Origin of the sequence: Myroides albus, from assembly GCF_024722315.1 — a bacterium.
GTDB lineage: Bacteria > Bacteroidota > Bacteroidia > Flavobacteriales > Flavobacteriaceae > Flavobacterium > Flavobacterium album_A.
Genome location: NZ_CP102754.1, coordinates 3134900 through 3192570, shown reverse-complemented (window position 1 = coordinate 3192570; position 57671 = coordinate 3134900). Strand labels below are relative to the sequence as shown.

The following is a 57671-nucleotide window of genomic DNA, read 5'->3' as shown; positions in this document are numbered from 1 at the left end:
TATCCTTATGCCCTTGATAAATTGGAATACGAGAGAAATACAAAAACTCTTTTTCTTTCAAAAACTCCCTCAAACTCATCTGTTCATTTGCAGATACCATCACTATTCGAGGCGTAATAATATCGGAGACCTGGACAGTATCAAGTTTAATAATATTCTGAATAATCTTACTCTCCTTGCCCTTCAAGATTCCCTCTTGTTCTCCTATCGAGGCAAGCATAGAAATTTCCTCTCGAGAAGTTGTTGATTCCTCCTTGTTCTTACTCAAGCTTCTCGTTACAACGGATGACAATATCACTAAAGGATAACACAAAACCACCATAGCCGAGATAGTCGTTGCTATAATTCCATAGAGCTTCTTTGCATAATTAGCCCCAATGGTTTTCGGTATAATCTCAGTTAAAACCAAAATAAGTAAAGTCAATACAGCTGAAACCACGCCAAAATAAGCATCTCCAAACACAATAGATGCCTGCGCTCCTACTCCAGCAGCACCAACTGTATGGGCAACTGTATTCAGAGATAAAATAGCAGACAAAGGCTTGTCAATATCTTCTTTTAATGCCAGCATTTTTCCTGCTCTACTATCACCGTTTTGGTGTTTAGATTTTAAAAATGAAACTGGTAGGGATAAGAGCACAGCTTCTGCTATAGAACAGATAAATGAAATAGATAGTGCTAATCCTAAATAGACTAATAATAATGTCATTATTGATATTTAAATTTTATACAAGAATAAAACTAAATATAATTATTTAAGCGTTTTTTATTACTCAAGCAACAAATTTAACTCCTAAAACGTCATATAATTATCTAAAGTGATCTTAAAAATACAAAATCACTTTAGATAAAACAAAGTAGATATATTGCTAACACCTCTAACTTATCTACTAACTAATATGAAGTCATCAATCTAATAAAAACCTTTTCAACTCTTTATAATCAGATATTTCAATAGCTTTTTTAACTCCTTTTTGAATTTCTTGTAACCTCTTTGGAATCTCAATATCTATGTTTAGTAACTGTTCTATACACTCTGGAAACTTGACGGGATGAGCTGTTTCTAAGAAGACACCAATAAATTCAGTTTTCTTTTCTTCATACTGCTTCAAGCCTAAATAACCAACTGCCCCATGTGGATCTACAAGGTAGTCTTTCGCATAATAAATGTCCTTTATGGCTTCCAAAGTCTGTTGATCAGTAAAACTATACGCATCTAAAATTGCGTGCAATGCTTTATTCTCGTTGCCAAACAACGCTAAGATTCGCACAAAATTACTGGGGTCACTTACATCCATTGCATTACTCAGCGTTACTTTAGTAGTTGTTGGCTGGTAAACAGCTGTATCCATATATCGAACGACTGTGTCATTGGCATTGGTAGCAGCAATAAAATGTGCTATGGGAAGTCCTAACGCTCTCGCCAACATACCGGCGCATATATTGCCGAAGTTTCCACTTGGAACCGAAACTACCAGTGGCTTGTCAATCTTTCCTAATTCCCTATACATCAAAAAGTAATAAAACATCTGCGGCAACCAACGAGCAACGTTAATAGAATTAGCCGAAGTTAAGTACGCTCCCTTTAAATCATCATCTAAGAAAGCGCGCTTCACCATTGCCTGACAATCGTCAAAACTGCCATTTACTTCGATAGCCTTGATATTCTTACCTAAAGTAGTTAACTGCTTCTCTTGGATACTACTTACTTTTCCCTTGGGGTACAAGATAACAACCTCCACACCTTCTACCCCGTAAAACCCGTGAGCTACAGCACCACCAGTATCACCTGAGGTAGCAACTAAGACAGTTACCTTCTTAGCATTGTCTCTTGCTAACTTTTGAAAACAACGAGCCATAAATCTCGCACCAACATCTTTAAAAGCTAAAGTTGGTCCATGAAACAATTCTAAGGCGTATTTATTCTTTTCTATTTGCACTAATGGAAAATCAAAGTCTAATGTCTCCTTGACAATTTGGCGTAAGTCTGCTTCGTTAATCTCATTTCCTACAAAAGGTTTAATTACCTGATAACCTATCTCCTCTTTGCTCAACGAACCTATGTTCTCAAAAAATGCTTTAGGCAACTGGGGAATCTCCGTAGGGAAGTATAATCCCTTATCAGGTGCTAAACCTTGTAATGCAGCTTCTTTAAATGAAACAACAATATCTCTATTATTTAAACTGTAGTATTTCATATCAACTCTTTTATACCTTTAGGATTAATTGGCGAAACGTGAATATCACATTGATAGTCGGCCTCTTTGACTATATTTCTCATTTCATTTGCAACACAATCTGCAATTTGTTTACCTCTACTCAATACAAAGACCGAAGGGCCTGCTCCTGAAATTCCTCCACCTAAAGCTCCGCATTTTACTGCTACTTGCTTTAATGCCGCAAAATTGGGAATTAACAATGAACGTTTAGGCTCTACAAATTCATCATGCAAACAGCGACCAAGCAAATCATAATCCTCCGTATACAAGGCACTGATTAGTCCTCCTAAATTCCCACATTGCGTGATTGCTTGCTTTAACCCTACTGTTTGCTTTAACACCGAACGAGAATCTATAGTCTTTAATTCAATCTGAGGATGAATGACCGTAGCGTATAACTCCTTAGGTGCTGGTATTGAGATTATATCTAAGGGAGCATAACTTCGTATAAAAGCAAAACCTCCAAGTAGTGCTGGAGCGACATTGTCTGCATGAGGTGCTCCACTTACAAGAGCTTCACCCTGCATTGCATAGTAGATTAATTCTTTATTTGTCAAGGGATAGCCACATAAAGCATTGATACCATAAACTGCGCCAGCGGCACTGGCTGCACTACTTCCTATTCCACTTCCTGCCTTTATCTTTTTGTGAATAATCATCTCGATTCCAAAGTTTGGATTGAGCTGTTCCATAAGCGCTTTTCCAGCAACACCTGCTACGTTTTGCTCAATTTCTAATGGTAAATCTGCTCCAGTAATCTCAACAATTCTAAGTCCCTTTTGCTCACTTTGACGAAATATCATTTCATCTCCCACATTGTCTAAGCAAACTCCCAAAACATCAAAACCACATGATACATTGGCTATCGTAGCTGGGCTATATATTTTTATTTCTTTCATTTTAATTCAATTTATTTGCAATTCGTATTACATCGGCAAAGATCCCCGAAGCGGTTACTTCTGCTCCTGCTCCTGCTCCTTTGATTAATAAAGGTTGTTCTTTATAGCGATCGGTATAAAACAAAACTATATTGTCTTTTCCTTCCAAGTGATAGAATGGATGAAGCTGATCTATTTCTCTAAGTCCAACTTCGGCCTTACCTCCTTTAAAACTCGCAACTACACGTAATTTAGCTCCCTTGTCATTGGCTGCTTTTAACAACTGATAAAAATGGTCCTCCTGAGATTCTAATGCAGTATAAAGCTCCCCTTCTTCACTTATTGCAGCACCACCATGAGGCAAAAATGACTGGACATCAATATCTACATCTTCAAAGAAATAACCACTTTCTCTAAGTAAGATCAATAGCTTTCGCTTGACATCTACACCACTTAAATCAATATAGGGATTGGGTTCTGTATATCCGAGCTCTTTGGCTTTCTTCACTACTTCGACAAAAGGTATACCTGCGTCATAGGCATTGAATATGAAATTCAAACTTCCACTCAACACTGCTTGAATTTCCAAAATTCGATCTCCTGAGGCTACCAAGTTCTTTATCGTATCGATAATTGGCAAGCCTGCTCCAACATTAGTTTCATACAAAAACGAAGCGCTGTACTTTTTAGACAATAACTTCAGTGACTTGTAGTATTCCATACTCGATGAACAAGCAACTTTATTACACGTTACAATACCAATGCTATTTCGCAAGTATGCGTGATAACTCATCGCTACAGTTTCATTAGCTGTGTTGTCAACCAATACACTATTTCGCAGATTCAATTCAGTTATCTTTCTCAGAAAATCTCCTTCTTGCATCACTTGACCTTTGGCCTTTAACTCGCTCACTTCAATATCGCTAAGCCCCTCGGGATTCACCATCATTTTCGTTGAGTTTGCCACAGCAATAAGGCGCAAATTAATCTTCAAATGCTCTCTTAAATACAATTTTTGTCGTTGTACTTGTTCGATGAACTTACCACCTACATTTCCAACGCCCATCACAAAGAGATTCACCTGTACAACTACTTCTTCAAAAAAAGCTTCGTGCAAGACATTCAATGCCTTCTTGGCATCTTTTTCCAAAATTACAGCAGATATATTTCGCTCAGAAGCACCTTGGGCAATTGCACAGATATTGATATTATTTCTACCGAGCGCACTAAACATCTTACCGCTTACTCCCTGATGACTCTTAATGTTATTTCCAACTATTGCGACAATAGACATTCCCAATTCAACAGAAACCGCTCTCACCTTGCCATAGGAAATTTCGAATTCAAATTCTTCATTGATCACTTGCTCTGCACGTACAGCATCCATACTTGTCACAGCAAAACAGATTGAATGTTCGGATGAAGCTTGTGTAATGAACACTACATTGATATCTTGTTTTGCCAATACTTCAAACAACCGTTTAGATATCCCAGCTACACCGACCATACCAGGGCCTTCCAAAGTCATTAATGCAATATTGTCTACATTGCTAATTCCCCTGACAATTCGATCATCATCTAAGCTACAATGAGTTACACGGCTACCAGGCGACTCAGGTTCGAATGTATTCTTGATATACAAGTCGATCTTCTTAGGTAGAATCGGTTCTATAGCAGAAGGATACAAGACTTTTGCACCAAAATGCGAAAGCTCCATTGCCTCTTGAAAGCTAATTTGCTCAATCACTCGCGCTTGTTTTACGACTTTGGGATTTGCAGTATAAATACCACTGACATCTGTCCAAATCTCTAATTCTGACAAGTGAAGTGCGGCAGCAACGATTGCAGCTGTATAATCAGAGCCACCGCGTCCAAGTGTTGTTATTTGCTTGTCTTTGGATTCAGCGACAAAACCAGGCATGACGTAGATATCGAATTGATTCTCTCGAAAGTAATCTTGTATTAATCGATCACTCATTTCAAAGTCAACAACTGCCCTACCATATCGATTGTTTGTTTTAATTAGGTTACCACTATCTATTCGCACACAGTTTTTTCCCCTTGCCTTGAAGGTTTCAGAAACAATAAACGACGACAATCGCTCTCCAAAAGAGAAAATTACATCTTTTGTTTTACTTGATAATTCTCCTAAGTAAAAACACCCTTGCAGTAGTGTCTCAAGCTCATTTAATTGGCAAATTACATTGCTCAACACACTTGCTTGATTAGAAACAGGTATTAAAGCTCGAACCGCATCCAAATGCCTATCTTCTATTGTTTTGTAATTTTGCATATAGGATGAATCTTTATGGGATGCTAAAACTGCAGTAGTTTGTAGTAAATCCGTCATCCCTCCTAATGCTGATACAACAACAATAGTTGAGTCGTTTTTGCCTTCAACGATGGCTATACAACGTTTAATGTTCTCGGCATTGGCTACAGATGTGCCACCGAACTTTAATATTTTCATAATAAAAAAATTGATTAACAATACGATGATTCACTTATCTCAGAGGATAAGCAAACAGTTTACACTAAAAATGTAAAAAGTGAATTTCCCTATTAAAGGGTGGTGGTACTATAGGTGGAGGACATAGTCATAATAGAACCCGTACCACAGGAAGATGTGGTGGTTGAAAAGAAATTATATGTTCTATTATTGTCTCTCATAGATATTTCAAAATTAACAAAAAATTAATAAACACAAGTCTTTTTTTACTTTATTTCAATTTTCAACGTTTGAATAGAGAGGAAAAAACGATGTTCAACAGCGATACAGTCTGCGTTTAACGACAACAAAAAAAGTTTAAGATAACTGTGTTTTTAACGTCAATAATCAGTTTAAACAGCTAAAAAGCAGCTCTATTACACTTAATACCTCCTATTAAAAGTGCGTAATGAGGACCTCGTATAAAACAAAAAGACCTATGCAGATACCATTTCTAATAGTCAAACCAGAATTAAAACAATAGCCAAATTACTAAGCATAACTGTAAAACGTCATTAATTATGAGTTGACAAATACTTACCAGAATTGTCTATGTAAAAATATACACACAAAAGCAGGATTATAAACAATAACTGTACAGCTATAGTAGGACGAGATCTATAGCAATAAGCACTACTCAAAATGGAAATCCTAAGGATAATGCAGTAGCAGAACGAGTAAATGGAATAATTAAAGGTGAGTTTGATTTAAACTATTCAAGCTTAGGTTATAAGAAAACCAAAGAAAAAATAAGAAGAAGTATAAAGTTGTATAATGAAATCAGACCTCACGATAGTTGTGATAGACTAACTCCTGAACAAGCACATCTTAAGAGTGGGATATTAACTAAGAGATGGAAGAATTACTACACCAACAAAAAAGAACAACAAGTACCTGTATAGGTATAATAGGATTATAAAACCAAATGTACAGTTAAAAGCAGGATTATAAACAATAACTGTACAGCTATATTAGGACGAGACAGACAATATTCGGAGTGGTCGCATAGTGATGCCATAGTGATCGCATAGTGGTCCCATAATTACAACTAAAAAACATGCGACCACTATACCAACAAAATAGGAGCATCATTCGATCACATGGGCACAATTATTGATATAAACTAATCAAAACCAATCATTTAAAACTATTAACAATGGCTATTCTAACCGCAAAAAATCAATTAAAAGGCTTGGTAGGTCCAGGATACTACCGAGAATTTAGAGGTCAACTCATCTTTCAGACCAAACCGGATCGGTCTAAACAAGACAAGACAAAGAATAAAAATGCCCCAGTACTGCGAAAACTATCAAGTGCTATACGCTATATTCGTTGTCATATTGAATCACATTTAAACAATCTGCATGATAGTTATATGCATTCTCGTTTATTGGGACAACTAATTCGCATTGTACACAAGGATACAACTAAGCCATTAGAGCAAAGAACATTGCACAATGTCAACTTTGGCGATTTAAGTGGATTTGAATTTAACAACAACACCCTGTTCAAAGACACCTTTTTGAATCCAATTTCAGTAACTACTACCGAAAACAGACTCACAGCATATATTCCAGCCTTTGTTCCCAAAGAACAGGTTGTCTTTCCAAAAGGATGTACACAAGCATTGATACGCCTTTATGTTATAGCTATACAAGCTGGTGATCGACTGACAAAAGACGCTGATGAAATAAGACAAGTATCTATTGAGTTCAATAGAGAACAACCCATTGTGCAAGAAACAACTTGGACTTGTCCTTCTATGGTGGAGGAAGAAAAATTTGAAGTAATGGTCGCAGATATACAATTCTTTTATCCAATTAATAACACCTTGCATCGAACATCCTTATACAATACGAAAGCTTTCAATCCAAGCATGATTATCTACGCGAAGTAAAACGATAACCTAATATTAAAATATGCAAAAGAGCTCTTTGCAAATCAGAAAAGAGCTCTTTCTATTTTATAGGCTAAACAAATAGAGTAGCCACTGCCACTAAATTTGCTAAACGACAATAACAAAATCAGTATTGAAAGTGATTTACCTGAAATACTCAAGCCAATAAACTAAAAAATCACTTCATTTACTGCTAAAGTGAAACGGTGTAAACACCCGTACTTAATCACCTTATTTCAGAGTATCTATCACACTTAAATGCTTAGTTAAGTCTTCGTAAATCTCATCTAAGAAGTTTTGATCTAATTGTGTTGTATTAAAAATATCGCCTACTAAATCGGCTGTAGATTTATACTTATTGCCAATATTGGCTGCAATCGCAATATTATTGCCATTGATACTGCAATACAAACTTCCCTTATTGTGAAGATTTAATTGTCTTAATTTTTGCATGAAAGAAGGCGTTAATATACTACGCGCAGCAAGCTGATTGTCACAATATACTGTAAAGGCCTTTTGAAACTCAGCATCTTTCAAGATGACAACTTCTCCAGCAGTATTGAGATAGTTGCCAATACAATTTTCTACAAAGCGATTCAAGATACTCTTGTTGGGAACAATCAACATATTAGCACTAAACTTCTTGGGAAACTTCGCTACGAAGAATGTTCCTTGAAATACTTCTTCCTCAGGATCCTTGCTTCTTGACAACGTAGGACGATAACTTAGCGATAAGACGCAGGACTGAAAAGGTACCCCGTTGTAATGACCGACAAATTGATCTCCACCGTGAATGCTGTACGATTTGGGTTGAAATATACCAGCATGTAATACTTCTGGCAAACCAATATATCCCTTTTCAAAATAAGAATAACTTGGATGAATATAGTGTGCTAATCGAGTTAGCATTATCTCTTTGAAAGCCGTATAATCTAAAGGGGGAGTCGCTTTTGCTGTGGTATTTTGTCCTGTCTTCTTTTTCGCAAACAAAAAGCGAATGACTACAATTAAAATAAGTAATACTCCAAAGATAAACACCGTATTATAGGTATCCTTAAAACTGCGGTCTGCCAATTGATACACAGCAACATAAGCCAATGCTGAAACAATCAGTACTCCTAAAACCAATAAAATCTTGCGTTTACTGGCCTTTCGTTGCTGTTCCATCGCCTTGATTTCCAAACCAAAATTTTGAGAAAAATAAGCTCTAAACTCAGTAATTGGCTTTAACACTACATCGCTTGTAAACTCCTCGTTCATTTGCTCTGCTGCTACTTGAGTATCCGAAGGATCACCATACATTGTATCCATCAGTTTGTCATAATCCTCCTGTTGACCAAATTCAAAAAAACGCTTGACATCAGTAATCACATTTATTTGAATAGGCAATGTATATACTCCTCCATTTAGTTCTAAACTGAGATAGATAATAGGATCAAACTTAAGTGTTACAACAAATAAAAACAGATTGGTCAGACTTTTTCTTTCTTCACTTAATACAACAGCTTTTTCCCCTTTTTCCAATAGTTTAAAAACCTTGTCAACAGTATGTTCTCTCCTTAAAGATGCCCTAACACTAAAGTAAACAACAACTAGTAAAGACACAATGACAATCCATGGTATATAGCGTTCTATTCCCTCTTTATCCCCTTTCTTTACTGCTGAACTAACAAAATAATCGACTATAAAATCACGGGTAAAGAATAACAAAATTGCAATTCCTATACATATGATACTTCCAATTATAATTGTATTTCGAAGAACAATGCGTTTTTCGCGTCTTGCTTCACTTACAAAAAAATGTTTAACTTGCTCAATATTCATTATCTTCTATTTTAGTCTTTACTTAACCCTATTGAAAAACAACTATAAATTTAATACAATAACCTAAGTAATCTTAAATAAAATATACAATAAATAAAATACTCACATACAACAACCCAACAAGAAACCTTATACTAACTCGTATACTTTCAATTAAAAAAAAGAGCTGCTTCTCTATGAAATCAACTCTTTGTAGCAAGTGCATGTACAGTTAAATCTAATCGCTCATTAAATTAAGACTAATAAAAATCGTAATACATAGTCCAATCCCTGGACTTGGTAACTTAGCCTGGACATTAAGTTAAGCATAAAAACTTATCTTTGAATTATGAAAAGAATTAGAAAGGCCTACGATGCTGCATTTAAGCAGCAAGCCGTTGAACTGGCTAAGGAAAGAACAAACAAATCAGAATTGGCTCGTGAGCTTGGAATCAGACCTACATTATTGTATAAATGGTGTAAAGAAGCTCAAGAGTTAGGCGATGCTAGTTTTCCAGGCAATGGGAAACAAAAACTTACTCCAGAACAAGCAAGAATTAAAGAGTTAGAGAAGAAGTTAGCAGCTGTCGAATTAGAGCATGAAATATTAAAAAAAGCAATCGGCATTTTCTCAAAGACCGGCAAATGATTTACATGTTCATATTTGATCATGAACATGAATTTCCGATTGGGATTATGTGTAAGGTTTTAGAGGTAAGTAGAAGTGGTTATTATCATTGGAAACGGTCTCCTGTTAATAAAAGACAACAAGCCAAAGCAAATCTAAAACGTGTTATTACAGAAGTTTATCTAGAATTTAAACAGCGTTATGGCAGTCCTCGTCTTACAATAGAACTCAATGCACGAGGATATAAGATATCAAAACCTACCGTTGCTAAGTATATGAAAGAGTTAGGATTACGTAGTAAAGTAGCTCGACGATATAGAATAACCACAGACTCTGAACACAATTATTTAGTGGTTGATAATATTTTAGATAGACAATTTAAACAAACTGAACCAGGGAAAGCCTGGGTGTCTGACATTACTTATATCGCTGTTAAAGAAGGGTTTATTTACCTAACTACAATAATAGATTTATATGATAGAAAGGTTATTGGATGGAGTTTGAGTAAAGATATGTCAACAGAAAACACCACCTTAGCAGCCTTTAAAATGGCTAAAAAGAACAGAGCTTTTGAAGAAGGACTAATTTTCCATTCTGACCAAGGAGTACAATATGCAAACTACAAATTTGCCAACTACCTGAAGTCATTTAAGGTTGTTAGAAGTATGAGTAGAAAAGCAAATTGTTGGGATAATGCCGTAGCGGAAAGCTTCTTTAAATCCTTAAAAGTGGAGATGGTTTATGGAAATTTACAACTAAGTACAAAGAAAATGGAGTCTAAAGTCTTTGAATATATCGAAATGTGGTATAATAAAAGACGCAGACACTCCTACTTAAACTACCAGACAATCAACGAATTTAATCAAATAATAAATAGTAATAAAGCTGCTTAACTAATTGTCCAGATTTCGTTTGGATATCCACCCCTGTTTCCTTATTTTTAGCAAACATTAAACTACCGCCATCTACTACATTAAAATTAGCTTTCTCATCAGAAGAAATCTGAAAAACAAATTCATAACCTTCTCCAAAGCCTTGTGTATGAATATCCTCACACTGATCATCAAAAAAATATTCATACTCTCCTCCTATACCTATTCCGGGTTGACAATAAGAAGGATAACCGCCAAACTTAGTCTGATAATGATGATTCGATATATCGTAATAACTATTAATAATACCTTCTCGTTCCAATTCTAACACTTGAGCTTCTTGCTCAAATGTAAGACCTCCTCCATCCCATAATGCACAGTCGTTGTCTTCAAACACAGCTTTTAAAGGGAAAGGTTTGATATAAGATTGTTCATTTGTCAAAGTTTTAATTTCGGTCATACTCAAATCTTCGTACTCGCGAATTAGCCAATTCTTGCCCATAGGCTCCAAAGGTTCCAATGTATTCATGGATACAAAGACAGTCAAAACCTTTGTAGATCTCACTGCTTCTGGAACATACGGCAAAGCTGGTAAATAAAACTGAGCTAAAGCCATCATGGGTTTACCAACTGCGTCTAAAGGAATTCCTTGCTCCGATCCAAAAACAGTAACTTTTCCCAACCACGATTCTTCTATCGTATTCTCTGGTCTAAAGCCACCAGTGATAAATTTTGTAATGGGTTTTTGAATATCCCTTTGTAATTCTTCTACAGTTTTCATAGTGATGTGTTTTTTATACTATACGGTTTAGTATTCTTACCAAAGTTAATAATATCAGCCAAACTTCTTGGAGACATTTTAACAATAAAAAATGGGATTAGTTTCCTAATCCCATACTATATCATTTACAAATAAGTTTAATCCCATGTAAAAAGACTTGCGTCCAGGTATAAGTTAACCTTTTCTCGACTTGTTAAGAGCAGCGGTATAAATATCTTCATACAGTGGCAATACCTTGTCAATGCTGAATTTCTTGGCAACATTACGCGCATTCTCTTTAAACTGACATAAAGTATCTTGGTCTTTAAGTATTTTAAGGGCATTAGCTACCATGTCTTCAACATCACCAACATTACTTAAATAACCTGAAACGCCATGCTCGTTGACTTCTGGTAAACCACCAGTATTACTTGAAATAACAGGTACTCCCATAGCCATGGCCTCTAAGGCGGCTAAACCAAAGCTCTCTGTTTCCGAAGGCAATAGAAACAAATCTGAGTAAGATAAGATGTGCTCAATTTCATTGCTATTTCCAAAGAAAATAATCTTGTCATAAATACCCAATTCAAGTGCCTGGCGCTCTGCGCGTTCCTTTTCAGGACCATCTCCAACAAGCATCAATTTGGCAGGCATTTGCTTTTGAATACCATAGAAGGTAGAAACTACATCTTCTATGCGTTTTACCTTTCTAAAGTTGCTGATATGTGTAATGATAACCTCATTTTTATCAGCCATAGCGCTTCGCTTACACGGTGTATCATCGCAGTCAAACTCCTTAACTTCGATAAAGTTTGGAATAACGTGTATTTCTTTTTCTGTTTCAAACAAACAACGCGTAGATTGTTTAAGCGATTCGGAAACGGAAGTAACGTAGTCTGAACTATTGATACTGAAACTAACAGCCGTTTTATAATTAGGGTGATTCCCTACCAGGGTAATATCAGTTCCATGCAATGTAGTAATCATTGGCAGGTCTATTCCCTGCTCCTTTAGCATTTGCTTAGCCATATATCCCGCATAAGCGTGAGGAATAGCATAATGCACATGTAACACATCAATTTTAAACAACTTAACCATATCGACTAATTTGCTCGATAAAGCTAATTCATAAGGCTGATAGTGAAACAAAGGATATTCTGGAACGTTTACTTCGTGGTAAAATATATTGGGGTTTAAAAGTGCCAATCTAACAGGTTGACTATAAGTGATAAAATGCACTTCGTGGTTTCTCTTTGCTAGTTCCAACCCTAATTCTGTGGCTACAACACCACTTCCTCCAAAGGTTGGATAGCATACGATGGCTATTTTCATATTGTGTTTGTACTTATTTTGAATCCTTAAAGATAATTCTAATATTTAAAAGTTCGTTCGTTTTAACTTTCTACTTTTTACGTGTATACCTTTTTTAACAGTCAAACAGTGATTTAGGCAATTCAAAATACCATACATGAAGGGCTTAATTTAACATAAACAAACCTGGTCAAAATCAGAAAAAGACATCTTACCCCATATAGGCTTACTTCATTGTCTTTAAGTTAAATACTAAACCAAATAGAAAGAGGCTAAAAGCAGTCACTTTTAGCCTCTTTGCAGATTATTTCATTTGATATTTCAATTCATACAAACTATTCAACAATAGATTGATAGATTATCTCTTGTATTTTCTCCCTGATGTTCTCTTTAGACAGCTTGTTGACATTGCTATCTGGATAAGTTCTATTAGACAAGAAAACGTAAACCAGGTCTTTTTCTGGATCAGCCCAAGTCATCGTACCTGTAAATCCAGTATGGCCAAAACTCGTCATAGACACACAGCCACATGTAGGGCCAGGTTTACCTGCTTCTTGAGGCTTGTCAAAACCAATTCCTCTGCGATTTCCCTTTGAACAATATACACAATCATTAAACTCGTGAAAAGTCTCTTCTGAGAAAAAACGCTCTCCTCCATACTCTCCTTGGTTCAAATACATTTGCATCATCTTAGCTACATCCAATGCTGTACCAAACAATCCAGCATGCCCAGCTACTCCTCCTTGCATCGCAGCTCCCATGTCATGTACATAACCTTGTACTGTTGTATAGCGATAATAACTATCTTCTTCGGTTGGTGGTATTTCACTTAAATCAAATCTTCTCAGAGGAAGGTAAGTTAATCTATTCGCTCCCATCTTGGCATAGAACTCAGAAGTTACAACCTGGTCCAAAGGTTCCTCATATTTGCGCTCAATAAAACTTTTTAAAGCAATAAAGCCTAAATCACTGTATTTATAATTGGCTTTAGGACTTAACTTAGACTCGGCAATTTGTCTTAAAATCTCAGCATCGTAATTCTTTCTAATAAATAAATTTTCTGAGACTTGCACAGGGAATCCCGCCGTTACAAAGTAGTTGTAAATAGTCAAATCAGGTTTGCCATTTTCATCTAATGTACTTTTGTAGAAGGGAATCCACGCTGGAAGGCCAGACTGATGAGTCATCAGAGCTCTAAAGGTTATATTAGCCTTATCTGTCCCCTTAAAAGCAGGAACTAAATCACCTAACTTTGAGTCCATGTGCAATTTCCCATCATCATACATTTTAATAAGTACAGGCAAAGAACCCAATATCTTAGTCAGAGATGCCAAGTCGTACAAATCAGTGTCCTTAACAGCAATGTCTTTTTGATAAGTATGGTGGCCAAAAGACTTTTGATAAACCACATTTCCATGTCTTGTCACCACCACTTGAAGTCCTGGTGTCAATTCTTTATCTATAGCATAATTAGCAATACTGTCTATTTTAGCCAATGTAGTGGCATCCATTCCTTGATTAGCAGGAGTTGAAAAACCAAGGCGTTTAAGCGCTTTTGTTTTTATTCCTGTACCTACTTCATATTTTGAACTAATCGTTACTGGAAGCTCTCCTTTTGCTCCAATAGAGCCAAAGATTACTTCTGCTGCTGCCCTATTTGCAAATATGTTATTTTGATACCCTACAACGATACTATTGATATTCTCCGTATTTGTAATTCCACTAAGGGCATACGCCTTAGCAAAAGAAACCAATACCGTCTTTTTCTTAGAAGCAACAGTTTGAATTAACTGCTTTTCTTCTGCAGAAAAATCGTGGTTTCTCCAAGGATTATCTACCTTGTGATAACCGATAATTACAGTAGTATAAAAACTGAGGTCATGTAAATTTTCTTTGGTAATTTCTTTGACTTCCGCAAATTTATTTAAGTAATCAAGAAAATCACTCCCCTTGTCATCTCCAATTTTAAGGTAAGCAATCTTTTGTTTTTCTAATTCTCTTAATGGGAGTAAACGATGATCATTTTTGATAACCGTCATTGCCTCGTTATACAACTCGTAATTTAAATCGTCGTACTGACTTGCATTTAGATCCTCTACTAAATTATCCAATTCAATAGGAGTATAAGAAGTTTGATGTGATTTAAACTTATAACTCAATACTTTCTTTACAGAATAAGCCAAACGCTCCTCAGTGATCTCCCCTTTTTCATAAGCTTGTTTGATTAAATCAAGTGCAACAGGAACATTCTCTGAGAAAAGCAACAAATCATTACCTGCTTTGAAAGCGGCTAAATCAACTTCTCCTGGCTTTGCATAGTTCGACGCTGCCTTCATATTTAAAGCGTCTGTAAAGATTAACCCTTCAAAACCCATTTCCTCTCTTAACAACTTAGTTACCACATTATAAGACAGAGAACTTGGAATATTGTCGTCAGGTTCTAAAGCGGGAAGATTCAAATGAGCAACCATCACACTGCTAAGGTTGTGTTCTATCAGTTTGCGATAAGGATAAAGTTCAACTTTGTGTAAGCGGTTTTTATCAAAGTTAACGACAGGAAGCTTGTGGTGTGAATCCACAGAAGTATCACCATGTCCTGGAAAATGCTTAGCTGTAGCAAATACATCCTCACTTTGATACCCTTCTGTAAAAGCAATGGCACGATCAGTCACGATATCTCGTGTTTCACCAAAAGAGCGAACGCCAATGATAGGATTCTTTGAATTGGTATTAATGTCCACTGTAGGACCAAAATTAAACTGCATACCTAAGCGCTTTGCCTGTATCGCCATAGCCTTCCCCACTTTGTAAATAAGATCCATATCTTGGACAGCACCCAAAGTCATATTGTAGGGAAACTTATAAGTTGAGTCTAAACGCATACTTAATCCCCATTCCCCATCAATACCAACAAGCATAGGCAATTTGCTTAAACTCTGTAGACGATTATTCATCTTGGCTTGTCTTACAGGACCACCTTGAAAGAAAATCAAACCTCCAATATGTTGATTCTCTACCAGTGATTCAAGACTTTGTACATGAGATTCATTACGATTAGAGTAAGCGGCAACCATAAAGAGTTGTCCAATGCGCTCTTCCAAACTCAAAGTATTGTAAACGCTATCTACCCATTGTGTTTTTTGATAGGAATAATCCTTTGACTGCCCCCAGCCTAACGTCGAGAACAGCAGTGCTAACAGTGTTAATTTTTTCATTAGTCGTTTTATTTGCTCATAAAAAAAATCATCATCAAAAAGATTGACGATGATTCTTTGATATTTGTAAATTTAAAAAATACTATTTACTTAAAAAAGCGACTGTGCCAACTTTCGCTCGCTGGAACCTCCCAAAATTCTCTGTATTCTCCAAGGTCGTTAACTAAGTTATTAAAAACGATTGTGTTAGCAGATACAGCTTTTGACTTAACTAATTGTTTAAATTCAATTAATGTTTTAAATGCGATAAAATCTCCTGTCTTATATGTAACATTCATTTTATCTAATAAATCCACATTATACTTTGCTTCAAACTCTTGAATTACGCGCACTGAAGCATCAATAGAGCATCCAGAAGCAGCGTGCATATCTTGATCAACAGCCAAGATAATAAAGCGATTGTATTTTACTTCAAAAGAAGCAGTCAAAGGAGTAGCATGAGCCACCCATTCCTCTACAAAAGCTTGTAGTGTTTTTTCAATTTCTTGGACTTCTTCATCCGAGAATTTGCGATTTGATTGATATATCCAGATTCGAGAATGATCTGGCATTTGATCTATTGGAGTGTACATAATGTTATAAATCTTCTGCGTTCGCAATTAATTCAGCCACGTCTAATACTTTCACTTGGCTTTCTTTTTCTTTGAATTTCACTCCATCAGTTAACATGGTATTGCAGAAAGGACAACCTGCTGCGATAATTTCAGCATTAGTCCCGATAGCTTCTTCTGTACGTTCAACGTGTACCTCTTTGTCTCCGTGCTCAGGCTCTTTGAAGAGCTGTGCTCCACCTGCTCCACAACAAAAACCATTAGCTCTTGAGCGCTTCATCTCTACAAGTTCTGCATCTAACTTCTCAATTAACTGACGTGGTGCTTCGTATACTTGGTTTGCACGTCCCAAATAACAAGGATCGTGAAACGTGATTCTCTTTCCTTTGAACTGCCCACCTTCAATAGTTAATCTTCCCTCATCAAGCAATGATTTAAGAAACTCTGTATGGTGAACAACTTCGTATTTCCCTCCTAAATCAGGATATTCATTTTTAAGCGTATTAAAACAGTGAGGACAAGCAGTAACAATCTTCTTTACTTCATATCCGTCAAGTACTTGGATATTCATCATAGCTTGCATTTGAAAAGCAAACTCATTACCTGCTCTTTTTGCAGGATCTCCTGTACAACCTTCTTCTGTTCCCAAAACAGCGAATGATACATTCGCTTTATTTAATATTTTGACAAATGCTTTTGTTATCTTCTTAGCTCTATCATCAAAACTACCTGAACATCCTACCCAGAATAGTACTTCAGGAGTTTCTCCACGAGCCATCATTTCAGCCATTGTAGGCACTACTAAATTTTGTGACATAATATTTGCTGTATATTGTAACAATCAGTTGATAGACTGATTATAATTGTTAGTTGATTAATTTTCGTCTTTCCAGTTTAAGCGATCCATCTGGTTATATTGCCAAGGAGCACCATTGTTTTCAATATTTTGCATCATATTGTTCAACTCAATTGGCGCAGCACTTTGCTCCATAACTAAAAAGCGTCTCATATCCATAATGATAGACAACGGACTAATATCAATCGGACATTCCTCAACACATGCATTACACGTGTTACAAGCCCACAATTCTTCAGCAGTAATATAGTCGTTTAATAAAGTTTTTCCGTCATCTACAAACTTACCTCCATTAGCGTCTAATATCTTACTCACGTCTTCAAGACGATCTCGTGTAGACATCATAATTTTACGAGGAGATAGTTTTTTACCTGTCGTATTTTGTGGACATGATGAAGTACATCTACCACACTCCGTACAAGAATATGCATTCAACAGCTGTACCCAGTTTAAATCCATTACATCTTGTGCACCAAATTTCTCTGGTTCACCTTGTGGTTCAGCAGGAGCAGCAAAAGGATCAGCGTTTGGATCCATCATAAGTTTCACCTCATTTTTCACCGACTCTAAGTTGTTAAACTCACCTTGTGGTTTTAAATTGGCAAAATACGTATTAGGGAAAGCAAGGAAGATATGAAGGTGTTTCGAGTAGTATAGATAGTTCATAAAGAACATCACTCCTATTATATGTGCCCACCAAGCAAAACGATCTACAAATGCAACCGTTTCGTTATTCATACCTTCAAATAAAGGAGCGATAAATCCAGAAATTGGAAATGATCCAGCCTGTACATAGTGACCGTAATTTTGCGTTTGCAAATAATAGTCAGCCGCATTCATAATTAAGAAAAAGCACATTAAAACACTTTCAATATAAATAATATTGTTAGCATCTCTCTTTGCCCATCCCTCCATTTCTGGTTGATTAAAACGCTTCAACTTGATAATATTTCTGCGAATCCAAAATACTACTACCCCAAAAATAACAAGGAAAGCAAGTATTTCAAATATTCCAATCAATACATCATATGTACCTCCTAAGAATTTGAATGCTCTATGGGTTCCAAACAAACCATCTACGATGATTTCTAACATTTCGATATTAATAATAACGAAACCTGCGTAGACAAAAATATGTAAGATAGCTGGGATTGGTCTTTTCACCATTTTGGACTGCCCTAAGGCTACGCGAATCATATTGCGCCATCTCTCTTTCGGATTGTCTGAACGGTTTATATCTCGACCCAACTTAATGTTGCGTATTAGTTTCTTTATGTTTTTAATAAAGAATCCAAATCCAGCAACCAATAATAATAAAAATAATACTTGGCCTAAATACTGCATAATGGTAATAATTGTTTCAGTAAATTGTTAGTTTTTTAATTGTTTAATTTAGTTATTGTTTGCTTGGCTTTCGTTTGTTTGATTGTCTTGATTTTCTTTCACTTCTTCAGTCGCTTGATAAGGTGTCGCTTTCTTACCGAACAAAGAGAAGTGTACGTATCGTTTAGGATTTTCTTTCAAATCGCGCATTAATTGTTCCAATTCTTTCGAAGCTCCTTCTAAGTTTTTGTACAATTGCTCGTCTTTAAGCAACATTCCAACAGAACCTTTTCCTGATTGAATGTCTGCTAATAATTTGTCGATATTTCCTGTTGCATTGTCTAATTTACTAAAGGTAGATTGAATATCCAAAGAATTAAGCTCTGTAGATAAATCTGCAAAGTTAGAACTCATCTTATTCATATTCTTCATCGTACCATCTAACTGAGGTCCAGCAGTAGCTAACATGCGGTTTGCTCCAGCCAAAGTACCTTGCAATTCAACAACAGATTGTTTTAAGTTTGCTTGCATTTGCTCATCCATAATACTGTTTACAGCAACAAGCATTTGATTTGCATTTTCTAAGACCAACTCTACTTTTGCTTTCAAAGGTTCTATTTCACCTAATAACTTATCTGTCATCTCTGGTACAACTTCTCCTTTTAGATAGTCATTCTTTTGAGCGTAGTCTGTATCGCCAAACTTTGGATTTATAGCAATTGCCTTTCCTCCTATAAGACTTGGAGAATAAATAGCAGCAGTGCTGGATTTAGAAATTTGAATAGGATTGGTCATTAAAAGTTCTACAACCAATTTACCTGAGTTTTGATCAATGGAAATCTTAGATACCTTTCCTACAACTAACCCGTTTATGGTAACATTAGATGATGTGGTAATTCCTTCAACATTCTCATATTCTACGTAATACTTAGTACTGTTATCGAATACATTTTTTCCTTTCAAGAAAGAGTATCCCCATATAAATAAAGCAATGGCACCTAATACTAATATAGCCGTTTTAATTTCTCTAGATATTTTCAAAATTTTCTTATTTTATAAGTGGCAAAAATAAACTTTTATTTTCAAAGCGTTCAATATTATTTTAGCGCTTCTTCAAGAGTGATGATTTTACCATTTTTAAAAGGTACTATAAAAGAGCTACTATGCCCCTTATCTTTAGCTTCTTTTAACAGCTTTTCAGCTTCGTCATAACTCGATGTTTCAGAGTAGTAATACTTATTTAAGTTCCCTGACTTAATCATTGTCACATTCTTTAACCCCTTAAAATTCTGTGGTTTTAGAGCTAATACGCGTGTACTTGCAGCAATCTGTACTTTAAAAACTACTCCCTTAGAAACTTTGGTAACAGTTACCGTTTTTTTCTCTTTCGCTGGTGTAGTCTTTTTCACTTCTTTAGACTGATTCTCTTTTACGGTTACCGACGAAGAAACACCATTAGAGTAATAAGCTTTCTTATACTGTATAATCCCTGTAGCGATAGATTCAGCTAATTCTTTCTGCCCTTTTTTAGAAGACAAATAGGCTCCTTCTTCCTTATTAGAGACAAAGCCAAGTTCGATTAATACACTCGGCATAAAAGCGCCATGCAATACCCAAAACGGCCCTTGCTTAACCCCTCTATTCTTTCTCTTTAAATCATTGGTAAAGCTATCTTGAACACGACTGGCTAAATCAATACTCTGGTGAATATAATCCTCCTGTATCAATGTCAACCCAATAATAGATTCTGGCGACTTAGGATCAAACCCTGCATATTGTGTTTTATAATCATCCTCCAACATAATTACCGAGTTCTCTGTCTTGGCAACATCCAAATTTGACTTATTCTTACTCAAACCCATTACATAGGTTTCAGTACCGTAAGCTGCATTGCTATTCACACCATTACAGTGAATAGAGACAAATACATTACCATTAGAATTATTTGCCATAACCGAACGCTCCTTCACAGCGACAAATACATCCGAATCACGGGTATATACAACTTCGATATCACTTTCCTTCTTAAGTATCTTCCCCACCTCTAAGGCAACTGCTAATACGATATCCTTTTCGACATTCTTACCGTGATTTGTTCCCGAGTCCTTTCCTCCATGACCCGGATCAAGTACAACTCTGAATTTCGAATTGCTTTGCGCCAACACGCTCACTGATAAAAATAACAAGGTCAGTAAAGTAAACAGTTTTGAGTGACTGTATTTCATAAAAAAGTTCTTTATTATTACTTATAATTTGAATTAAATTACATTTTTCAGAAAAAATATATGTAAGTTTGACACGCTAAAATTAACGAATCAAGCTTTTACAAAAATAGCATATATAATAGATTTGCGAACAAATATTTTCAATATCGTTTTAGTTTTATTTCTATACAGTGCATTTTCATCTTACCATGTTACTGCACAAGAGTTTGGAAAGAAACGCACTGTAATACCAAACAACAATTTGAGTGACACTATAGCTTCGAACAAAGATACTATAGTACCTAAGCTATTACCTATAGCGAAGGATTCAACTCAAATTACAAAAGATTCTTTGCCAAACAATAAAAATACGGCAGAACAAAAACCTAAGTCTTTTTTAGAAAACATCGTTGATAGAAAAGCGAAAGGTTACGAGAAACTTGACCAAAGAAGTCATGAAATCACACTTTATGACGAGGCCGAGATAAATTACCAAGACTTTAACCTAAAAGCAGGTAAAATCGTATTCAACTACGATAAAAGCGAAATCTATGCTGGAGGGATCAAAGATAGCTTAGGTGTTCTTTCACAATATCCTATTTTTACGCAAGCAGGACAAGTGGTAGAGCCAGATTCTATCCGCTATAATACAAAAACACATAAAGCTTTAGTTTTTCAATCGAGAACATCACAAGGAGAATTTAACATCAAAGCTGAAGTAACAAAGAAGGAGAATGACTCTACCTACTTTATGGCTGATGTTATCTTCACAACTGCAAAAGACTTAGGCAATCCAGAATATTACTTTAAGAGTAAGAAAATTAAGTTAGTACCAGGTAAGAAAGTAGTTACAGGTCCTACCAATATGGTTATTGCTGATGTACCTACTCCACTGGGACTTCCTTTTGCCTTTTTCCCTATGAGTGAAAAAGCTGCATCTGGATTTATCATCCCAAGTGTGGGAGATACCAATCAACAAGGATACTACCTTCAAAATGGAGGATACTATTTTGCTGTTAGCGACAATTTAGACTTAACCCTACAAGGAGATTACTATACCAATGGTAGTTGGGGATTAAGAGGTAATAGCCAATATGCCAAGAGATACAAATACAATGGACGCGTTTTAGTTCGCTATGAAAACAATATCTTTAGTGAACGTGGACTTCCTGATTATATGTCGTCTAAACTTTACAATATACAGTGGAATCACACTCAAGATGCAAAAGCTAATCCAAATTCGAGATTCTCTGCATCGGTAAACATGGGTAGTAGTCAATACTTTAGACAGACAAACAACACCTATAACGTTGGAGCTTCGTTAAACAATACAATGAGCTCATCTATTAGTTATTCTAAAACATTTGAGAGTGTCCCACAAGTTAACATGTCTTTGACTGCAACGCACTCACAATCAACAAATACAAAACAAGTTAATATGACACTACCTACCTTAAACGTTAGTGTAGACCGTGTCTTCCCATTTGCTCCAAAATACGGTGCAAAAAAGGGAATTATCAAGAACTTGAACTTTTCATATAACGTTAGAGGGGAAAACAGAGTGAGAATTCACGAGGACAATTTCTTTAAACAAGAAATGTTTGACAGTTTAAATACCGGATTCCAACACAGTATTCCTATTTCTACCAACTTTAAATTATTCAAATACTTCTCGGTTACAGCTGGTGCAACCTACAACGAGGTGTGGTATATGAATACGATAAAAAAAGAGTATAACCCTCAGACAAACAAAGTAGAAGATGTGCGTGTTAATGGCTTTGATAGCTTTAGAACTTATAACTTCAACACGAATATTGGTACAACCATTTACGGTACTTTCAACTTTAACAAAGACGGAAGAATCCAAGCTATTAGACACGTAATGCGTCCAAGTGTTGGATACTCATACACACCGAGTTTTGAGCAGTACTACGACACTTACGCCATCGATGCCACTGGTCAAACCATGCAAGACTACACCAGATTCCAAGGAGGGCTATTTGGCGCACCTGGTAGACAGAACTCAAATATGTTAAACTTCAACTTGAGCAACACATTTGAGGCTAAAATGAGAGATGACGAAAACGAAAAAGGAGAGCCTAAAAAAGTTATGCTTTTAAATAGTTTGAATTTTTCTACAAGTTATAATATGTCCGCAGATTCATTAAAATGGTCACCTGTACGCGTGAGCGCTGGGACTGCCATTTTTAAAGATAAAATGCAAATTAACTTCAATGCCACTTTAGACCCGTATGCTCTGGATAACAACAACAGACGTATTGATAAATTCAATATTGATAACGGAGGTAGTTTATTTAGACTTACAAGTGCTAATATGACTGTAAACTGGTCGATGTCAAGCAACGACCCTTGGTTTGGAGGATCTGCAGACAATAAAAACCAAAACTCTATTGACAATGGTGGACGTGGAGATGATTTGTTTGGACGCACAATGGAGTTAGGAGACAACAGACAGAGTATGTTCAACAACGACAATGACAAAGGCGACGATCCTTTTGCCGGTTTCTTTAATGCAAAATTACCATGGGACTTAACCTTTGCCTACTCATTGACCTACAGCAATGCTCAAAGACAGAACGAAATTGTCAACAACTCGGTCATGGTATCTGGAAATATTGATTTAACACCTAAGTGGAAAGTTGGATTCTCCAGTGGTTATGACTTCGTGCAAAAAGGAGTTACCTTCACTCAACTTCGATTCGAAAGAGACCTACTGAGTTGGCGTATGGACTTTAGCTGGGTTCCTATTGGAAGCTACACAAGTTGGGGATTCTTTATCGGAATTCGCTCATCTATGTTAAGTGACGTGAAATGGGAGAAACGAAAAGCTCCAGATAAGAGATATAGATAATTGGATATTAAAAAAGATAAACTCATGAAAAAAATAATAAACTCAGATAAAGCACCTGCACCTATTGGACCATACAATCACTCTGTAATGGTTGGTGATTTATTGTTTATCTCTGGTCAAATCCCTTTTAACCAAGCTACAGAAACGCTGGTTACAACGGGAATAGAGGACGAAACTAAGCAAGTCTTATTCAATTTGGAAGCTATTTTAGCTGCTTCAAATATGACTTTCGAAAATGTGGTAAAAGCAACTATTTTTTTAACTGATATGAATGATTTTTCTAAGGTAAATGAAATTTATGGAAGTTACTTTACTGCGGCTACTGCTCCTGCAAGAGAATGTATTCAAGTGGTAAAATTACCAAGAGGTGTTAATGTTGAAATCTCAATGATTGCTTCGAAGTAATTTGACATTTTAAAATATATAAAAAAAGCCAATGTGATTCACATTGGCTTTTTTATTGTTGTTAACCGAAGCTTTTTCGATATAATTTACTTCGCTGTAAATTTTAATTTCACATCGTTAAACACAGCTGCAGCATTGATCACAGTACGATACTCTTGCCAGTACTTTTTATCAATCTCTACAAAATCATAGATTTCTATACAATCAATACTCAAAATATCGTCTTTTACTTTATAACTCGATTTAAACTCCCCTACAATCTTTCCATCAACTTTCAATTTCTCGTGAATATTCAAATCTTTTAAGTTTTCAACCTTATACCCTTTTGGTAGTTGGACTGTAATTGTGCGTTTATAATCAACAGCTGTAGTTAATTCAATTGGCCAGAGTCGTTCTTCTTCTGCTTCAAGCCTAACTTGATCGCCAATTAACTTCCCAACTTTAAAAATATAAGCACCTTCTGTTTGCTCAAACAAGTGATCTGCTTTGTAATTCACATTAAAGACAAATGGCTTTATAGCATAATCATCAAAAGAGGTATTCTTTACATCTATATTAAAATCAGTCGCATCATTAGAATATGCTTTAGCAAGGAAATTTTTAAAATCAGCTATGGTATTAGAATTGAGTAACAAAAAGTACTTTTGGAAATCAATACCTCTTTCTCCTGATATACTATGTTGCGTTTTTACGCTAACTTGATTCAAATTTCTCAAATCTACTTCTGCCTTAAAAACGTCTTTTGTTTCAAAAGTATTCAAGCTTAATTGTTTATTGTCATAAGCTATCGTTTCCATTCCAGCAAACTCTCTTGTTGTAACAAATAAACCTTGATTATGGTGATAAGCAGTATTGGAAAGCGGGATAAAATACTCGTAAGAGAATGGATCCATATATGCATCTAAACTTGGAAAGTAAAACAAAGCATCTGTAAAGTTTAAACGCGTTGGAAAACTCGCATCATATACTTGTTGATTTTTCTTTGTTGTAAGAACTAATTCATACTTTACCCCAAGATTCTTAAACATCACATCATAAAGCCTTAAAACATCAGTTAAATGCCCTGTATGCTCCGAAATTACCCTGTCTAAAGTTTTTAATTCCTCTGGAGAAATTACCACACTCGATTTAATAGCAAACTCAATATTTCTCAAGCTCAACATAAGGTTATCCGATTTCCTTACTTTCTTATAAAAATCGTTAGCTACGCTTAACTCTTGATTGCTAAGTGGACGATTGCGTTTAGCTAAGAAATCATCAACGAAAAACTTGTAGTTAAAGAAATCTTTCTCTACTCCACCGTAAATACCATCTACTTTATAACGAAGAAATTTGATGTTCTTTATAAGATTAGTATACTCATCATTTGATATCATTGCTTCAAGATTATTGTGCTCAACTACATATGAAGACTTTCCATTGTAGGCTTCTTCATTATACACAGGAGTATTAAGCCCATTATAGGCTTTCATCTTAATAATAATGTTATCAGGATAGATCAGTTCAAACTTACTCTTTATAACCGGTACATCACTTTGCAATTTAACATCCACACCATCGATAACACCATCTTCCGACCAAATGCCAACATATTCAACTACACTCCCCTTCTCCATGCCTTCTACATCAAAGTAGTGAATGACAAATCCCGCTTGTTCATTGGTAAATTCTTTAATGCTATCATTGCTAAAATTAACTACCTGTCCATTAGGTTTGATTATACGCAATTTCTGCTTTACCGTATGCTCGTCTTTTGGATCACGCGCTAGTACCTTCTGAAAAGCTGCCGCACTCGAGTCACTTGCCACATATTGTTGATAGTGAACTAAGTTAAAGCTGGTTACCATATCATTCAACCCACCAACTTTTAACTCTACTTTTTGGTCATATAACAATAAACCACCTTCATCGGAAAGTGCCTCTATATCAGATTTAGAAACTTCAGTGAAGTCGGCTTTTTCAAACTCAAACTCTTGAGAGAAAACAGCACTATACCCCAATAAGAAAACGAACAATAGTATCTTTTTCATATATACGATTTAATTATTTATAAGCTGTAAAAACCAAATTTACAAAAATAAGCACTCTTAGGCCTGTAAGGAATCGAATAATTACCCTTCCTACCTTTAAAATAAGCAATAAAAAAAGCACCTTTCTTTTAAAGGTGCTATTATTGATCTTGTTTTACGCTATTTCACTTCACTATCAATGGCCTGTAAAAGCATTTGTGCAGTAGCTACGTTAGTTGCCAAAGGCACATTGTGAACATCGCATACGCGCAATAACATATTGATATCTGGTTCGTGTGGATGTTTGCCAAGTGGATCTTTAAAGAATAAAACCATTGCCGTTTTACCTTCTGCCACTCTTCCTGCAATCTGAGCATCCCCTCCAAGAGGACCTGACAACATGCGTTTAACTTCAAAACCAACATCTTGAGCCATACTCCCAGTTGTACCAGTAGCTATCAGGCTAATTCCCTCTTTAGAGAGAATAGCTTTGTTCTTTTTAATAAACTCAAGCATCTCCTTTTTCTTAGCATCATGTGCTACTATAGCTATTTCCATAATTCTATTATTTATGATAATCTATTAACCCATCTAAAGGTTTCTGAATAATACGACCTAAAGCAATGCCTTCTTCCTGTAATATTTCCACAAGTTCATCCTGAAGAAAGTACGCAACAGAACCAACAAAACTAACAGGACATTCCAAATACTCAGGATAATTTTTAATATAATTATCTACAAAGAACTTAATCTGTTCTCTAATCAACTTCTTAAAGTACTCATGTTCTTTATGCTCTATTAAAAACGGTAGAAAAGAAGCCATATAGGCATTGGGGTTCTCCTTCTTGTAAAAGTTGTATTTCACAACATCTGCATCAATATCATATTTAGCAGAAAAAGCTATTGCCAAATCAACTGGCATCATCTTTAAGAAATAAGACTTTATCAAAATTCTTCCAAATGCACTTCCACTACAATCATCCATTGCCATATACCCAAGTGACTGTATCCTCTGGTGAGCTTTTTCCCCATCAAAATAGGTTACATTAGAACCCGTCCCATTAATGCAGACAATCCCTTTTTCGCCTTTTTTTACAGTTGCATATATAGCAGCAAAGGTATCTTCGTGAATGTGAATACTTTTGCAATTGTCAAAATACTCCTCAAAAAACCTTTTTACAATACTTCTTGTTCTATCTGATCCACATCCTGAGCCATAAAAATAAAGTTCTTTAACCTCGTTCTTATTTCTCCTAATATCGGGAATAGTATTAACGCGGGTAAAGAACTCATCTAAAGTAATAACTTCGGGATTAAGTCCAAGACTGGTTACCGAAGTTATTAAATTCTTATTTTGGTCAAAGAAGATCCAATCAGCCTTAGTAGAACCACTATCGACTATAATCTTCATTGTTTTAAATTATTTTACACTGTTTAAATGAATAGCCATTTCAACCATTTTAGAAGAATAACCATACTCATTATCGTACCATGCTACGAATTTAAAGAATGTACTGTTTAATCCAATACCAGCTTTAGAGTCAACGATACAAGTGTGTGTATTAGATACGAAGTCTTGAGAAACTACGTCATCTTCAACATATAACATAACACCTTTTAATTCGTTTTCACTTGCTTTTTTAAGTACAGCCATTACTTCCTCGTAAGAAGTTTCTTTACCTAATTTCACAGTTAAATCCACAGTAGATACGTCAGCTGTTGGAACACGCATAGACATACCCGTTAATTTACCTTTCAATTCAGGAATAACTTTACCTACAGCTTTAGCCGCACCTGTTGAAGCAGGAATAATATTTAATAAAGCCGAGCGTCCACCTCTGTAGTCTTTCTTAGAAGGACCATCCACAGTAAACTGAGTTGCAGTTGTAGCGTGAATTGTAGTCATTAAACCTTCAACAATTCCAAACTTGTCATTTAGAACTTTAGCTAATGGAGCTAGACAGTTAGTAGTACAAGATGCATTTGAGATAATTGTATCTGTTGCTTTTAACTCTTTCTCATTCACTCCCATTACAAACATTGGAGCATCAGCAGAAGGTGCAGAAATCAAAACTTTCTTAGCTCCTGCATCAATGTGTTTTTGCGCACCTTCAAGGTTTGTAAAAATACCTGTACAGTCAGCAACAACATCTACTTTTACTTCATCCCATTTAAGCATTAATGGATCTTTTTCAGCAGTTACACGAACTGTTTTTCCATTAATTACCAAGTTGCCATCTTTCACTTCAACTGTTCCATCAAAACGTCCATGTACTGAATCGTATTTAATCAAATAAGCTAAATGCTCAACTTGCATTAAATCGTTTACAGCTACAATTTCCACATCACTTCTTTTTACTGCTTCTCTAAACATTAAACGTCCAATACGTCCGAAACCGTTAATCCCTATTCTTGTCTTCATAATATCTTTTTTTATTAAGTTATTTTTTTAAATTGTAATTATATCTGATACTCTCAACAGATCTTTATCTATTGGAGAATGCCCTTTCACAGCTTGTTCAAGTGGAGTTAAGGCAACCTGATCGTTGATAAGCCCCACCATAAAGTTACTTTGACCTTCTAGTAAAGTTTCTACTGCTTTTACACTTAATCTACTTGCAAGTACCCTATCAAAACAAGAAGGCGCCCCACCCCTTTGCATATGACCTAATACTGATACACGCACTTCATACTCAGGTAAATTCTCTTCTACGTATTCCCCTAATTCAAATACGTTTTTACCGAGTCTTTCTCCTTCTGCTACAATTACTATACTAGATGATTTTCCTGATTTTTTACTTTTCTTCAAAGACTCAAGTAGCCTTTCTAGTCCCAAATCTTCCTCTGGGATCAATATTTCCTCTGCTCCTGCTCCGATACCTGCATTTAATGCAATATGCCCAGCATCACGCCCCATAACCTCTACAAAGAATAGACGCTTATGTGAACTCGCAGTATCTCTAATCTTATCCACCGCATCTACTACTGTATTTAATGCTGTGTCAAAACCAATGGTATGACTGGTTCCATGAATATCATTGTCAATCGTACCAGGTATTCCCATTACAGGAATGTCAAACTCTTTACTCAAGACCATTGCTCCAGTAAAACTTCCATCTCCACCGATAACGATTAAAGCATCTATCTCTGCTTTCTTCAAATTATCGTATGCAGCCTGTCTACCTTCTGAAGTCTTAAATGCAGCACATCTTGCTGTTTTTAAAATAGTTCCCCCTTTATTAATAATGTAGTTTACATCTCTTGGACCTAATACTTCAAAATCACCCTCAACAAGCCCTTGAAAACCACGAAATACTCCTATACACTCTACTCCATGGAATGAACAAGTACGAACAATAGCTCTAATGGCTGCATTCATACCCGGAGCATCACCTCCAGAAGTTAAAACACCTATTCTTTTTATTGCCTTACTCATATGATTAACATTTTGAGTAAATTTAGCAAATAATCGTTACTTGGACAAGATTATTGGATGTTTAATTCTTATTTTGGTATTATAATTTTGTTAAATAATTAACATTTGAACTATTTAGAATTATTTCTTCTACGATCCTCATAAAATTTAATAAAATCGCGATTAAAATCAGAGTCTGGTAGTTCTTCTGTCCTACTATTTTCCTTCTTTTCTTTCTCTTTCTTTTCCTTGGCGCGCTTGTCTGCTTGATTCAAAATTTTAGACAATAACTCCTTAAAAGTGTCAAAGTCCACTTCATAAGTCAAACCTACTCCTTGTGTATAACCAATACCTTCTCCTAAGTAATTGATGTCGTTCTCCCTATTGAAAAAACGAGCATTTAATGTTCCCTCTTCATTAATGCGCAACAAGACCTCTACATCCCCTACGATCACAGATTGTTCTTCCCCTCCTACAGGTACTCCCAGTTTTCCATTGACAGAAATGCGATCGTTAACTTTAGTTGAGAAAGTAACCCCTAAACGCCCTTCTGTTTGCGTGTATGGATTTCGCTCTCCCTGAGCGTAGTTTAAGCCTACTTTGAATTTGTCATCCTCATCAGAAAATAAGTCATCAAAAATGCTACTGGCTCTTTCAAATAAACTACCAGCTAAAGCGGAAGACGAATTATCTGATGAGAAAAACGCCCCTGTTGCTAACAATGCCATAGCTTGTCTTTCTCGGGTATCTCTATCACTTAACTTGTAGTCCAACTCAGATTTAACAACCGAACTTACCGTTGGAAAGTTAATTTCAAAATCTACCTCTGGACTACTCAAACTACCGTTTAAAACAATAGCCACGTCTGTTGGTACCTTTCTATTAATAATCGAATTATCAACAATAACTCTTGGGTTTGCCTCTGTGTGATAAATTGCCTGTAAGTCAAGTATAGCATTCATTGGATCACCATCCCAGCGAATAGTTCCATATTTTTTTACTACAAATCTCTTGTCTATCAGTCCTCCATATTTAAAGTTATACTCTCCTTCATAAGCTTGAAAATCCCCCCACATATTAAACTTTCCAAGAGTATTAATTTCCATAGTAATAAAACCAGCTCCTTTACCTTTCATGGCATGCCCAGATTCGCGATCTAAGATGATCTCTATTTCCGCCTCAGGTGTAACAATAAACTCAAAGTCTAATTCTATTCCACTATTTCTATAGCGATATGGGTCGCTATCTTTACTTTTCTTTCGAAGCTCTTTTTCCTTGCGAGTCAAGAAATAGATATAATTATTCTCCCCTGTATTTTGAGCTTCTTTCAAAGGAATCTTAATCGCTGTACCTTTGTTAGAAGTGGCATTGATATCAATATTTAGCATTTCTACAGGCCCAGTTAAATTCGCCTGACCATTGATAAAAGCTGTTCCATAGTATAAACTACCTTCAGTAAACTTGGTGTCTAATGCCAATAAATTAGGCGATGACAACTTTAAATTCAATGCCCAATCATTAAACATTTTATGAGAAACATAACCGTCAACTACTCCTTCGGTCTTATATTTTGAATCTATAATTCTTGCGTTTCTAAGGATAAATTGTTTTTGGGTAATATCCAGAGCTGAATGCTCCTCAAACAAATAGTCCACTCCTGTAAACTTAGACAAAAATCCAGCTTTACTTAGATACAATCGTCCATTGACCTCTGGATCACTCGGTGTTCCAAGTATACTAATCTTTCCTGATGCAGTTCCTCGCATAGAGGAAGCCACACTACTTAAAAGTGGCCCTATCGGTTTTAAGCTAAATTCTTTAAACCCAGATTCTAAGTTAAAATAGGTCTTTTTATTGATTATATTGATATCTCCATTGAGGTAAAAAGATTCCTTGTCGAATTTTGAAATAGACGATTCTACTTTAAAGTTATCTAACTTTTCATTACCATCTACTTTAAACAACATAGTTCCAAGATCATAATCATTAATATGAAGCGAATCTATCTCAACATTGGCTCTTGGGTGAAATAAATCTTTATCTTGAGAAAAGTGAATATCTCCGTCTATCATACCTGAGAACTTCAAGTTATTAATATCAGGTGTAATCTTAGCTAGCTCAACTTGAGAAAAGTCCAAATCTAAGTGCTTATAAGTAGAATCTCGCATCACACCACTAAGGGCTACCCTTTGCCCTTTGTGAGACATCACAAGTGAATCAATGGTAAAGTCAGTTAGCTTTTTATTGAAAATCACTTTGTTACTTTTGTCTTCTTTCTCATTGACATTCCAAATAAAATCTTTGAAAAAGATATCTGATTTCTTAAACCCAACCACAGACATATTATCCTGATTAATGGTGTGATATAAGTTTAAATTAAAGACATCTCGATTATTATCCCCTCCCTTAAACTCAGAACGCACAAATAGCGTATCGTTATGGGTTAAGTTCAGTAAATTAAAGTCTGAGATCTTATACATACCTGTCCTTACACTATCAATTGAGACATAGGTATTATATAATGGGTTATTGTTATTTACATACAAAACAATATTGTGAAACCCAATTTTATCTAAAGATATACTCGGTGAGTCAAAGCGCAACTTAAACTCGTTTTCATCATTGTTAATCAACCCTTCTACACGAGTACTCTCACTGACTGTTAACTGAGGTAAAAATACCTCTATCAACCTATTGTGTACTGTGATATCAAAATCCAAATATTGACCTTCAGCTATTTTATAAGGGTTGTAGTTAGTATATAGACTTCCCAGAGCATTGGTAAATAAGCTCTTTAAATCCTTAAACCTGTACTTTCCTATCACATATCCTTTAATAGCTTCTTTTGAGTTAATTTGTATTGAACGCTCGCCATCTTGATTAAAAGCCGAAGTAACAGAAAACTCATCAAAAACATAGAAATCTTTAGTGTTGTTATACTGAGACGAGTTTACTTTAAACACCCCTTCTAAATCTTCTATCGAATTTCCAGAAGCTTTAAACTCAAAACTTCCCTTAAACTGCGCAAGGGTATCATTAACAAACTTTAAAGCGTGTAAATCAGCATAATCAACGTCTGCAACAAAGTCATAATTTTTCACTTTCGAGCTAAAGTCAACTTTTCCATTAAAGTCCAATTTTAAATTGGGATCATCAGTGTGAACAAGACCTTTAAAATACGGCATCTTTAATGTACCATCTACGGCAATTGACGTGTACTTATATTTGGCAAACACCAGTGAAAAGACATCCCCCTTAATAGAAGTATTTAAAGATTCTTGATTAAAGCCTTTTCCATCCACATACAAATCGAAAGAAGTTACTCCGAATTGCTTGTTGTCAATAAAACTTCCCAAGTCAAACTTATCCAGGGCTATATTCCCTTTATATTGTGCTAAATCAGGCTCGTCCAAATGATTAATCTCTAACTTAGCTCTACCTTTACCAATATTAGTTAAAACGTCAATATCAGTTTTCAAGGTACGCTTAGTCATCTCTAATTCACCGTGAATATCAAACATTCCCATATTGTCCAAAGACTCAGGTAACTTTGACTTCAGCAAATCAGGCATCAAACTAACTAAATTATAGCGAGAAATATAAAGCTTTGACAAGTTTGTCTTCATCCAAAACGGCTTATCTTTATCAAAGACGTTTCTAAAGGCAAATTGACCTATTACTTGTGAATTACTTTGGTCGAGTAAGCGTGCATTAATCAATTGAAAATCGTTCATCACTCCAACAATACTTCCTTGAAAATACAGCTGTTTATTCGAGGAGAACTCTGGTGCAAAAACATTTAAATCAGAAGTATTCAAAGAAGCTTTACTGATTTTAAAATCCCAGTTTACCTTATCGGTAAAATACTTCATATCTCCTTGAGCAAAACTAAAGAGTAAATCTCCTGCAATTGAAGATTGATCTGTTACTAGTTCAAGTGACTTAACACCAATAGTTGTTTTTGTATGAGAGAAATCTCCGGCAAGGCGATTTACATTCAACCCCCAGTGATCTTTAAAAGAAGCCTTCTTGATATTACCATAAATCTCTGGCCCTTTAATCAAAAAGTTGTTTACCTCACCATTTAACTCTTTAAAGTCAACTGCTGTGACAGTTTCATTGTTATCGTCAGAAACTTTAAAATGAGAGGAACTCATGTAGATATTCTTCGACTTTAACCTAAACTTACCATCCCCTTCTTTTCCATTGTCAAATACTGCAATTAAAGCATCAAGATTAGTCATTTCTTCTGCTTTGTACTTGTGGATATTTAGAAATAGATTGCTGATATGAGTATCTCCTAAAAAGATTTGTCCCTTCTTTAAGGCGTCAAAGTCGGTAATACGCGTTTTAAAACTTTTAATTTCTATAAACTTATAGTCGTGATTATCCCTTACTGATACACCTCTTAGAGAAATTCTACCAAAAAAATCAATATATAATCGGTCGATGTCGAACTTAGTACCAAACTTGTCGTTTACTTTTTCTACCGCAATGCTGGCCATGATACTTTGAACCACAGGTAACGACAAGGTTGCTATTATGATAACTAACAGACACACCAACGCCAATAGAAGGCGAAAAACTATTTTTTTAAATTTTTTGATAACGTTTTATGTTTTAAATTTGCAGCCTAATTATTTGCTTATTTCACAATAAAATAGCAAATAGCAAATTTAAGTATTTTTCCACATAGAATACCATGTTTTGTCAAGTTAAAACAGTTATTCTTAAACAAAAATTTCAAATAGAGAATGTCTTCTAAATCAACTTATATTTTAGCTATAGAAAGCTCATGTGATGACACATCAGCAGCGGTAATGCACAATAATAAAGTATTGTCAAATGTAGTAGCTAAACAAGAAATACACGAACAATATGGTGGTGTAGTGCCCGAATTAGCTTCTCGTGCACACCAACAAAACATTGTACCAGTTGTGGATATCGCCTTAAAGAAAGCTGGAATAACCAAAGAAGAATTAAACGGGATTGCCTTTACACAAGGCCCAGGCTTAATGGGATCACTATTAGTCGGTGGATCCTTTGCAAAATCTCTGTCTCTTGCCTTGAATATTCCCCTTGTCGCTGTGAATCACATGCACGCTCATATTCTTTGCCATTTTATCGATGAACAAGGCTATGACAAGCCAGAGTTTCCCTTTCTTGCTTTGACTATCTCAGGAGGTCATACTCAAATAGTTAAAGTAAATAGCTTTTTTGATTTAGAGATTCTGGGAGAAACAACTGATGACGCTGTTGGTGAGGCCTTTGACAAGTCTGCAAAAATATTGGGATTCCCTTATCCTGGAGGCCCGTTGATTGACAAGTATGCCAAAGAAGGTAATCCTAAAGCTTTTCAATTTACAAAGCCAAAAGTAGATGGGTTAAACTTTAGTTTCAGTGGCTTAAAAACACAAATCTTGTATTTTATACAAAAGAGTGTGAAGGAGAATCCTAATTTTATAGAAGAAAACAAAGCAGATATCTGTGCTTCTATTCAATATACGATTATACAGATCTTAATGGATAAATTAAAATTAGCTGTTAAACAAACTGGCATAAAGCAAATTGCTATAGGTGGTGGGGTTTCTGCCAATTCAGGTATTCGACAAACACTCAAACAAGCAGAAGACAAATACAAGTGGAAAACCTTTATTCCAAAGTTTGAATACACAACTGATAATGCTGCGATGATAGGTATTGTGGGTTATTATAGATATTGCGAATCAATATTTGCCGATTCTTCCATCGTATCAAAAGCTCGTATAGAATTTTAAAAACCAAACTTATGCAATTATTTTATTCCCCAAATATCAGTACTGATAACCCTACTTTTACTTTTGACAAAGACGAAAGTAAACACATCATAAAAGTCCTTAGACGAAAAATTGGAGATACGCTTCATGTAACGGATGGCAATGGGAATTTATTCACCACTGAGATTACTTTAGATTCCGACAAAGCTTGTATGACTCAAATTATCGAACATAAATTAATCCCACATACCCCATTTCGACTGCACTTAGCCGTGGCTCCTACCAAAATGAATGAACGCTACGAGTGGTTCTTGGAAAAAGCCACTGAAATAGGCATTCACGAAATAACGCCAATTATCTGTGAACATTCGGAAAGAAAGATAGTTAAGACCGAGCGATTTGAAAGAATTGTTCAATCAGCAATGAAACAATCCCTTCAAATGTACTTGCCGAAACTCAATCAACCTATTTCTCTAAAAGAATTTTTGAATCAAGATCACCAAGGAGAATTATACATTGCTCATTGTGAGGAAGACCAAGAAAAAATTTTGTTAAAAGACAGTATATTACCTCACAAAAATTATTTACTTTTAGTAGGTCCAGAAGGAGATTTCTCTCCAAGTGAAATACAATTAGCTCTTGACAAAGGTTATAAGCCTGTTTCTCTTGGACACACAAGGTTACGCACTGAAACTGCAGCGGTAGTTGCGGTACACAGTTTTATATTCACAAACGAATAAAATATTTATGGTTGATTCAAAAACGATTTCTAAAGGTATTGTAAGAGCTGTTTTAATATTAGTAGCAATATACCTAGGTGCAATGTTAATATTGCAAATTAGTTCTCTTTTTATCTATACTGCCTTGGCTTTTGTCTTAGCATTGATAGGTAAACCTTTAGTAGAGTTTTTTAAGAAAAAACTACGTATAAAGCGCACCTTAGCCGTTGTGATAACTATTGTTATTTACATCGCTTTCTTTATCGGCTTTATATTTATGTTTATCCCTTTATTTACCACACAAGCACAGAACTTATCTGTCTTAAACACCTCACATTTGCAAGAGGATTTTAATGGGTTAATTCACAAACTCGACCTATATTTATCAACCAAGGGCTTTAGTTTAGACACCCTTTTAGAGAGTGCGAATTTTAAATCTCAGCTCAAACTAGACTTTGTTCCAAATTTATTCAACACATTACTTGGTTTTCTAAGTGAGTTTGGAATGGGAGTTTTTGCTATTTTATTTATCACTTTTTTCTTTTTAAAAGATCAAGTTATCTTAGAATACCAGTTCAAGAAGATATTCCCAAGTAAACACGAAAACAAAGTATTAACTTCATTGGATAAAATTAACAATCTACTGTCGAGATACTTTCTTGGACTAGTAGCTCAAATTACGGTTATCTTTATTTTGAGTTTTATCCTTTTAGCAATAGTTGGAGTAAATGGTGCCTTAATGATCGCATTCTTATGTGCTATCTTAAACATCATTCCATATATAGGCCCACTAATTGGAAACGTCCTTGCAGTTTTGTTTACCATGTTGAGCTTTTTAGGCGATAACATAACAGAAGTTACTCTACCAAAGGCGTTAACAGTTATGTTTGGCTTTTTATTTATTCAACTAATCGACAACGTTGTAAACCAGCCTTTGATCTTTTCAAATAGCGTTAAATCACATCCTTTAGAGATATTCATTGTTATTCTAGCCTCTGGAATGTTCTCAGGAATTTTTGGAATGATTGCAGCTGTCCCTATTTATACTTGTATAAAAGTTATAGCTAAAGAGTTCTTGCCAAATGTTCGCTTTATTCAAATATTAACCAAAAAGTTATAATTGGAAAATCCTTTATTAGCTCTTGAAGTTCAAGAGTACATTAATGATCACCTTGATAAAAACAATAAAGATTTAGCTTTTAAAAAATCTCCTTTTCAACATATTGAAATGAGTGATTTACTCATGCAAATCGAAGCTAAGCAAAAGTGTATTGACAAACTTCCGACTTGGTACAACAGTCCAAATATACTGTACCCTGCTAAGCTTTCTATTGAACAAACTTCATCTGAGGTATGTGCTCAATACAAAGCAAACTTAGTTTTTGGTGAGAGTCTAATTGACCTTACTGGAGGCTTTGGTGTGGATTGTCTTTACTTTGCAAAGCATATAAAACAAGTTGTACACTGTGAGATGCAGTCCTACCTAAGTCATATGGTAGCTCATAACTATAATCAATTAGGTGTCAAGAATATTACTACACACTGTGGAGATAGCTTAGTGTATATAGCTGAGCAGAAAAAACAATGGGACTGGATTTACGTTGATCCCGCACGAAGAAATCAATCCAAAGAGAAAGTATTCTTTTTAAGTGATTGTTTGCCCAACGTACCTGAACATTTAGAACTTCTATTTTCGCATACAAATAATGTGCTAATTAAGACCTCTCCCCTTTTGGATATTCACGCAGGGCTTAATGAACTAAAGCACGTTAGCGCAATTCACATCATTGCATTAAACAATGAAGTAAAAGAGCTCTTGTGGGTGTTAAAAAAAGGAAGTATTGCAAGCGTTGAATTAACCGCTGTTAATATACACCACAATCAAATTAGCACTTTTAAGACTACACTCGATCAAAGTTGTGAGCCTGTTTACGCTTTACCTAAAAAGTTTTTATATGAGCCCAATAGTGCTGTACTAAAAACTGGAAAATTTGACTGTATTTGTCCTTATTATAAAATTGAAAAATTACATCAACACTCTCAACTATATACAAGTGACAATTTAATTGAAAACTTTGCAGGTAGGTCATTTGAAATACAAGAGGTCATCCCCTACAACAAAGCAAACGCTAAATTGTATCTAACCAATACCAAGGCCAATGTAACAACGCGTAACTTTCCAATAAAGGTAGAAGAACTCCGCAAGAAATGGAAGATTAAAGATGGCGGTGAGCAATACCTTTTTTTCACCACCTTAAACAATCAAGAGAAAGTTTTTATCAAATGTCTTAAAACAAAAATAGAAACTAAAATATAATAAAATGGGAGCGATAAACTCGCTCCCATTATTTTTACATCTAATTGTCTGTATATCAAAGTTTATTCTTAACAATAGCTAAACACCAAATCTACTGTTGCTGCACTAGGACCATCAACTGCTGAGTATCGCTTTTAAGAACTAATTTATTCGCATTTAACTCGTATTGTGTCGCGTTAAACAATGCCTTTAGAAAAGCACCTGAGGGCACTGCTTCACAAAACATACGCGTAGACTTTAATCGCTTATCTATCTCTATTTGACTGTCTCTTTGAATAGAGAAGCTACCAGAAAACGTATTACATCCATCGAAACCCTGCACTTTTAAATCTTCTAAATTAAAAGTTATTACTGGTATTTCATCTCCAAAAGTTTTAGAGGATATTAATTGTCCCCCTTCCCCATCAACAACGGACTCCAGTATCCAAGACGAGGTAGTTAATTTATTCGACATATTCTCTTTTATCTTGTTATCACTCTGCATTGGCAATTGACCTTTACAAGCCATTAACCCTAATGTACACAAAAATACTGCAAAAAATAAACTAAATTTTCCTCCCATATCAAGCCAAGATTTATTTTGTTTTCAAATCAAGTGTAATATCACTCTTGGTTAAAGATATAAAAAACAAAACAAACAGTCACTTTCTTTCTGATTATTAAAAGGTTATCCCCTTTTTTTATCCAAATTAATACTGTAAAAAATCGAACAATTACTTGTAAAAATACAGAGGTTAATCATAGTGTATCAAAACTTAATTTTTAACGTCATTTTATGCAACAAATCCACTTAAAAAGCTAAAAATTTGAATCAAAAGGCATTTTTTATTAAATTTGTAGAAATACACTGTTTTAATAACCGGCTTACAACTACAAAATACATTGAATAATCAAACATATTTTGCAGCTTAAGGTGTATGGAGTAAGCAAAAAATAATTTATATGCTAAGCATTAAAAAAATTGACAAACAAAACAAGATTAACAATGACGAAATTAACCTGTATGCTGATTTTCTAAATCTGCATTTAGAGCAATATGGCGACAAAAAGCAAGACATTTTAAAGGCTATAGACTACGCTCTTGAAAAAGATAACAAACCTGGAGGATTCTTATTGGTAGCTACCAATCAACAAGACAAAATTGTCGGTATTACTGTTGTTTTAAATACGCTAATGGAAGGTTTTATACCCGAACATATATTAGTTTATATTGCAACTGACTCCAAGGAAAGAGGCCAAGGAATAGGCTCCCAATTGATCCAACGCATAAAACAAGAGGCCAAAGGATCTATTGCATTGCATGTTGATGCTGATAATCCAGCACAAAACTTGTATGAAAGACAAGGATTTGAAAAAAAATACATTGAAATGCGCTTAACAAAGTAATCATGGCTTTTATAACTTTAGACAAAAACAAGTTAAAGCACAATTTCGAACAACTTGACCAACTTTTTGAAAATAATAATATCCAATGGGCTGTTGTTGGAAAATTACTTTGTGGAAACGAAATCTTTTTAAGAGAGGTTCTCTCTTTAGATATAAAGCAAATTTGCGACTCAAGAGTATCAAATTTAAAGGCAATCAAAGCTATCAATGATCAGGTAGAAACCATTTACATCAAGCCCGCTCCAAATGGCAGCATTGATGAAATTGTTGAGTTTGCCGACATAAGCTTTAACACAGAACTTGAAACTATTAAACTTCTCTCTCAAGAAGCAGTTAAACAGAACAAACACCACAAAGTGGTAATTATGGTTGAACTCGGTGAGTTAAGGGAAGGTGTTTTAAGGGAAGATCTCATCGATTTTTACCAGCAAGTATTCAACTTGCCAAATATCCAAATCATTGGATTAGGTGCAAATCTTACTTGTATGTATGGAATATTACCCAATAATGACAAACTCATTCAACTCACCCTCTACAAGGAAGTGCTTGAGCTGAGATTTAACAAGACAATTCCGTATATCTCTGGAGGAGCCTCTGTGACAATTCCTCTGATTATGAATAGCAGTATCCCAAAGGCTATTAACCATTTTAGAATCGGAGAGAGTCTATTTATGGGAACCAATGCTTATGACGGGTCTTCCTATGAGAACTTAAAGCAGAACGTCTTTAAGCTTCACACGGAAATCATTGAACTACATGAAAAACCAATGATGCCTGAAGGAGAAGTAGGTCTAAATATGACTGGCGAGAAAGTTAGTTTTAATCCCGAATGGGAAGATAGCACCAATTACAGAGCTATTATCGATTTAGGACTACTTGACATCGACATTGAACACATCACTCCTCTATGGCCTGATATCGAGATTGTCGGGGCAAGTTCAGATATGATTGTCATTGATTTGGGACAAAATCCAAAGAAATTAAAAGTTGGAGATACCATTCCCTTTCACATGGATTACATGGGAATTCTAAGAATCATGAATTCTGACTACGTAGAAAAAGAAATAATTTAATATACCTTCTTATAGAGCTCACACGAATAAATTATTGGTGTGAGCTTTTTTTATGCACTAAAATCAGTAAACACCTTAACAAGCAATCTGTAAATAAGCACAATTTCCCCATAAAGAATTTGCACTACTTACAAGAGTATTAATTAGGTACCAAAAGGAACAACTATCTAAAACTTAGGTTAAAAAAAATCAAGCAAAGCCCAATGTCTTTTACTTTTGTTAACCTCAATCAAAAAGTTTTTTTACAATGATTCAAACAATTATCCCTTTAGGAGGAGTAGCGCCTTCTGAGCTTATAGTTGTTGTTGCAATCGCTTTGCTTTTGTTTGGCGGAAAGAAAATCCCCGAATTAATGAAAGGACTTGGAACAGGAATTAAAGAGTTTAAACAAGCTACTCGCGAATCAAATGCTACTACTGCACAGAATCAACACAGTGATTCAAATCAAGAGCAGAAAGCAAAACAAGATTAAAAAGGCTGCCTAATAAGGCAACCTTTTGTTTTATAAAATAAGATATCTTAATAAATACCTCTGGATAAAACACTTATAATACACTATAAACTTTTACTATCACAACTACTGTTTCGCAGCAGATAAAGGCTTATTTTTGTAAGGCAATAAAAAAAACAAATATGTCTACACAGAAAAACAACTTTCTGTTTCTTGTCTATTTAGCAGGGCTTAGTATCATCGGCTTTTTAGCCACAGATATGTATTTACCTGCATTTGACACAATGAAGCAAGATTTGAATACATCTAAGAGTACTATTGGTGCGAGTTTAACGCTTTTTTTGGGAGGATATTCTATCGCACAATTGCTTTGGGGGCCAATAGCAGATAAATATGGAAAACCCAAAGCCATACTAACAGGTCTAAGTATTTTTGCGATATCCTCTTTGTTTATATACTTTACTTCTAATGTAAATGTATTATTGGCCTTAAGATTAGTACAAGCCATTGGAGTATGCGCTGCAGCTGTATGCTGGCAAGCTTTAGTGATTGAACGCTATCCAAGCGATCAGACCAACAAAGTATTCGCAAGCATTATGCCTTTAGTAGCTCTATCTCCTGCCCTTGCTCCACTACTTGGGGTCTACTTATTACAACACTTTGGTTGGAGATCAATATTCATTTCTTTGGCCATTATAGCAGCGCTGTTAATGCTATACACCTTAAGGCTAAAATCACCCAAAAAACAAGCCAATACAGACGACGCTACAGAACAAGAGCCCGTGAGTTACCTTAGTATATTAAAATCACAGAAATACTTGGGTAATGTCATGATTTATGCTTTCTGTTCAGGTGCTTTCTTTGCATGGCTAACTGGATCTCCTTTCTTTTTAAAAGAATTAGGATATAATGAAAGTCAAATTGGCTTTAGTTTCGTTCCTCAGACTATTGCCTTTTTAATTGGAGGTTATGGTTACAGAGTATTATCCAGCAAAATGGACGGAAGAAAACTAATACCAGGATTAATGATCACCTTTACACTTTGTGTTGTTGCTCTACTGTTATTAGCAGTATTCACCACACCAACCTTAGTTATATTATTGATCCCATTTTGCTTAATGGCTTTAGTTAATGGAGCGTGCTATCCCATAGTAGTTGCCGAAGCTTTAAAACCATTTGCTGCTAATTCAGGTAAGGCTGCAGCTTTACAAAACACGCTTCAACTGGGGGTATGTTTTCTTACCAGCGCAGCTGTATCACTGTTCTCTCACAAAGCATTATTAGCAACCACAATTGTAATGGCCAGTACCATTGTATTCGTATTTATTGGGTATAAGCTATCTTTAAAAAGCAAATAACATCCTACATTATATCAATTAAAAAGGCTTCCTCTAGGAAGCCTTTTTTGTTTTTTAATTATTAAGCTACAGAGCAAAATTCTAATATCACACCAATATACTCAAAAAAAAAGGACAGCTTTAAAAGCCATCCTTTTTACCCATTTTATCTATACTCCAGTTAAGATACATCTACTGTTGTAGCTTCAGCAATTTTCTTATAAGTTCCGTTTTCTAATTTCTCACGGATTGCTTCATAAGCTGCTAATGTCTCATCAATATCTTCTTGTGTATGAGTAGCAGTAGGAATCATTCTCAATAAAATGATACCTTTTGGAATCACTGGGTAAACTACAATTGACAAGAAAATACTGTAATTTTCTCTTAAGTCATTTACCATTACCATTGCCTCAGGAATACTTCCTTCTAAGTAAACAGGAGTTACACAAGTGTTAGTATCACCAATGTTAAATCCTCTTTCTTTCAGTCCATTTTGAAGCAGGTTTACATTCTCCCACAATTTAGCTTTTAATGAAGGGTTAGTTCTTAAAAGCTCTAAACGTTTCAATGCTCCTTTAGTGAAAATCATTGGAAGTGATTTTGCAAACATTTGAGAACGCAAGTTATATTTTAAATAATCAATTACATCTTGATCAGCTGCAACGAAAGCACCTATTGAAGCCATTGACTTTGCAAATGTAGAGAAGTAAACATCAATTCCATCTTGACATCCTTGCTCTTCTCCAGCTCCAGCTCCAGTTTCTCCTAAAGTACCAAATCCGTGAGCATCATCTACTAATAAACGGAAATTAAATTGCTCTTTCAAAGCAACGATTTCTTTCAATTTACCTTGTTGACCACGCATACCGAAAACACCTTCAGTGATCACTAAAATACCTCCACCTGTTGTTTCAGCCATTTTAGTAGCGCGCTCTAAGTTTTTAACTAAGCTATCAATATCATTATGTTGGTAAGTAAAACGTTTTCCCATGTGAAGACGTACACCATCGATAATACAAGCATGAGAATCAACATCATAAACAATTACGTCATTTTTAGTTACTAATGCGTCAATGATAGACACCATTCCTTGGTAACCAAAATTCAATAAATAAGCTGCCTCTTTCTTCACAAATGAAGCTAACTCATTTTGTAATTGCTCGTGTACTGAAGTATGTCCTGACATCATACGTGCCCCCATAGGGTAAGCTGCTCCATATTCTGCTGCTGCTTCAGCGTCAACTTTTCTTACTTCTGGATGATTTGATAACCCTAAATAGTCATTTATACTCCAGTTAATAACCTCTTTTCCATGAAACATCATACGATTTGACAAAGGTCCTTCTAATTTAGGAAAAACATAATATCCTTCTGCTTGTGATGCCCATTTTCCTAAAGGTCCCTTATTTTTCTGTATTCTGTCAAATAAATCGTTTACCATAATATAACTATGTTTTAAAAAACAAATGCAAAATTAATGATATTTTGTATGCTTTCATAATAAATTGCCGACAAATTAATTCAATTCAATAGGCAAATCGCTGTTAATAAATTCTTTTTAAGTATATTAACACAATCGTGTTTTGCGACTTAAAGCATACTTTCTATCTCTTTAATGCAACAAATCTAAATAAAAAAATAAAACCTTTCGCGTAAGAAAGGTTTTAATATACTATTTTAATACAAACTTGGATATAAACCTGGATTTGCTTCATGCATGATTTGATAAACTTTTTCAAATACATCTTCCACTTGAGGTTTACTAAAGTAGTCCCCATCAGTACCATAAGCTGGACGATGTGCATGAGAAGTCAAAGTTTGTGGCTCACTATCTAAGTGGCGATATCCTCCTTGTTCTTCTAATACTTTTTGCAATATATAAGCTGATGCTCCACCTGGTACATCTTCATCTACTACCAACAATCTATTTGTCTTAGCAAGACTCTTAACGATATCGTGCTGGATATCGAATGGCAACAATGACTGCGCATCGATAATCTCAACTTCTATCCCTACTTCCAACAACTCTTTTGCTGCTTGTTCTACAATACGCAAAGTAGAACCATAGGATACAATAGTAATATCTTTACCCTTAGCTATTGTCTCCACTACTCCAATAGGAGTGCGTATATCAGCTAAGTTTGTCGGCATTTTCTCTTTCAGGCGGTATCCGTTAAGACACTCAATAAGCAAAGCTGGCTCATCTGACTGCATTAAAGTATTGTAGAATCCAGCTGCTTTAGTCATGTTTCTCGGTACCAACACGTGCATCCCGCGAATTGCGTTTATAATCATCCCCATAGGTGAGCCAGAATGCCAAATACCCTCTAAGCGATGTCCACGTGTTCTAACAATCAATGGCGCTTTTTGACGGCCCACTGTTCGGTATTGCAACGTTGCTAAATCATCACTCATGATTTGAATAGCATATAGCAAATAATCCAGGTATTGAATTTCAGCAATTGGCCTAAGTCCTCTCATAGCCATACCGATTCCTTGACCTAAGATAGTTGCCTCGCGAATCCCCGTATCCGAAACTCTGTTGATGCCATGTTTTTCCTGAAGTCCTTCTAACCCTTGGTTAACATCACCAATATTACCAGAATCCTCACCAAAAACCATGACGTTTTTATAACGGGTTAACAACTGATCAAAATTATCTCTAACAATAATACGAGCATCTACCTCCTCAGCTGTCTCATCATAAGTTGGTTTTACCTCAGCAATAGCATCTGCCTTCAATCCAGATTCACTCATCAAATGTGAGCTGTACTTGGGCTGTATCTTTGCATAATAATTTTCAATAAACGCAATCAAAGTTGCTTTGATTGGCTCTGAAATCACCATGCGCATTGCTTTTCGAGCAACTGTGATAATATCTTTGCGAATCGGCTCTTTTATACCTGCCAGATCATTGGCATACTTTTGCAAGAAAACTTTATTTGAACTTGATGCTGCAACTGTATTCAAAACAGCCACTAACTCATTTCGCTCAGCTACAATTGGATCCAAATAAGCTTTCCACGCTGCTTTCTTACCATCCAATACTTGTTTCTTCAAGTCTTTATCCAATAGATCTAATTCTTCTGTTGTTGCAATATTAGATTCAATCATCCAATTTCTCATTTGCAACACACAGTCTTTTTCTGCTTCCCAAGCAAGGCGTTCTTTACTTTTGTAACGCTCATGCGAACCAGAAGTAGAGTGCCCTTGTGGCTGAGTCAATTCTTGAACGTGAATAAGCACAGGAACGTGTTCCTCACGCGCAATCTTAGACGCCTTGGCATAAGCTTCAATCAGTGCAGGATAATCCCACCCCAATACGCGAATAATCTCATACCCGTTTGCTTTCTCATCTCTTTGAAATCCTTTTAAGATTTCTGATATGTTCTCTTTTGTAGTTTGATACTTTGCGTGAACTGAAATACCATATTGATCATCCCACACACTCATCACCATTGGTACTTGTAATACCCCAGCGGCGTTAATTGTTTCAAAGAACAACCCTTCCGAACTTGATGCATTTCCAATAGTACCCCACGCCACTTCATTTCCATTTACTGAAAAAGTATTTGACTCATCTGCTTGTGGAAATTCTCTATAGTATTTTGAAGCCTGTGCTAATCCTAATAAACGAGGCATCTGCCCGGCTGTAGGAGATATGTCAGCACTTGAATTCTTTTGTTGTGTCAATTTATTCCAGTTGCCATTCTCATCAATACTGTGAGTTGCAAAGTGCCCCCCCATTTGACGACCTCCTGACATAGGATCGTGCTCTATATCTGCATGACCAAACAATCCTGCGAAAAACTGTTCTATCGTCAACTGACCTATTGCCATCATAAAAGTCTGATCGCGGTAGTATCCAGATCTAAAGTCTCCATTTTGAAATGCTTTAGCTAGCGCTAATTGTGGCACTTCTTTTCCATCACCAAAGATTCCGAACTTCGCTTTACCTGTTAGCACTTCACGTCTACCAAGCAAACTACATTCTCTACTGATTTTGGCAATTGTATAATCTTGAATTACCTCTTTCTTGAAATCTTCAAAAGAAAGAGCTTTATTTTTTCCGTTTTGACTCATTGTAAAAAACACTAATTTACTGGTTACGAATATAAAATTTTATCAAGAAAAAAGCTAATTTAGAATACCTCTTTATCACAAATTAATACGCACATACATTAAACTATTGACAAAAAAAAGCACAAAAAATTATACATACCAAAAATCTGTCTTAAATTAAAGCATCTCATTAAATATTTAACAATACCTTAAAACAAAAAAGCACCCTGAGTAGGGTGCTTTTACTATTAAATTATAGTCAATACTGATTCTAAATCAAATCTTACTTTTTTCATTGGAGCTAACCAATCATTTTGATGATCTCGCTCGCCTAATGCTAATATAGTAACACTCTTTAGACCTCGCTTGTCAAGTCCCAAAATCTCATCTAATTGATCGTTGAAAAAACCTTCCATAGGCGAAGAATCAATCTTTAACTCCGCAGCTGCCGCAATAGCTATACCCAATGCAATATAAGCTTGTCTTGCCGCATGCTCGAATTGCTGTTGCTTTGTCAAACTTCCAAAGTGAGCCTTTAGCCCATCTCTATACTGGTTCATCTCCCCTGACTTCATCTCGCGAACAAGCTCCATATTTTTAAACACATTATCCATGCGCTGATCAGTATAAGAATCCCATGCTGCAAAAACCAATAAATGAGAACACTCCTTTACTTGTGGTTGATTCATAGCAATAGGCACTAACTTTTCTTTTAACTCTTGATTTTTAATTAAAATCATTTCAACTGGCTGTAAACCGCTTGAAGTAGGAGCTAATCGAGCTGCTTCTACAATTTGCATCACTTTCTCATCAGCCAATTTGACTTGATTATTGTAACGCTTAGTAGCATAACGCCACTTTAAGTTTTCTAATAAATTCATAATCTAACTATTAACTACTACTTAGCTAAAAAAGCTAATACATTTTTTTCAATTCGCGTGTGGATATCAGTGACATCTGCTTTTACAAAAGGCTCACCGATAATTTGCTCATAGAGCTCAATATAACGCTCAGAAACTGAATTGACATATTCCTGAGTCATATCAGGAACTACCTGCCCTTGTTTACCTTGAAAGTCATTAGCTATCAACCACTGTCTTACAAACTCCTTAGAAAGTTGTTTTTGAGGCTCTTGTTTTTCTTGGCGCTCTTCATAGCCCTCAGCATAAAAATAACGCGAAGAATCTGGTGTGTGAATCTCATCAATTAATACAATCTCACCTTGCTTTGTCTTGCCAAATTCATATTTTGTATCTACTAAGATTAACCCTCGTTGCTCAGCTATTTCACTTCCTCTTGCATACAAAGCACGGGTATATTGTTCTAAAACTAAATAATCTTGTTCCGACACAATTCCCTTTGAGATGATATCTTCTCTGGAGATATCCACATCGTGCAACCCTAACTCCTCTTTTGTTGAAGGTGTAATAATTGGCTGTGGCAATTTGTCGTTTTCCTTTAAGCCTTCTGGTAAAGTTACACCACATAAAACTCTTTTTCCTTGCTTGTACTCACGAGCTGCATGTCCTGCTAAGTATCCGCGGATAACCATTTCTACTTTAAAAGGTTCACACACATGCCCCACCGCAACATTGGGATCTGGGGTAGCCACCAACCAATTGGGAACGATATCCCTTGTCATCTGCATAAATTTAGTGGCAATTTGATTCAAAATTTGTCCTTTGTAAGGAATACCCTTAGGCATAATCACATCAAAAGCAGAAAGTCTATCTGTAGCTATCATAACCAATAGGTCATCATTGATATTGTAAACCTCTCTTACTTTTCCGCGATAAACAGACTTTTGATTTGGAAACTCAAAGTTTGTTTTTGTGATTGTATTATTCATATAAATTTAGTTGTGTAGTTCTTTTGTTTAGTACGCCAATAAATCTTTTAGCGCTTGTTCAAATCTACCTTTAGGCAGATATTGTTCTTCTAAAGCTTTCACAAATGGAATGGCTGTTTCAATACTGGCTACTCGTTTAACTGGAGCATCTAAGTACTCAAAACAGTTTTCCATTATCATTGCCGATAGATCACTTGCAATACCTCCAAACATGGAATCTTCTTGCAAAATTATAACTTTATTCGTTTTCTTGACAGAATTAAATACAGTTTCTGTATCCAAAGGCTGCAAAGTACGCAAATCTATTAAATCTGCTTTTATTTGCGGATTTGCATCTAATATTTCTAAAGCCCAATGAACACCTGCCCCGAAAGTAACAATGCTCACCTGCTCTCCTTCTCGCAATAATGATGCCTTTCCAAAAGCAAGGGTATAATAATCTTTTGGTACATCTTGATATATACTTCTATACAAGAGCTTGTGTTCAAAGAATATAACGGGATTCGGATCGTTAATAGCTGTATTCATCAATCCTTTCGCATCAAAAGGAAAAGCGGGATATACAACCTTTAGCCCTGGTGTTTTGGTAAACCAAGCCTCATTGGTCTGAGAGTGAAATGGTCCTGCTTGTGTTCCACCACCACAAGGCATACGCACTACCACATCTGCCTTCTCATTCCATCTATAGTGTATTTTAGCCAAATAATTGACAATCGGATTAAAGCCTGTTGACACAAAATCTCCAAATTGCATCTCCATAATTGCTTTACCTCCATTGATAGAATATCCCATCGCCGCTGACACTACAGCACTCTCGCAAATTGGAGTGTTTCGAATACGCGCTTTGCCAAACTTATCGACAAATCCGTCAGTTACTTTAAAAGCCCCTCCATACTCTGCTATATCTTGGCCCATGATAATTAAATTATCATGACGCTCAAATGATTGCATCAATCCCTGCGAAATAGCATCTATTAATCGAATATTAGCTACCTCTCCCCCTGGTTTTACTTCTTCATACTGGTAAGGCGCATACATATCAGCTAACTCTGTGGTTAAATCTGCCACAATTTCAGGCTCTTGCTGTACTACTTGCCAATCTTTATCAATCTCTTTTTTAAACTCCTCTCTCAACTGCTGGTCCATTGCTTCTGATAAGACCCCTATTTGTTTTAGATACAATCTGTAATTCTCCAATGGATCTTTCTTTTCCCACATATCCATGAGCTCTTGTGGTACATACTTGGTCCCACTGGCTTCTTCATGTCCTCGCATTCTGAAAGTTAAAAACTCTATCAATACTGGTCTTGGATTCTCACGCATTGATTGAGCAATAGCCTGAACTTGCGTGTAAACATCCAAGATATTATTTCCATCGATAATGTGACTTTCCATACCATATCCCTTAGCTCTATCGGCTAAATGCTCACAGCGATATTGTTCATTGGTAGGTGTAGATAACCCATATCCGTTATTCTCTATCACAAATAAAACGGGAAGCTCCCATACTGAAGCAATATTTAATGCTTCGTGAAAATCGCCCTCTGAAGTTCCTCCCTCACCTGTAAATACAGCAGTGATTTTCTTTTCCTGACGCAGTTTATGTGCCAAAGCTATTCCATCAGCCACTCCCATTTGTGGTCCTAAATGAGAAATCATGCCCACAATATGATATTCTTGAGTTCCAAAGTGAAAAGAGCGCTCACGCCCTTTGGTAAAACCATTTGCTTTACCTTGCCACTGAGAAAATAAGCGATGTAGTGGAATATCTCTGGAGGTAAACACTGCTAAATTGCGATGCATCGGTAAAACGTATTCATCGGGTTGTAAAGCAGAGACAATTCCCACAGAAATAGCTTCTTGCCCAATACCAGAGAACCATTTAGACACTTTGCCTTGTCGGATTAAAATCAGCATTTTTTCCTCTACCATTCTTGGTTTGAGCAGTCTTTTATAAAGTTCAAGTAACACTTGATCTGATAAGTTTTTACGGTCGTAATGTAATTGTTTCATAATTGGTTTAATAGACTCTAAAAATAAGCAATTGCCTTTAGTAAACAAATTTATTATTCGCATCTATCAAAGAAAAAAACATCCTACTTTTGCGTTTCCCTTGGTGTTGCTATTTCGGCCTGTAACAATAGCTAAAGTACTACTTGGGAAGATTAACCCTTAGAATAACGAAGTAGAATAACACATAATTCTACTTCAATAGTTGCATAATTATTAATACTTTCGCTGGAGTTTAATCAACCCAGGCAATACGCCCTTTGTCTTTAATTCCCCAGCACACAATGAAACAGTTTCTACACAAAAAAGATATCCAAATTTCAGGCAAACGCTACTTTGTAGATGCCATGGGAGCAATGGCTTACGGGTTATTTGCAACTTTACTTGTAGGGACAATACTAAAAACCATTGGTGAGGAACTTCACATTAGCTTCTTAAAGCAAGTGGTTTGGCCTTTTGCCAATCAAGCTACAGGTCCTGTAATTGCATTGGCTATTGCTTATAGCTTAAGAGCTCCACAATTAGTTTTATTCTCCTCTGCAGTAGTTGGAGTAGCTGCTTATCAACTTGGTGGCCCACTCGGGGTTTTTATAGCTACTATCATTGCTGTGGAAATTGGGAAGGCAATTGCTGGTGAAACAAGAATTGATATAGTTATCACTCCAATTGTTACCGTTTTAACAGGTGTTGGTTTTGCCCAATTCACAGGTCCTACTGTCAACCAACTCATGCAGTGGATCGGACAAATCATTATACTCTCGACAGAATCTAATCCTTTAATCATGGGAATAGTTATAGCTGTGGTAGTAGGAATGGTTTTAACACTGCCTATTTCTTCAGCAGCTTTGTGCTTAATGTTGCAATTAGATGGTTTAGCCGCAGGTGCAGCTACAATCGGATGCTGTGCACAGATGATTGGCTTTGCTACAATTAGCTTTAAAGATAATGGCTTTAAAGGAGTGTTGGCTCAGGGAATCGGCACAAGTATGTTACAAGTACCAAACATTTATAAAAACTGGAAGATATGGATCCCACCTACTCTTTCTGCTGCTATTATAGGGCCGATAGCCATTTTGTTTTTTGATATGCAAAATACCGCTTTAGAATCTGGAATGGGTAGTTGTGGTTTAGTTGGTCAAATAGGAACCTTTAACGCCATGAAAGGCACGCATACTACCTCTTATATACTTTTGAGTATTCTGTGCTTACAGGTACTTTTACCTATGATATTGTCTTACTTAATTTACTTTATCATGAAAAAGAAACAGTGGATTAAAGAAGGAGATATGAAACTGTTCTAACAGTACAATGACAAGTAACTCTCGCTTTATCAAAGACACAAACTATTATTCAAGCAATCAGTTAATATAAAAAACAATTCTACAGCAGTAGCTTTTTTACTACATACAAATACTAATCAACTTATATAGTACACACTTTGATTCATAGCAGATAAATCGGATTAAAATAAAATCTCTTTTAAATTCAGTTTAATAATATTAAGCTGTAAACAGGTGTAAAAAATAGGGAATGCTTGATTTGATAAACCTTACAGAAAGTAGTCGAGAAAATAAATTTGGTTATGCTTTCTGGTTTTTCTAAATTGAAACCTCAATCAAACACAGAAAATCTTCTGTATTGTATAAAATACAAACTCACTTATAAAGTGCTTTTTAATAAGAGCAGAATCTTTATAACCTATTTTTTTAATACATAAAACATAAAGTATGAATACCATAAAAGTCTTAAACTCTGAAGACATAAAGCAATTAGTTTCTATTGAAGAAGCAATAGAAACTGTTGTAGATGCCTATGTTGAACTATCCAATAATACAGCTGAAATGCCTGATCGAGTAATAACTGGTCTTGGCAACGACTATCTTGATATCTTTTTTAAGCCGTCATTAATTGCTAATATTAATACCGCAGGTGTTAAACTCTTAAGTATACGCAAACAAGGTGGCGTGAACGGCCATCCTGCTATACAAGGGCTGGTGATACTAATAGACTCAGAAAATAATCTTACTCAAGCGATAATTGATGGTTCCCATCTTACTGCCTTAAGAACAGGAGGTGCCTCTGGGGTAGCAACTCGTTATTTAGCCAGAAAAGACTCATCTATAATGGCTCTATTTGGAGCTGGAGCACAAGCTTACACACAATTTGAAGCTGTATGTGCGGAAAGGCCTATTAAAAAAGCCTATCTATTTGGTAGCTCTAAGACAAGTAAGTCCGTTGAAACATTCATTGAATACTACAAAGACAAATCTGATGTAGAAATTATAGCTGCAGATGACCCAGAGGTACTTGCTCATGTAGATATTATTTGTACAGTTACTCCTTCTGCAACGCCTTTATTTAAAACGTCCCAACTCAAAAAAGGAGTACATATCAACGCGGCTGGGTCCTATAGCCCAACTATGCATGAGCTGCCTGAAGATATTTTCATGAATAGTTCTTTGTTTGTAGATCACAATGACTCTTGTTTTTCATCAACTGCAGATATTCTTGTTCCCCTTGAAAAAGAATTATTACCTGAGGAGAATTATAAAGGAGAAATTGGAGATCTTATCCTGGGTAAAATTAAGGGAAGAACAAATGACGCTGAGATAACGGTCTTTAAAAATGTTGGTATCGCAATCCAAGATCTAATTACTGCTAAATATGCCTATGACAAGGCTTGTAGAGAAAACTTAGGTACTTCGATAAGAATGTAAAAAATAGCGTTTGGATTATATAATCACAAAACACTTCGTTTTTATACTTTAATAGATTATCAACCCGTGCTTAAATTAAAAGACGTCTCTCAATATTGACGTCTTTTTTTTACTAGTTTCATTACTTTTTCTCTTTTACATTAGTTTAATAACCTTTCTATGATTTTCATGAACATTTTCTTGGATTTTTTGCGCTATAACGAACAATCCCAACCTTTGGAAGGCACTGTTGATAAAGTGTTGAATGGCCATTAGTAGGAAATTACCGTGTATAGAAATGGAAAAATACAATCTACAAAGATTATTGATAAATTCAGTGAGCTTAGAATCGCATATACATCCACTACTACTAACAAATAGACAATAAATACGTGTATGGTAAGCCCAAAACAAGAAGCTTATTGCTGTGGATTTATACAGCCGTGTTCATTAAAAGTATATTCAACCTCCCCGGTTTCATCTGAAATCACATAAAAAAACTCATGCATATCCCCAAATAGTTCAAACACACCAATTGCAATCCATGCTTTTTCTCCAACGACATTAAACTTTGGATTAAATTGTGCCCGAACAATGGTATTTATAAGCGAAGGATATCGCTGTTGATACTGTTTTGCTATTTGAATGGCTTCTTCCTGTGTTAATCTCATGTTATGCCAACTTATATTGTTTATTTCTAGTCACTTATTATACTGATTCTCAAAATTTTTAATGATGCAAGTATTTGCTCACCTAACTTCCGACCTTGATAAAGATAATTACAAAAATGCTCATCGACAACAAGTCTTGATAAGCTAAACAGTATTTGCCAGCACACCTTCTGTTTTCGGTTTTCGGTTCTCCCTCGCTAGCCCCTTGGCTAAAAATGTCCACCATACATTTTCTTAACGCTTGGTCCACTCTGTTTGCTAGTTTCCTTTGCTGATTCTTAGAGTTTCTTAGGGGTATTCTCACAGTTTACTGCCCTAGAGAGGCCTTTTCTCGAACAAAGATGCAAGCATACCCCAAAAATCCTCCTACCAAATGCAAGAGAATGATGTAGAAAACTATCCTATTAGGATTAAGTAGAAAGACTTCACATATTTAATCACCTATGTTTAGGTATAAACTCTTGTCAATACATCAATCTACTTTCATTGTAAAATGAAGTATTTGAGCTATTCACAATGAATAATGAGATTAATCAAACAAAAAAAAGATTAGATAATCTAAAAACTACCTAATCCTCTTTTTTATTTACTTCATCCTCACAGGTCTAAAAATAGCCTTTTTAGAAGATAGATTGACACTTTGTTCACATCAATCTCCCCCCTTTTTTCTCTGGAAGTACACCTAATGGTAAAGCAACAATTATTTTACTTTAATCTCCATTGCGCCATTTTCTCCTTCTACCCCATACTTCTCTACTGCCTCTTGTTTTTTCAATATCGAAACAGATTTAATATCAATTGGTTTTACTTGCATCATTTGCTCATAACTAACAGGAGTTCCATCTAAAACATAAAGACCTACAAAAGAGGACTCACGAAGTTTGTTTTTGCGCATCTTCTCTTTGTATTCTCTTGTGATTTGACGTACCTGTTTTTCATTTTCAACATCCTCATCAGTTTTCAAGGTATACTCAAATACTTTTTTATTTCCGGTGTAATTAAATACTTTTTTTGCATCTTCTGCATTGTAGATCTTCATGTTTTTTGTCCCATTAGTTGTTTCAAGAAAAGCAACAACCTCATCGAAGGTATAAAATTTTCCATCTACAACGTGAACTGTTGTTTCGTTCAACTTTTTGGTATCTCTTATTTTACCAGTCTTATTTTTCTGGTCTTCTACTTGCGTTTTACTCTTTTGGTGAAGTTCTTGGCGGGCAGCTATTTCAGCTTTTCGTTTTTCGATTCGCTCTTTAACAGCATCATCACGCATCTCTTTACTTACTGCCACTTCTAATTTCCTTGCCTGACGTTCCTTTTTAAGTTCTACTTTTCTTTTTTGTAGTTCCTTTCGCAATTCAATTTTTCGCAAGTTTTTCTCTTGGTCATTATTGTCTATTGTCAAAATAAAGACCACACCATTTTTACCTTCCTCTCCATATTGTTCAATTCCTTGCTTAGGTTCAAAGACATAGACAGACTCAATATCTTCTGGTAAAATAGCCTTGACTTGTTGTGAATCAGCATTCTCTCCATCCACAATATACATAGGAGAATGTTTACCTATTTCCGCCAATTTGTCCAATCCACGACCTTTCAGTTGTTCTGACTTCTTTGTCTGCTTTTTACCACGCTCCACCCTATATACTTGCACAGTAGAGTCAGTAGATTTATCTGATTGGTCTTTACTAATTTCACTCACTAGGCCAAGAGTATCTTGCGCGAGTATGGGAGCAAGTTGCTTCTGATCAAAATCGGATAATATCACAGGTAATGACTGACTTTGCAATTGATCTACAAAGTTTGATAAACTTTCACTATCTGGCTTACTATTATTTATCTTCGCTTTTACTTGTACTTGAAAAAAGCCAAAAAAAGCCAGTAAAAATGGCATAAGTAACAACAATTTCATTTTTTTCATGATTGGTGATTTTTGAGTGTTAAGCATTATGATTCTGCGTTTGAAATCCGAAGACTTGAAAGAATTAACAATAGATGTATGTTCTAATCTTGCATATTGGTACTCCAATAAAGCTTTTTGATAATCAAACGTATTAATATCGCGACTTACTTGCTGATCTACAAGGAATTCTAAATTCAAATTAATCGCTCGTTGCAGTAAGTACACAAAGGGATTTATCCAACATACTGCTTTTGTCACTCCTATAATCAATAGGTCAACAGAGTGTTTTTGCTTGATGTGAATACTCTCGTGTAATAAAACAAGATCTATTCGCTCTATCTGCTTATAATTTGCAGGTAGAACAATACTGTTCCAGAAAGAATAAGCATCTTTAGTACGATGATCTACAAGGACATTACCTGCAATCTCACAACTGTGCAATGAGCCGATACGATACAAGACACGCAGATATTGCACTAAGAGTGAAAGTAAAAACAAAGCGCCTATTCCCGCATAAAGGGATATTGCATAGTCCTGCCAATTCACGGTAGTTTCTATTACTTGCATTGTATGATCTGTTGGTAGATCTACTTGCTTACTATCAACTAACCACTGATCAAGTAAAATAGGAGTGTCCTCAAGAATTATTTCCCTTGTCCAAAAAACACTTGGCAGAATAAAACTACCTGCGATAGCCAATAGAAAGTACCACCTTATTGTGCGTACAAAAGTTTCTCTTCGCAAAAACACGTAGTAAAATGCAAAGGTAAAACTCAACAACAAGTTGACTTTTAGAAAATAAATAAAAATGGTCGTCATAAGTCAGTCGATTGGTTCTTACTTTCTATTCTTCTCAATTAATGCGCTAATTTCATCGAGTTCTTCTTTGCTTATATTCTTGTCCTTGACAAAGAAGTTTACCAGATTTGCAAAAGAATTATCAAAGTACTTCTGCATGGTATCTTCCATAAACTGTTTCTTATAAGATGAAATATCAACTAAGGGATAATATTGATGCGACTTCCCAAAAGTATGATGTGCTACCACTCCTTTGTCCTCTAATATTCGCACCAAAGTCGAAAGTGTATTGTAATGTGGTTTTGGTTCATCCATCTGTTGCAAAATATCATTTATAAATCCCTTTTCAATTTTCCACAAAATGCGCATGATCTCCTCCTCTTTGTTTGTAAGCTTCTCCATTGTCTAATTTTTATTAGTTAATCAAACATACAACTAATTCTTTAGTTATCGACATAAAAACTTAATTAACAATGAAATACACTATAATAAAAAAACTTTTTTCTCTCGCTAACAATTAATAAACTCTTATATTATTATATGATTTCATAGCAAAAAGTAAAACTTGAGAAAACAAAGAGTTTATAAAATACTTTGTCAATAATAACATATAGAAACACCAATTGACAAGACAAATCAATTGCTCCTACTATCAATCTAAAACACTATGAGAAGCTAAGAGTCATAGACTATTATTTCACAAAGGCCACTTATAAACCATTTATACTTCGTATATTTGCCCTTGTATAGAACACAAAAGTGTAAGTTTGTTCTTAGTACTAAGACAAGTGGGGAATCGTGTGAAATTCACGAGCTGTCGCGCAACTGTAAATAATCAGCCGAGCTGATTATAAGTCAGATTACCACACTTACTCAGCTATACGAACCATAAACCATGCTTTCGCGATTTGAAGCTTAGTCGAAATTAGAGCTATTTCCC

44 protein-coding genes and 1 riboswitch (1 of these 45 cut by a window edge) are annotated in these 57671 nt (G+C 35.5%); of the genes, 16 read left to right on the top strand and 28 right to left on the bottom strand.

Going from position 1 to position 57671, the window contains the following annotated elements; all coding sequences use genetic code 11:
- From NWE55_RS14190 to thrA, 4 genes are all read right to left on the bottom strand, one after another.
- A protein-coding gene (locus NWE55_RS14190; protein WP_155091683.1) for a CNNM domain-containing protein crosses the window boundary here: on the bottom strand, positions 1-709 show its 5' portion. Its footprint begins 356 nt before the window's first position; 709 of the gene's 1065 nt are visible here — the first part of the coding sequence; its start codon is at positions 707-709; its stop codon lies beyond the left edge, outside the window.
- Positions 710-908: 199 nt separating this feature from the next.
- The gene (thrC, locus tag NWE55_RS14185) at positions 909-2198 is read right to left on the bottom strand and encodes a threonine synthase (protein ID WP_258204289.1); all 1290 of its coding nucleotides are present in this window, start codon (positions 2196-2198) and stop codon (positions 909-911) included.
- Entirely contained in the window at positions 2195-3118 is a 924-nt protein-coding gene (locus NWE55_RS14180) for a homoserine kinase (protein ID WP_160339894.1), read from the bottom strand. Before NWE55_RS14180 ends, thrC begins: the two co-directional genes overlap by 4 nt.
- 1 nt (position 3119) lies before the next feature.
- Complete coding sequence (gene thrA / locus NWE55_RS14175; RefSeq protein ID WP_258204288.1) at positions 3120-5567, bottom strand: bifunctional aspartate kinase/homoserine dehydrogenase I; 2448 nt, start codon at positions 5565-5567, stop codon at positions 3120-3122.
- A 611-nt stretch (positions 5568-6178) separates the two neighbouring features.
- On the opposite strand from thrA, the gene NWE55_RS17070 reads away from it, so the two are divergent.
- Together NWE55_RS17070 and NWE55_RS14170 are read left to right on the top strand one after the other, a co-directional pair.
- Positions 6179-6487, top strand: coding sequence for an integrase core domain-containing protein (locus NWE55_RS17070; RefSeq protein WP_373425587.1), 309 nt, complete (start codon positions 6179-6181; stop codon positions 6485-6487).
- A 254-nt stretch (positions 6488-6741) separates the two neighbouring features.
- Positions 6742-7482 carry a hypothetical protein gene (locus NWE55_RS14170; RefSeq protein ID WP_258204287.1) on the top strand — a complete coding sequence of 247 codons (741 nt, stop codon included), beginning with the start codon at positions 6742-6744 and terminating at the stop codon, positions 7480-7482.
- Positions 7483-7713: 231 nt separating this feature from the next.
- Here the strand turns inward: NWE55_RS14170 and NWE55_RS14165 are convergent, their stop codons facing one another.
- Complete coding sequence (locus NWE55_RS14165; protein WP_258204286.1) at positions 7714-9306, bottom strand: DUF3137 domain-containing protein; 1593 nt, start codon at positions 9304-9306, stop codon at positions 7714-7716.
- 328 nt (positions 9307-9634) lie between these two features.
- On the opposite strand from NWE55_RS14165, the gene NWE55_RS14160 reads away from it, so the two are divergent.
- Both NWE55_RS14160 and NWE55_RS14155 read left to right on the top strand, forming a co-directional pair.
- Positions 9635-9934 carry a transposase gene (locus NWE55_RS14160; RefSeq protein ID WP_240142878.1) on the top strand — a complete coding sequence of 100 codons (300 nt, stop codon included), beginning with the start codon at positions 9635-9637 and terminating at the stop codon, positions 9932-9934.
- A 5-nt stretch (positions 9935-9939) separates the two neighbouring features.
- Complete coding sequence (locus NWE55_RS14155) at positions 9940-10806, top strand: IS3 family transposase (protein ID WP_258204062.1); 867 nt, start codon at positions 9940-9942, stop codon at positions 10804-10806.
- Here NWE55_RS14155 and NWE55_RS14150 read toward each other — a convergent pair.
- The 8 genes from NWE55_RS14150 to NWE55_RS14115 all read right to left on the bottom strand — a co-directional run bounded on the left by NWE55_RS14150 (position 10772) and on the right by NWE55_RS14115 (position 21026).
- Positions 10772-11566 carry a DUF1963 domain-containing protein gene (locus tag NWE55_RS14150; protein ID WP_258204285.1) on the bottom strand — a complete coding sequence of 265 codons (795 nt, stop codon included), beginning with the start codon at positions 11564-11566 and terminating at the stop codon, positions 10772-10774. The two genes, NWE55_RS14155 and NWE55_RS14150, sit on opposite strands and share 35 nt — an antisense overlap.
- Before the next feature lie 174 nt (positions 11567-11740).
- On the bottom strand, positions 11741-12877 hold the full coding sequence (gene bshA / locus NWE55_RS14145; RefSeq protein WP_155091676.1) for an N-acetyl-alpha-D-glucosaminyl L-malate synthase BshA: 1137 nt from the start codon (positions 12875-12877) through the stop codon (positions 11741-11743).
- Positions 12878-13191: 314 nt separating this feature from the next.
- Positions 13192-16071, bottom strand: coding sequence for a serine hydrolase domain-containing protein (locus NWE55_RS14140; protein ID WP_258204284.1), 2880 nt, complete (start codon positions 16069-16071; stop codon positions 13192-13194).
- Between the two features lie 86 nt (positions 16072-16157).
- Positions 16158-16643 (bottom strand): ABC transporter ATPase, encoded by a 486-nt coding sequence (locus NWE55_RS14135; protein ID WP_155091674.1) that lies wholly within the window; start codon positions 16641-16643, stop codon positions 16158-16160.
- A 4-nt stretch (positions 16644-16647) separates the two neighbouring features.
- Positions 16648-17439, bottom strand: coding sequence for a (Fe-S)-binding protein (locus NWE55_RS14130; RefSeq protein ID WP_160339901.1), 792 nt, complete (start codon positions 17437-17439; stop codon positions 16648-16650).
- Positions 17440-17496: 57 nt separating this feature from the next.
- Positions 17497-18822 (bottom strand): 4Fe-4S dicluster domain-containing protein, encoded by a 1326-nt coding sequence (locus NWE55_RS14125; protein ID WP_160339902.1) that lies wholly within the window; start codon positions 18820-18822, stop codon positions 17497-17499.
- A 48-nt stretch (positions 18823-18870) separates the two neighbouring features.
- Positions 18871-19842, bottom strand: a complete 972-nt coding sequence (locus NWE55_RS14120) for an MlaD family protein (RefSeq protein ID WP_160339903.1) — start codon at positions 19840-19842, stop codon at positions 18871-18873.
- Between the two features lie 56 nt (positions 19843-19898).
- Positions 19899-21026 (bottom strand): N-acetylmuramoyl-L-alanine amidase family protein, encoded by a 1128-nt coding sequence (locus tag NWE55_RS14115; protein WP_155091670.1) that lies wholly within the window; start codon positions 21024-21026, stop codon positions 19899-19901.
- Positions 21027-21150: 124 nt separating this feature from the next.
- Here NWE55_RS14115 and NWE55_RS14110 point away from each other — a divergent pair, with 124 nt between their 5' ends.
- Both NWE55_RS14110 and NWE55_RS14105 read left to right on the top strand, forming a co-directional pair.
- Complete coding sequence (locus tag NWE55_RS14110) at positions 21151-23877, top strand: putative LPS assembly protein LptD (protein WP_258204283.1); 2727 nt, start codon at positions 21151-21153, stop codon at positions 23875-23877.
- Positions 23878-23901: 24 nt separating this feature from the next.
- Entirely contained in the window at positions 23902-24282 is a 381-nt protein-coding gene (locus NWE55_RS14105) for a Rid family detoxifying hydrolase (protein WP_155091668.1), read from the top strand.
- Between the two features lie 86 nt (positions 24283-24368).
- Here the strand turns inward: NWE55_RS14105 and NWE55_RS14100 are convergent, their stop codons facing one another.
- From NWE55_RS14100 to NWE55_RS14075, 6 genes are all read right to left on the bottom strand, one after another.
- Positions 24369-26312: a DUF3857 domain-containing protein gene (locus NWE55_RS14100; RefSeq protein WP_155091667.1), complete on the bottom strand. Its 1944-nt coding sequence runs from the start codon at positions 26310-26312 to the stop codon at positions 24369-24371.
- A 159-nt stretch (positions 26313-26471) separates the two neighbouring features.
- A complete protein-coding gene (locus tag NWE55_RS14095; protein WP_155091666.1) occupies positions 26472-26849 on the bottom strand; it encodes a methylglyoxal synthase in 378 nt (125 codons plus the stop codon).
- 7 nt (positions 26850-26856) lie between these two features.
- Positions 26857-27702 (bottom strand): BadF/BadG/BcrA/BcrD ATPase family protein, encoded by an 846-nt coding sequence (locus tag NWE55_RS14090; RefSeq protein ID WP_155091665.1) that lies wholly within the window; start codon positions 27700-27702, stop codon positions 26857-26859.
- 9 nt (positions 27703-27711) lie between these two features.
- Positions 27712-28713, bottom strand: a complete 1002-nt coding sequence (gap, locus tag NWE55_RS14085) for a type I glyceraldehyde-3-phosphate dehydrogenase (protein ID WP_155091664.1) — start codon at positions 28711-28713, stop codon at positions 27712-27714.
- A 27-nt stretch (positions 28714-28740) separates the two neighbouring features.
- On the bottom strand, positions 28741-29727 hold the full coding sequence (gene pfkA / locus NWE55_RS14080; protein ID WP_155091663.1) for a 6-phosphofructokinase: 987 nt from the start codon (positions 29725-29727) through the stop codon (positions 28741-28743).
- Positions 29728-29837: 110 nt separating this feature from the next.
- Positions 29838-34226 carry a translocation/assembly module TamB domain-containing protein gene (locus NWE55_RS14075; RefSeq protein WP_258204282.1) on the bottom strand — a complete coding sequence of 1463 codons (4389 nt, stop codon included), beginning with the start codon at positions 34224-34226 and terminating at the stop codon, positions 29838-29840.
- 234 nt (positions 34227-34460) lie between these two features.
- Between NWE55_RS14075 and tsaD the strand changes: the two genes are divergently transcribed.
- The 4 genes from tsaD to NWE55_RS14055 are packed head-to-tail and all read left to right on the top strand — an operon-like array spanning position 34461 to position 38498.
- Positions 34461-35483 carry a tRNA (adenosine(37)-N6)-threonylcarbamoyltransferase complex transferase subunit TsaD gene (tsaD, locus tag NWE55_RS14070; RefSeq protein WP_258204281.1) on the top strand — a complete coding sequence of 341 codons (1023 nt, stop codon included), beginning with the start codon at positions 34461-34463 and terminating at the stop codon, positions 35481-35483.
- A gap of 11 nt (positions 35484-35494) precedes the next feature.
- On the top strand, positions 35495-36202 hold the full coding sequence (locus tag NWE55_RS14065) for a 16S rRNA (uracil(1498)-N(3))-methyltransferase (protein ID WP_155091660.1): 708 nt from the start codon (positions 35495-35497) through the stop codon (positions 36200-36202).
- Between the two features lie 7 nt (positions 36203-36209).
- Positions 36210-37301 carry an AI-2E family transporter gene (locus NWE55_RS14060; protein WP_155091659.1) on the top strand — a complete coding sequence of 364 codons (1092 nt, stop codon included), beginning with the start codon at positions 36210-36212 and terminating at the stop codon, positions 37299-37301.
- A complete protein-coding gene (locus tag NWE55_RS14055; RefSeq protein ID WP_258204280.1) occupies positions 37302-38498 on the top strand; it encodes a THUMP-like domain-containing protein in 1197 nt (398 codons plus the stop codon).
- A gap of 91 nt (positions 38499-38589) precedes the next feature.
- Here NWE55_RS14055 and NWE55_RS14050 read toward each other — a convergent pair whose 3' ends face one another.
- Positions 38590-39060: an META domain-containing protein gene (locus NWE55_RS14050; RefSeq protein WP_258204279.1), complete on the bottom strand. Its 471-nt coding sequence runs from the start codon at positions 39058-39060 to the stop codon at positions 38590-38592.
- Between the two features lie 380 nt (positions 39061-39440).
- On the opposite strand from NWE55_RS14050, the gene NWE55_RS14045 reads away from it, so the two are divergent.
- The 4 genes from NWE55_RS14045 (at position 39441) to punC (ending at position 42766) form a co-directional block, all read left to right on the top strand.
- On the top strand, positions 39441-39884 hold the full coding sequence (locus NWE55_RS14045) for a GNAT family N-acetyltransferase (protein ID WP_155091650.1): 444 nt from the start codon (positions 39441-39443) through the stop codon (positions 39882-39884).
- Between the two features lie 2 nt (positions 39885-39886).
- The gene (locus NWE55_RS14040) at positions 39887-40957 is read left to right on the top strand and encodes an alanine racemase (protein WP_258204278.1); all 1071 of its coding nucleotides are present in this window, start codon (positions 39887-39889) and stop codon (positions 40955-40957) included.
- Positions 40958-41204: 247 nt separating this feature from the next.
- Complete coding sequence (locus tag NWE55_RS14035) at positions 41205-41429, top strand: Sec-independent protein translocase subunit TatA/TatB (protein ID WP_155091648.1); 225 nt, start codon at positions 41205-41207, stop codon at positions 41427-41429.
- A gap of 161 nt (positions 41430-41590) precedes the next feature.
- Positions 41591-42766 carry a purine nucleoside transporter PunC gene (gene punC, locus NWE55_RS14030; RefSeq protein WP_155091647.1) on the top strand — a complete coding sequence of 392 codons (1176 nt, stop codon included), beginning with the start codon at positions 41591-41593 and terminating at the stop codon, positions 42764-42766.
- 160 nt (positions 42767-42926) lie between these two features.
- Here the strand turns inward: punC and capB are convergent, their stop codons facing one another.
- The 5 genes from capB to NWE55_RS14005 form a co-directional block, all read right to left on the bottom strand.
- The gene (gene capB / locus NWE55_RS14025) at positions 42927-44186 is read right to left on the bottom strand and encodes a cysteate-C-fatty acyltransferase (protein ID WP_155091646.1); all 1260 of its coding nucleotides are present in this window, start codon (positions 44184-44186) and stop codon (positions 42927-42929) included.
- Between the two features lie 236 nt (positions 44187-44422).
- Positions 44423-46828 (bottom strand): alpha-ketoacid dehydrogenase subunit alpha/beta, encoded by a 2406-nt coding sequence (locus NWE55_RS14020; RefSeq protein WP_160339449.1) that lies wholly within the window; start codon positions 46826-46828, stop codon positions 44423-44425.
- Between the two features lie 227 nt (positions 46829-47055).
- Positions 47056-47688: a nitroreductase family protein gene (locus NWE55_RS14015; RefSeq protein ID WP_155091644.1), complete on the bottom strand. Its 633-nt coding sequence runs from the start codon at positions 47686-47688 to the stop codon at positions 47056-47058.
- Between the two features lie 17 nt (positions 47689-47705).
- Positions 47706-48656, bottom strand: coding sequence for a phosphoribosylaminoimidazolesuccinocarboxamide synthase (locus NWE55_RS14010; protein WP_155091643.1), 951 nt, complete (start codon positions 48654-48656; stop codon positions 47706-47708).
- 27 nt (positions 48657-48683) lie between these two features.
- On the bottom strand, positions 48684-50669 hold the full coding sequence (locus tag NWE55_RS14005) for an alpha-ketoacid dehydrogenase subunit alpha/beta (RefSeq protein WP_155091642.1): 1986 nt from the start codon (positions 50667-50669) through the stop codon (positions 48684-48686).
- 281 nt (positions 50670-50950) lie between these two features.
- Between NWE55_RS14005 and NWE55_RS14000 the strand changes: the two genes are divergently transcribed.
- Both NWE55_RS14000 and NWE55_RS13995 read left to right on the top strand, forming a co-directional pair.
- On the top strand, positions 50951-51967 hold the full coding sequence (locus tag NWE55_RS14000; protein ID WP_258204277.1) for a PTS sugar transporter subunit IIC: 1017 nt from the start codon (positions 50951-50953) through the stop codon (positions 51965-51967).
- A 426-nt stretch (positions 51968-52393) separates the two neighbouring features.
- Positions 52394-53383 (top strand): ornithine cyclodeaminase family protein, encoded by a 990-nt coding sequence (locus tag NWE55_RS13995; protein ID WP_258204276.1) that lies wholly within the window; start codon positions 52394-52396, stop codon positions 53381-53383.
- Between the two features lie 398 nt (positions 53384-53781).
- Here NWE55_RS13995 and NWE55_RS13990 read toward each other — a convergent pair whose 3' ends face one another.
- From NWE55_RS13990 to NWE55_RS13980, 3 genes are all read right to left on the bottom strand, one after another.
- The gene (locus tag NWE55_RS13990) at positions 53782-54033 is read right to left on the bottom strand and encodes a hypothetical protein (RefSeq protein ID WP_258204275.1); all 252 of its coding nucleotides are present in this window, start codon (positions 54031-54033) and stop codon (positions 53782-53784) included.
- 700 nt (positions 54034-54733) lie between these two features.
- A complete protein-coding gene (locus NWE55_RS13985; protein WP_258204274.1) occupies positions 54734-56752 on the bottom strand; it encodes a M56 family metallopeptidase in 2019 nt (672 codons plus the stop codon).
- An 18-nt stretch (positions 56753-56770) separates the two neighbouring features.
- Entirely contained in the window at positions 56771-57133 is a 363-nt protein-coding gene (locus NWE55_RS13980; protein ID WP_155091637.1) for a BlaI/MecI/CopY family transcriptional regulator, read from the bottom strand.
- A 376-nt stretch (positions 57134-57509) separates the two neighbouring features.
- Positions 57510-57605, top strand: a riboswitch (adenosylcobalamin-variant (AdoCbl-variant) riboswitch).
- Positions 57606-57671: the final 66 nt, after the last annotated feature.

Excerpts from the sequence above, each read along its gene's own strand:
- NWE55_RS14040 (WP_258204278.1), top strand. The coding sequence starts at position 39,887 with ATGGCTTTTATAACTTTAGACAAAAACAAGTTAAAGCACAATTTCGAA.
- NWE55_RS14105 (WP_155091668.1), top strand. The coding sequence starts at position 23,902 with ATGAAAAAAATAATAAACTCAGATAAAGCACCTGCACCTATTGGACCA.
- NWE55_RS13990 (WP_258204275.1), bottom strand. The coding sequence starts at position 54,033 with ATGAGATTAACACAGGAAGAAGCCATTCAAATAGCAAAACAGTATCAA.
- capB (WP_155091646.1), bottom strand. The coding sequence starts at position 44,186 with ATGGTAAACGATTTATTTGACAGAATACAGAAAAATAAGGGACCTTTA.
- NWE55_RS14035 (WP_155091648.1), top strand. The coding sequence starts at position 41,205 with ATGATTCAAACAATTATCCCTTTAGGAGGAGTAGCGCCTTCTGAGCTT.
- bshA (WP_155091676.1), bottom strand. The coding sequence starts at position 12,877 with ATGAAAATAGCCATCGTATGCTATCCAACCTTTGGAGGAAGTGGTGTT.
- tsaD (WP_258204281.1), top strand. The coding sequence starts at position 34,461 with ATGTCTTCTAAATCAACTTATATTTTAGCTATAGAAAGCTCATGTGAT.
- NWE55_RS14065 (WP_155091660.1), top strand. The coding sequence starts at position 35,495 with ATGCAATTATTTTATTCCCCAAATATCAGTACTGATAACCCTACTTTT.
- NWE55_RS14130 (WP_160339901.1), bottom strand. The coding sequence starts at position 17,439 with ATGTCACAAAATTTAGTAGTGCCTACAATGGCTGAAATGATGGCTCGT.
- NWE55_RS14050 (WP_258204279.1), bottom strand. The coding sequence starts at position 39,060 with ATGGGAGGAAAATTTAGTTTATTTTTTGCAGTATTTTTGTGTACATTA.
- NWE55_RS14170 (WP_258204287.1), top strand. The coding sequence starts at position 6,742 with ATGGCTATTCTAACCGCAAAAAATCAATTAAAAGGCTTGGTAGGTCCA.
- NWE55_RS14005 (WP_155091642.1), bottom strand. The coding sequence starts at position 50,669 with ATGAAACAATTACATTACGACCGTAAAAACTTATCAGATCAAGTGTTA.
- NWE55_RS14160 (WP_240142878.1), top strand. The coding sequence starts at position 9,635 with ATGAAAAGAATTAGAAAGGCCTACGATGCTGCATTTAAGCAGCAAGCC.
- NWE55_RS14155 (WP_258204062.1), top strand. The coding sequence starts at position 9,940 with ATGTTCATATTTGATCATGAACATGAATTTCCGATTGGGATTATGTGT.
- thrA (WP_258204288.1), bottom strand. The coding sequence starts at position 5,567 with ATGAAAATATTAAAGTTCGGTGGCACATCTGTAGCCAATGCCGAGAAC.
- NWE55_RS14165 (WP_258204286.1), bottom strand. The coding sequence starts at position 9,306 with ATGAATATTGAGCAAGTTAAACATTTTTTTGTAAGTGAAGCAAGACGC.
- NWE55_RS14135 (WP_155091674.1), bottom strand. The coding sequence starts at position 16,643 with ATGTACACTCCAATAGATCAAATGCCAGATCATTCTCGAATCTGGATA.
- NWE55_RS14115 (WP_155091670.1), bottom strand. The coding sequence starts at position 21,026 with ATGAAATACAGTCACTCAAAACTGTTTACTTTACTGACCTTGTTATTT.
- punC (WP_155091647.1), top strand. The coding sequence starts at position 41,591 with ATGTCTACACAGAAAAACAACTTTCTGTTTCTTGTCTATTTAGCAGGG.
- NWE55_RS14015 (WP_155091644.1), bottom strand. The coding sequence starts at position 47,688 with ATGAATTTATTAGAAAACTTAAAGTGGCGTTATGCTACTAAGCGTTAC.
- NWE55_RS14010 (WP_155091643.1), bottom strand. The coding sequence starts at position 48,656 with ATGAATAATACAATCACAAAAACAAACTTTGAGTTTCCAAATCAAAAG.
- NWE55_RS14045 (WP_155091650.1), top strand. The coding sequence starts at position 39,441 with ATGCTAAGCATTAAAAAAATTGACAAACAAAACAAGATTAACAATGAC.
- NWE55_RS14100 (WP_155091667.1), bottom strand. The coding sequence starts at position 26,312 with ATGAAAAAGATACTATTGTTCGTTTTCTTATTGGGGTATAGTGCTGTT.
- pfkA (WP_155091663.1), bottom strand. The coding sequence starts at position 29,727 with ATGAGTAAGGCAATAAAAAGAATAGGTGTTTTAACTTCTGGAGGTGAT.
- NWE55_RS14140 (WP_258204284.1), bottom strand. The coding sequence starts at position 16,071 with ATGAAAAAATTAACACTGTTAGCACTGCTGTTCTCGACGTTAGGCTGG.
- NWE55_RS14125 (WP_160339902.1), bottom strand. The coding sequence starts at position 18,822 with ATGCAGTATTTAGGCCAAGTATTATTTTTATTATTATTGGTTGCTGGA.
- thrC (WP_258204289.1), bottom strand. The coding sequence starts at position 2,198 with ATGAAATACTACAGTTTAAATAATAGAGATATTGTTGTTTCATTTAAA.
- NWE55_RS14150 (WP_258204285.1), bottom strand. The coding sequence starts at position 11,566 with ATGAAAACTGTAGAAGAATTACAAAGGGATATTCAAAAACCCATTACA.
- NWE55_RS14090 (WP_155091665.1), bottom strand. The coding sequence starts at position 27,702 with ATGAAGATTATAGTCGATAGTGGTTCTACTAAGGCTGATTGGATCTTC.
- NWE55_RS14000 (WP_258204277.1), top strand. The coding sequence starts at position 50,951 with ATGAAACAGTTTCTACACAAAAAAGATATCCAAATTTCAGGCAAACGC.
- NWE55_RS14095 (WP_155091666.1), bottom strand. The coding sequence starts at position 26,849 with ATGGAAATAGCTATAGTAGCACATGATGCTAAGAAAAAGGAGATGCTT.
- NWE55_RS14020 (WP_160339449.1), bottom strand. The coding sequence starts at position 46,828 with ATGAGTCAAAACGGAAAAAATAAAGCTCTTTCTTTTGAAGATTTCAAG.
- NWE55_RS14060 (WP_155091659.1), top strand. The coding sequence starts at position 36,210 with ATGGTTGATTCAAAAACGATTTCTAAAGGTATTGTAAGAGCTGTTTTA.
- NWE55_RS13985 (WP_258204274.1), bottom strand. The coding sequence starts at position 56,752 with ATGACGACCATTTTTATTTATTTTCTAAAAGTCAACTTGTTGTTGAGT.
- NWE55_RS13980 (WP_155091637.1), bottom strand. The coding sequence starts at position 57,133 with ATGGAGAAGCTTACAAACAAAGAGGAGGAGATCATGCGCATTTTGTGG.
- NWE55_RS13995 (WP_258204276.1), top strand. The coding sequence starts at position 52,394 with ATGAATACCATAAAAGTCTTAAACTCTGAAGACATAAAGCAATTAGTT.
- gap (WP_155091664.1), bottom strand. The coding sequence starts at position 28,713 with ATGAAGACAAGAATAGGGATTAACGGTTTCGGACGTATTGGACGTTTA.
- NWE55_RS14180 (WP_160339894.1), bottom strand. The coding sequence starts at position 3,118 with ATGAAAGAAATAAAAATATATAGCCCAGCTACGATAGCCAATGTATCA.